This is a genomic window from Cellulomonas sp. RIT-PI-Y, from assembly GCF_025642745.1.
Lineage (GTDB): Bacteria > Actinomycetota > Actinomycetes > Actinomycetales > Cellulomonadaceae > Cellulomonas.
The window spans coordinates 1-57054 of the sequence record NZ_JANZKP010000014.1 but is presented as its reverse complement, the minus strand read 5'-3'; the positions used below and the strand labels follow the sequence as shown (position 1 = coordinate 57054).

Sequence of the window (57054 nt, the reverse complement as noted above, 5' to 3'; positions counted from 1 at the left end):
TCGTCAGGGCGTGGTCGAGGTGCAACCGGGTGCTGCCCAGGCTCAGGAACAGCTCGGCGGCGATCGCCCGGTCGTCCCACCCCAGCGCGGCCAGCTCCGCCACCCCGCGCTCACGCTCGGACAACACCTGTGCCGGGGCCGGGCAGGACTCTGTCAGCCCCAGGACCCCGCGGACCACCACCGCGAGCTCCGCGGCGGGCGGCACCTCGGCCAGGGCGGACCGCATCGCGTCGGAGTCGTCGTCGGTGAAGGCGCGGTGCAGCCGGTACCACGGCGCGAGCATCGGCATGGTCACCCGGTCGAGCTGCGCCTCGATCACGGCCAGCTGGTCGACGGTGTAGCGGCCCGGACGACGCAGCCAGCACTCCAGCGCGACGCCGATCTGACCGCACTCCACCAGCCGCAGTCCCTCCTCCCACAGCGCCCGGTCCGCCGCGGCCGATTCCTCGGCGGTCCCGGCGTGGGCGACCAGCGTCTCGGCCAGCGGGAGCAGGGAGTCGATCAGCGGGCGGTACCGGATCGGCGCCGCCCGGAGCTCGGTCAGCATCCCCTCAGCGGTCGACCGGTCGCCGAGCTGCACCCGGATCGAGGCGGCCAGGGCCAGCGCCCGGCGGAAGAACGGCTCCTCGGCGGGTCCGGAGGTGCCGAAGCGCAGCGCCAGGCTCACCGCGAGCCAGGACTGGTCGGGGCGGCCGGTCAGGGACAGCACCTCGGCGAGCAGGCACGAGTGCACCCGGATGCCCGGGGCGTCCAGCTCCGCGCAGGCGGTCTCCAGCAGACCGCGGGACTGCCGCTCCACCTCCGCCCAGTCCCCCAGCAACAGCAGCGCCGACGCGCGCAGGCCCGCCAGGAAGTGCCCGAGCAGACCCGGCTGATCCGTCAGGTCGCCCCGATCGGCGAGCGGGAAAGCGAGGTCCGGGCGCCCCACCTCGATCAGGACGCCCGCCAGCACGGCGGCCTGCACCGCGGCGCGCGTCCCGCCCCCGACCGGGGGCAGTGCCCGCACCGCCGCGTCGACCGGCTCGCCCGCCCGGGCCAGGGCCAGCACCTGCTCGCGCTGCGCGTCCAGTTCTATCAGCGGACGCAGGTCCTCCGCGTGCGCGGCGGCCAGGGCGACGACGGCCGACCGGCCCTGTCCGCTCCACTGCGCCCAGACCAGCTGCTGCAGCCGGTACAGGGCCCGGTCCAGCGGGTCGTCCCGGTCGGACAGCGCGGTCTGCCGGTAGACGGCGGCGATCCGTTCACGTTCCGGCCGTCGGCGCACCAGGGTGAGGTAGGCGTTCGCGGTCCGGACCGACGGAGTGGCCAGCCACCGGGCGCGCAGGTCGGACTCCCGTGCGACCTCGTCCTCCTCGATCCGCGCCGCCAGCCCGGCGGTCCACAGCGCGCCCAGCCCCACCTCGTCCGGTGCAGGCTCGAACACCACGTCCAGCGGCGACCGGTGGTCGGCCCGGGGCCGGTGGGCCGTCGCGCCTGCCCGCTCGGTGAACTCGGCCCGGCGCCGGAGGCTCAACCCCGAGCGCAGTGCGGCCGCGAGCGCCGGTGGCGACACCGCCAGGGTCGGCCGACCGCGACGGTCCTGGGAACCGATCAGGCGCCCCCGGTCGACCAGCCGCCCGACCAGCTCGGGCGGCACCCACTGCGCCACGTCCTCGGCCGCGGCCGGGCCGAGCCAGGACAGCAGCTCCAGCGCCTCGGCCTCGGCGGCGGGCAACCGCGGCACGAAGGCGTTCACCACGGCGTCCAGGGGAAGACCCTTGGCGATCGCGACCGCATGCCACCGGCCGTCCCGCAGCTCGATCGCCCCGGCGTACCGCGCCGCGTCCACCAGGGCGTCGACCACCCGGGGATTGCCCGCCGACCGGGCCGCCACCGACGCGACCAGCGGGACGTCGGCCGGCGCACCCAGGGCGGTCGCGATCTGCTCGAACACCGAGCTGTAGGTCAGCGGGCGGAGCCACACGTCGGCCGGGGCCCGCTCGGCGCAGAGGACGGCACCGGCGCCCTCCGTGTCGCGACGTCGGCCACCGGCGGTCAGGACGACGGCGCCCCCGGACCGGGCCAGTGCCTGACGGACCACCTGCGCGCTGCACGGGTCCAGGTCGGCGGCGTCGTCGATCAGCAGGGTGACGTGCTCACCGGAGAGCTCGTCACCCAGCCAGCGCGCGAGCTCGACGCTGCTGGCGTCCGCGAGCGCGGGCGGGAACGACGGGTGGGCGAGCAGGGCGGCGTGATCGCGCGGGCCGGCAGCGGTGAGCAGCAGGGTCCGATCGCCGCGCTCGGTCAGTCGTCCGGCCAGCCCCCGGAGGACGGTGCTGCGCCCGGATCCGTCGTCACCACGGATCACCACGTCCCGTCCCAGGTCGAGCCAGGACTCGACGGCGTCGAGCGTGAGTGCGAGATCGCGGAGCACGGAGCACCTCTCAAGCGGGGGGCGGAATGACCGCGACCCTAGGAAGCGGCCCCCGCATCGGCGCCGTTCGCCGTCCAACTCAGGGGTTAACAGCTCCCGGTGGGGTACTGATCACGCACGACCCGAGTAGTAAATCGACTCGACCAGAGTGCGATTCACCCACGCATGAGTAGCCATCTCCCCTGGCCCTGAGGGCTGGTGCACCGGAGCGGCTGATAGGCATGTGCCATGACCGCCGACCTCCGCCGCAGCACCGGTCCCCTGAGCAGCGCCGACGCCGACGCCGTACGCACCCTGGCCCGAGCGGCCGCGGCGGCGGACGGCGTCGATCCGCTCTCCGAACAGCCCCTGCTCTGGCTCACCGGCGCCGGACCGGCGATCCACCACCTCACGGCCGGCGATCCGGCCGCACCGGCCGGGTACGCCCAGCTCGATCTGCGCGACCCGGGGCAGGCCACCGCGGAGCTGGTCGTGCACCCGGACCACCGCCGCCAGGGTCTCGGTTCCGCACTGATCGACGCACTGACGGCCCCGGTCGACCTCTGGGCGCACGGCGACCTGCCCGCGGCCCGCGCGCTCGCCGCCGCCCGGCACCTGCCGGTGGTGCGGGAGCTCTGGCAGATGCGACTCGACCCGCTCCCCGCGCCCGCCGACCCGGCGCCCACCCCACCCGAGCTGCGGATCCGGGCCTTCGTCCCGGGCCGGGACGAGGCCGCGTGGCTGGAGCTGAACGCCGCCGCCTTCGCCCACCACCCGGAGCAGGGCCGCCTGACCCGGGAGGACCTGGACGCCCGCGAGGCCGAGCCGTGGTTCGACCCGGCGGGTTTCCTGCTGGCCGAGTCGACCGTGGACGGCCGGCTGCTGGCCGCCGGCTGGACCAAGGTGCCACCGGGTGAGGACGAGGGCGAGATCTACGTGCTCGGCGTCCATCCGCAGGCCCAGGGCCGCGGACTGGGCCGGCTGCTCACCGACCGGATGCTGGCCCAGCTGGCCGATCGCGGACTGAGGACCGCGGTCCTCTACACCGAGGGCGACAACGCCGCCGCGGTGCGGACCTACCGACGCGCGGGCTTCGACCGCAGCGCGGTGCACGTCGTCTACCGACGGTGACCCGCCCCTCCACAAGCCGCCACGGACGGCCGTGGTCCCCAGGGCTCGGATCTCGGTCACCCGCTGGACACCTTCCAGTGCCACCATGGGGCGATGAGCGACAACCCGGACCAGCAGCCCCGCGGTCGCACCCGGCGGACCAGCGCCGCCACGACCAGCACCAGTCGTAGCTCCGCGGCCGGCAGCACCGGCACCGGCAGCCGCTCGACGACCAGCAGCCGTTCGACCACCGGCCGTGCCCGCCGGCAGCCGACCGCCGACCAGCCCGCCGCGCGGGCCAACGGCACCGTCGCGGCCAGCACCTCCGCGGCCGACGGGGTGACCGAGGACGGTCGCACCCGCACCGGCCGGCCGCTGGCACCGGAACTGGCCGCGCACATCGCAGAGCACATCGCGCCGGTGGCCGAGGCCGAGCCCGCCGGGCTCCCCGCGTCCGAGCCGCTGCCCGATGACCGGTTCCTGGACCGGGAGCTGTCCTGGCTGGCCTTCAACCAGCGCGTGCTGGAGATGGGCGAGGACGACGGCCAGCCCCTGCTGGAGCGGGTCCGGTACCTGGCGATCTTCGCCTCCAACCTGGACGAGTTCTTCATGGTCCGGGTGGCCGGCCTGAAGCGCCGGATCGCGGCCGGGCTGGCGGTCACCGCCGCCTCCGGTCTCAGCCCGCGCCGGGTGCTGGAGTCGATCAGCGAGCGCGCGCACGAGCTGATGGAGCGGCACGCCGCGGTCTTCACCGAGCAGGTGCAGCCCGCCCTGGCCGCCGAGGGCATCACCCTGGTCCGCTGGGAAGAGCTCGGTGAGGCCGAGCAGGACCGGCTGCGCAAGTTCTTCCGCAAGCAGATCTTCCCGGTGCTGACCCCACTGGCGGTCGACCCCGCGCACCCGTTCCCGTACATCTCCGGCCTGTCGCTCAACCTGGCCGTGGTCGTGGCGAACCCCACCACCGGCAAGGAGCACTTCGCCCGGGTCAAGGTGCCGCCGCTGCTGCCCCGCTACATCGCGGTGGACGCCAAGGGCCGCCCCACCGCCACCGCCGGGCAGGCGCCGATGGACCAGCGCCCGATGTCCTTCGTCCCGATCGAGGACGTGATCGCCCAGCACCTGGACTACCTGTTCCCGGGCATGGAGATCCGCGAGCACCACACCTTCCGGGTCACCCGCAACGAGGACGTGGAGGTCGAGGAGGACGACGCCGAGAACCTGCTGCAGGCGCTGGAGAAGGAGCTGCTGCGCCGCCGGTTCGGTCCGCCGGTCCGGCTGGAGGTCGCCCGGTCGATCAGCCCGCGGATCCGCCAGCTGCTCATCCGCGAGCTCGGCGTGGTCGAGGAGGAGGTCTACGAGCTGCCCGCTCCGCTGGACCACACCGGCCTGAACCTGATCGCCGACCTGGAGCGCCCGGACCTGCAGTACCCGAAGTTCGTGCCGACCACGCACCGGTTCCTGGCCGAGGTGGAGTCCGCCACCCCGACCGACGTCTTCGCGGCGATCCGGACCCGGGACGTCCTGCTGCACCACCCCTACGACTCGTTCAGCACCTCGGTGCAGACCTTCCTGGAGCAGGCGGCCGCCGACCCCAAGGTGCTGGCGATCAAGCAGACCCTGTACCGCACCTCCGGCGACTCGCCGATCGTCGACGCCCTGATCGATGCCGCCGAGGCGGGCAAGCAGGTGCTGGCCCTGGTCGAGATCAAGGCCCGGTTCGACGAGCAGGCCAACATCGGATGGGCCCGCAAGCTGGAGCAGGCGGGCGTGCACGTGGTCTACGGCATCGTCGGCCTGAAGACGCACGCCAAGCTGTCCTTGGTCGTCCGGCAGGAGTCCGACGGGCTGCGCCGGTACTGCCACGTCGGCACCGGCAACTACAACCCGAAGACCGCCCGGATCTACACCGACCTCGGTCTGCTCACCAGCGACCCGGACGTCGGGCAGGACCTGACCCGGCTGTTCAACCAGCTGTCCGGCTACGCGCCCAAGTCCCGGTTCCACCGCCTGCTGGTCGCCCCGCGGTCGGTGCGCTCCGGCCTGATCGAGCGGATCGAGCGCGAGGCGCAGGCGGCGCGGGAGGGCCGGCCCAGCTGGATCAAGCTCAAGGTCAACTCCATGGTCGACGAGGAGACCATCGACGCCCTGTACCGCGCCTCGCAGGTCGGGGTGCCGGTCGACCTGGTGGTCCGCGGCATCTGCGCCATGCGACCCGGCGTCCCCGGCCTGTCCGAGACCGTCCGGGTGCGCTCGATCCTCGGCCGGTTCCTGGAGCACTCCCGGGTGTACGCGTTCTGCGCCGACGGCGGAATGCGCAAGGACCTGGTGGACGGTGGCAAGGAGTCCGACGTCCTGATCCCCGGCCCGGAGGTGTTCATCGGCTCCGCGGACCTCATGCACCGCAACCTGGACCGCCGGGTCGAGGCCCTGGTCCGGATCGCCGAGCCCGAGCAGGTCGCCGAGCTGGTCGACCTGATGGACGAGTCGATGTCCGACGCCACCGTCTCCTGGCACCTGGGACCCGACGGCACCTGGGACCGGCACGCCACCGGCGCGGACGGTCGGCTGCGCGACCTGCAGTCCGCCCTGATCTACCGGCAGCGTCGGCGGCTGGGCGCGGGCCGATGAGCTCTGGCACCACCGTCGCCGAGGCCGCCCGGGCCGCACGCACCGCCCGGGATGCCCGGCGGCCCGCGGTCGTCGAGGCGGCCGGCGCCCTGGTCTGGCGGGTGCGGCAGGGCCGGCTCCAGGTCGCCCTGGTGCACCGCCCGCGCTACCGCGACTGGTCCTGGCCCAAGGGCAAGGTCGAACCCGGGGAGCACGTCACCGTCGCCGCGATCCGCGAGGTCGAGGAGGAGACCGGGCTGCCGATCGTGCTCGGCCGCCCGCTGCCCGGCCTGCAGTACGCGCTGAACGACGGTCGGCACAAGCGGGTGCACTACTGGGCCGCGCAGGTCGCCGGCCGCCCCGAGGGCCCCGCCCTGCACGCCCGCCCGCCGTTCGCGCCCGCCGCGGCCACCGAGATCGACCGGGTCGCCTGGATGGACGCCGAGGTCGCCCGGCGCAAGCTCACCCGGCGCGCCGACGCCGAACCGTTGGACGCCCTGGTCAGAGCGCACACCAAGGGGCGCCTGGACACCCGCGCGGTCGTGGTCGTCCGGCACGGTCGCGCCCGCAGTCGCGCCGCCCACGGCGCGGAGGAACTGACCCGGCCGCTGACCCCGGTCGGGCGCCGCCAGGCCGAGGACCTGGTCCCGCTGCTGTCTGCCTTCGGCGTCGCGGAACTCGTCACCAGCCCCTGGGCGCGCTGCCACGGCACCGTGGAGCCCTATGCCACCGCGGCCGGGCTGCCGATCGGCGAGCTCGAGCCGCTGACCGAGCACGCGCACGCGCACGACCCGGGGGCGACCGCGGACGCCGTCGAGGCGCTGATCGCCGCCCGGGCCGGACAGGTCGACCTGGCGCTGTGCACCCACCGGCCGGTGCTGCCCACCGTGGTCGGCGTCCTGGCCGGCCACGCCCGCACCAAGGCCCGTGCGGAACTGCCGACGGCCGATCCGTGGCTGCACCCCGGGGAGATGCTGGTCGCCCACGTCGCGACGGCAGCCGACGAACGCGGGCGGCGGCGGGTGCTGGCGGTGGAGCGGCACCTGCCCTGACGAGTCGCCCTCCCGCGCCACAGCGCTCGGCGCGGGAGAGCGGGGCCTTTTACGCCATTTCGCTCAGCCGCCGCAGCTCAACGTGACCGACGCGCCGTACGTCGGATTCCCAGCCGAACCGAGGAATCCGCCGCTGCGCCACTGTGTCGCATTGGAGTTCTTGCAGGTGAACTTCGTCATCACACCGACACCCTTACCCCCGGCAATGACGGAAGTGTTGGACGATGTGTTTTCGCGCCAGCCGATCAGTGCACCCTGGTAACTCCACAGTCGCGCGGTGGCGACCTGCGTCGTCGGCGAGCATCCGGCACTCCGCGCGAAGGAGACGGTGCTCATGACGATGCTCCCGCTCTTCGTGGGAGAACCGGCGGTGACCGTCTCTGTGCAGGCCGCCGTCACTCCCACGTACGTGGTTGTCGTGGCGCCTTCATGGACGACCACCGTCTCACCTGCCGCCGGCCGGATCGTCGGCTCGGCCGCGTCGAAGACCGTGACACTGGTCGTCGTCGGCGACGACTCGCTGCCGATAGCCGGAGAGATCGCGCCCCCGCTGAGCAGACATGCCATGCCGAGCACTGCGGTCACACCGATACTACGCTTCATCATGCCCCCTTGTTGTTCCGATAGGACGACCAAGCTATCCATTCGATGACAACAAGTCCAGAAATCTTGATGATTGATTCATCAAATACAACGGTAGATGACTGGCGTCCTTGTGCGAAACTCGGTGAGGCCGGCATGAGTGAGCGGCGCGCCCGTGGTGCAGGACGCGCCGCTCAGCCGAGGCGATCGATCAGCTCAGAGTCCCGAGCCTTCCAAGGTTCCCGTCACCGGCTCTGCGCTCATGACGATGCACTGGACGACGCGGTCATCCATCTGCTCCCACCCACCCTCGGTCGGGGTCATCGGCTGGTAGCCGAGGGAGGAGTTCTCAGCCGGCACCCCGACAAACGTGGCGAACTCGCCGTAGCAGAAGTCGTCGGCCTGCGCGTCGAGGTCGGTCGGGAAGTCACCGGCAGGCAGCTCCTCCTCGGCGTAGATCTCGGAATCGTGCGCGTCGGAGCAGGGCACCGTAGGCAGCGAGGAGACCTCGTCGGCGAGGTCAGCGGACGCGAGATCCAGGCAGTCGCCGACAGCCACCGTGAACACGTTGGCGTCGGAGGACGCGGTGATCTCACCAGACGACTCGTCCCGCTGCGCGTCGGGTGCGCTCGAGCTACAGCCGGAGAGGGCGAGGGAGGCCACAGCGAGGCCCCCGAGGACATAGGTGAGGTTCAGCTTCCGCACAGACATGACACGCAGTGAACCCGACGTCGAAGCGGTTCGTCCACTTCAAGCGTTACGGGCGATATGGCCTGACTAGGCCGATCGGGTGAGCCGAACGGGCCGGTCAGCCCAGGAAGGCGTGCAGCACCACGTAGACCACGGCAGCCACCGCGGCCGCCGCCGGGATGGTCAGGATCCAGGCGGCGCCGATGCTCTTGGCGACACCCCATCGGACCGCGGACAGCCGTTTGGTGGCGCCGACGCCCATGATCGCCGAGGTGATCGTGTGGGTGGTGGAGACCGGGGCGTGCAGCCAGTAGGCGTTCAGGTAGAGCACCACGGCGGACACCGACTCGGCGACGAAGCCGCGGGCCGGGTCCAGCTCGATGATCTTGCGGCCCAGGGTCCGCATGATCCGCCAGCCACCCGAATAGGTCCCCAGCGAGATCGCGGTGGCGGCGGCCAGCTTGACCCAGAGCGGGATCGAGTCGCCGTCGTGGAAGCCGCCGGCGACCAGCGCCAGCACGATGACGCCCATCGTCTTCTGGGCGTCCTGCAGACCGTGCCCCAGCGCCATGGCGGCGGCCGAGGCGGTCTGCGCGAGCCGGAACCGACGCTGCGCGGGGGCGGGCGACGCGCGCCGGACCAGCCACAGCACGCCGACCATCACCGCGAACGCGGCCGCGAAGCCGAGCAGAGGGGACACGATCATCGGGATGACGACCTTGTCCAGGATCGCCGACCAGTGCACGGTGATCCCGGAGGCGACGCCGACACCGGCCAACCCGCCGATCAGAGCGTGCGTGGAGGACGACGGCAGTCCGAGCCACCAGGTGATCAGGTTCCAGGTGATGGCGCCGACCAGGGCGGACAGCACGATCACCAGGCCGGAGTGTGGCGCCACGTCGTCGATGCTGACGATGTCGTGCGCGATGGTGGTCGCCACGTGGGTGCCGAGCAGGGCACCGAGCAGGTTGAACACGGCCGCCATCAGCAGCGCCGCCCGCGGAGTCAGTGCCCGGGTGGACACCGAGGTCGCGATGGCGTTCGCCGCGTCGTGGAACCCGTTGGTGTAGTCGAAGCCGAGCGCGAACGCGACAACGACGACGACGAGCGCGATCTCCACGGGAGCTCAGGACTCCTTGAGGGCGATGGTCTCGACGGTGTTCGCCACCTTCTCGAACGCGTCGGCGGCGTCCTCGAGCTTCTCGACGACCTCCTTCAGCTTCATCAGCTGGATCGGGTCGGCGATCTCGTCGAACATCTGCGCCAGCAGCTTGCGGTGCGACTTGTCCGCCTGGTTCTCCAGCCGGTTGACCTCGACCCAGTAATCGCTGAGCGAGTCCATCGAGCGCAGCTTCGGCATCGCCTCGGCGGTGAGCTCGGCGCAACGCTGCAGCACCTGGACCTGGTCGGAGACCCGCGGCGGCAGCTCCTCCAGCTTGTAGAGGACGATCAGGTCGGTCGCCTCCTCCATGAAGTCCATGCAGTCGTCCAGCGCGGACGCCAGGGCGTAGATGTCGTCCCGGTCGAACGGGGTGACGAAGGTCTGGTTCAGCCGCCGCATGATCGAGTGGGTCGCCTCGTCGGCGAGGTGCTCGACCTCATTGATCTGCTTGGCGATCGCCTTGCGGGTCTGGCGGTCCGCCCCGAGCAGCTCGGCGACGAGGTTCGCGCCGGTGACGAGGTGGGCCGCCGAGGCGGCGAGGAGATCGAAGAACGAGGTGTCGCGCGGAGTGAGGCGCAGGCGCACGGGAGACTCCCAGTGGAAGGGCTCTGGTCGTGCTCAGGCTAGGGCAGCCGACGGGTGAACACGCAACCCCGGAGATGAACGCGGGGTGAACGCACAGGTACGGGGCGGCGTCCGGTGCGGGCGATGTGACGGAGGTCCCGTTCCCCCTGTGAGCTTCGTCGCTCGTCGGGACGGGAAGAAGGTGACGCCGGACCGGGAAGCGCCTCTCGGCGCGTGGCCGCTCGAAGCGGCTGATATTGGAGCCCGGGGCTACCGCGGCCCGACGTCGCCCACCATTTTACCCGGCCGGTCCGGTTCGTCACCCCTCGCGGGGGTGAGACATCCCACCCGGACGACGGGAATGAGCTACTCCAGCTGATCGGAGCGCCACAGCCCGGCGGAGTGCTCGAGCTCCTCCGCGGTGCGCAGCAGCCCGTCGGCACCGCGCGTGAGCCGGTTCGCCGCCTCCGCGTCCGCGACGTCCAGATGGTCGGCGTCGAAGGCGGCCCCGGTGGCCAGCACCCGGCAGAACGCCGCCCCGCGCTCCAGGGCCACGGCCAGGTCGCCGGTGTAGACGCCGGACAGCACCGCGTCCAGGACCTCGCGCAGCTCACCCGGTCCGGGCGGCGTGACCACCCCGGCCACCGCGTGCGGCACCTCGGCGGCGACCAGGCCCAGGCGGTAGCGCTCGGCCAGCGTGGCCGGGTCGCGCCGCACCCACTCGCGCAGCACGTACAGCCGCCACATCGTGCCGGGCAGTGTGGTGGCCGGGCAGTCCGCCCAGAGCGCCGCCAGGGTGTCCAGCCCCTCGGACTCCACCAGGTGCACCAACCGGTCGACCAGCGCCGGGTCGTCCCCCGCCCCGGCACGACCGCCGTGCACGATCGCCGTCGCGGTGGTGTGGGCCACCCGCGAGCGCAGTGCCGGGTCCATCCCGCCCGGGATCTGGTCGGCCTCCTGCGGGTCGAGCATGGCCGGGCGACGGAATCGGGGGCGGGGCTGTTCGCTGCTCATCGTCCACGATTCTCCGCCCGACGCCCCGGGTCGGCGAACCCGCTCGCCGTGCGCGACGCCCTGACCGGCACTACGGTCCCCGAGGCGCGTTCCGGGTGCGGGATGCGCCGACCTGGTCAATGGTGGGAGCTGCCCTCGACCGGCGCCCAATGATGTGCACCGGCCGGGCGGTGCCCGCGTATCGGAAGGACGTCGTCATGGCTGGCAGTACACCGACGCAGGGCCGACACCCCGCGCACAACAAGGCGATCGGACTCGCGGTCGCCGCCGCGGTGGGTGGCTTCCTGTTCGGCTTCGACAGCTCCGTGATCAACGGTGCGGTGGACGCGATCCAGGGCCAGTTCGGGCTCGGCTCGACCCTGACCGGCTTCGCGGTGGCGGTGGCGCTGCTCGGCTGCGCGGTGGGCGCCTGGGCCGGCGGCCGACTCGCCGACCACTGGGGCCGGACCCGGGTGATGGTGCTCGGCGCGGTGCTGTTCTTCGTGTCCTCGATCCTGTCCGCGATCGCGTTCAGCGTCTGGGACCTGATCGTCTGGCGGGTGCTGGCCGGTGTCGGCATCGGCATCGCCTCGGTGATCGCCCCCGCGTACATCGCGGAGATCGCCCCGGCCGCCCTGCGTGGCCGGCTCGGCTCGCTGCAGCAGCTGGCGATCACGCTCGGCATCTTCGCCGCCCTGTTGTCCGACCAGCTCCTGCAGGAGGCCGCGGGCGGTGCGTCCGAGGTGCTCTGGCTCGGCTGGGAGGCCTGGCGCTGGATGTTCCTGGTCGCCGTGGTCCCGGCCGCGGTCTACGGCATCCTCGCGCTGCGGATCCCGGAGTCGCCGCGCTACCTGGTCGCCAAGGGCCGCCGGGACGAGGCCGTCCAGGTGCTCCGGAGCGTGCTCGGCGCGGACGAGGACCCCGAGGAGCGGGTGTCCCAGATCGAGGCCACCATCAAGAAGGACCAGGAGAACGCGGAGAAGGCCACCCTGCGCGGCTCGCGCTTCGGCCTGCTCCCCGTGGTCTGGACGGGCATCCTGCTCTCGGTCTTCCAGCAGTTCGTCGGGATCAACGTGATCTTCTACTACTCGACGACGCTCTGGCAGGCGGTGGGCTTCGACGAGAGCCAGTCCTTCCTGGTCTCGACCATCACCTCCGTCACCAACGTGCTGGTCACCTTCATCGCCATCGCGCTGATCGACAAGGTCGGGCGCCGTCCGATCCTGCTCACCGGTTCCGCGGGCATGACGATCTCGCTCGCGGTGATGGCGATCGCCTTCACCCAGTCCACCGGCTCCGGCGACGACGTCTCGCTGCCGGGTGCCTGGGGGCCGGTCGCCCTGGTCGCGGCGAACGCGTTCGTGGTGTTCTTCGGCGCCTCCTGGGGCCCGTTGGTCTGGGTGCTGCTCGGGGAGATGTTCCCGAACCGGATCCGGGCCGCCGCACTGGGCGTGGCCGCCGCTGCGCAGTGGATCGCGAACTTCCTGATCACCGTGACCTTCCCGCCGCTGCTCAGCCAGTTCGGTGCGACCGGGCCGTACCTGATGTACGCGATCTTCGCCGGACTGTCCTTCGTCTTCGTGCTCGGCAAGGTGCCGGAGACCAAGGGCGTGGAGCTGGAGGACATGGAGAACCTGCCCCCGGCGCGTCGGCGCTGACCGCACCGCTCGGCGAGGGCCCGGCATCCCGATGGGTGCCGGGCCCTCGCGCGTGTGGAACCCTGGTCTCCGCTCGCTCGTTCCCCCAGCGACGAAAGGACGACCGTGCTTCTCACCCCCCTCACCTCCCCGCAGGACCGGCGATGACCGGCACCCCGCTGGTCGCCCAGGAGGTGTGGGCCGGTTACGGCGGCGCCTCGGTCCTCAGCGGCGTGGACCTCAGCATCGCTCCCGGCGAGACGGTCGGTCTGATCGGCCGGTCCGGGGCGGGCAAGTCGACCCTGGTCCAGGTCTTGCTCGGGCTGAACAAGCCGACCCACGGCCGGGCGACCTACGGCGGCCGCACGGTGTCCCGGCTCTCCCGCAAGGAGAAGAAGGGCTTCCGCGCGACCGTGCGTGCGGTGCACCAGGAGGGTCTCTCCGGCGCCGACCCGCGGATGACCGTCGAGCGGCTGCTGCTGAACACCCTCAACGACGCCCGCAAGGCCGGACTGGCCACCGGTCAGCACCCCGCCGACGTGCTGGCGACGGTCGGGATGGAGGAGCGGTTCACCTCCCGCACCCTGCAGTCGCTGTCCGGCGGCGAGCGCCAGCGGGTGGTGCTGGCCAACGCGCTGGCCACCCGTCCGGAGATCCTGATCCTGGACGAGCCCGCCACCGCGCTCGACCCGGGTCTGCGCGACACCGTCACCGACCGGATCGCCGAGCTCACCGCGGCGGGGGTCGGCCTGCTGGTGGTCTCGCACGACCTGCGGATGGTCGACCGGCTGACCACGGTCACCCACGTGCTGGCCGAGGGCAAGATCGTGGAGAGCGGCCCGGTCCGGCAGCTGATGGCGGACCCGCAGCACGAGGAGACCCGGGAGCTCGCCGAGGCGCTGCCGGAGGCGATCGGCGGGCTGCGCTGAGCCGTCGGCGAGCTGAGCCGTCGAGGAGCTGAGCCGTCAGGACGCGGCCAGCACCATCACCTCGTCCAGTCGGGCGGGCACCGGGCGCAGCTCGGCGTCCGGCAGGACGGCCCGCACCCGGTCCAGCGGCACCCCGGCGACCCGGAGCCGCCGACCGTCCACCGACACCGGCAGCCCGGCCGCGCCCAGGGTGCGGAAGGCCGACGACCAGTCGTCGGCGAGCACCTCCACCGCCTCGATCCCGGCGGCGAGCTCGGCCGGGGCGCCCTGCGCCACCACCCGGCCGTGCGCCATCAGCATGACGGCGTCGCACTGCTCCGCCTCCTGCAGGTAGTGCGTCGTGACCAGCACGGCCGCCCCGGCATCGGCAGCGGCGTGCACGCTGTCCCACAGCGCGGCGCGGGCGAGCGGGTCGACGCCGGAGGTCGGTTCGTCCAGCACCAGGAGCTCCGGCCCGTGCCCGAGGGCGGCGGCGAACGCGGTCCGGCGCTGCACACCGAGGTTGAGCCGGCCGATCGGACGGTCCCGGTCGCCGGCCAGCGCGGTCGGGACCGGCAGATCCACTCCGAACACCGCTCCGACGAACCCGAGGTTCTCCGCGACGGACAGCTCGGCGGACAGTCCCAGGCCCTGCGGCACGTAGCCGATCCGGCGGCGGACCTCCCGGGTGACCGGGCCGCCGAGCACGCGGACTTCGCCGCCGTCCGCGGCGACCAGGCCCAGCACGGTGCGGATCAGGGTGGTCTTGCCCGCCCCGTTCGCGCCGAGCAGCCCGATGACCTGGCCGGGGCGCAGGGTGAGGGAGACGTCGTCGACCGCTCGGTGGCTGCCGAAGGTGGTGACCAGGCCCCGCACCTCGATCGCGGGGTCGGCGGGCACCGTGACGGGCACGAGCGGCGACGGCGCGGCGGGTGCGGTGTCGCGGTGTTCGAGGGTGAGCGCGATGACCGTGTCCTCGAGGTCCGGAACAGGTGCGTCCGGGAGACGTCCGGGCACCAGGAGGTGGCGGGCGCGCCCTCGCCGCCAGCCGGGCAGCGCATCGCCGTCCTGCGGTCCGGCCTCCCGCACCGTCCCGCGCACCGCCGTCCAGGCCCGGTCCGGCTCCCCGGCGTACAGCGCCGATCCGCGGTCCAGCACCAGCACCCGCCCGGCCCGTTCGGCCTCGTCCAGGTAGGTCGTGGTCAGCAGCACCGCGGTGCCGTCCGTGGCGGCGTCGGTGATCATCCGCCACAGCTCGGTCCGACTGACTGGGTCGACCCCGGTGGACGGCTCGTCCAGCACCACCAGCTCCGGGTCGTGCAGCAGGGCCAGGCAGAACCCGAGCTTCTGCCGCATCCCGCCGGAGAGCTGCCGGCCGAGCCGGCGGGGCACCCGGTCCAGGTCCGCGGCGGCCAGCAGCCGCCGGATCCGGTCGCCGTCGGGGCGGACTCCGTGGGTGCGGGCCACCAGATCGACGTTCTCCGCGATGGACAGGTCGCCCCACACGCCGGAGCCGGACGGCATGAAGCCGAGCGCACCCCGGGCAGGCGCCCGCACGGTCCCGGTGCCGGGCAGGTCCAGGCCGACCAGCAGCCGGGCCAGCGACGTCTTGCCCGCGCCGTCACCACCCACCACCGCGGTCACCTCCCCGCCCGGCAGGTCCAGGTCGATCGGCTCCGCGCCCGGCCTCAGCGCGACCCCGGTGATCCCCCAGCTCATCGGGCCACCGCCCGGCGGGGCGTGATCGAGGCCCGGAACCGCCAGATCGCCAGGCCGAACACCGCCGCCGCCATCCCGGTCAGCACCACCAGCGGGAGCCAGAGCGAGTCGAGCCCGGCACCGCGGACCATGACCCCCTGCGACACCTGAATGAAGTAGGTCAACGGCAGGCAGTAGCCGATCCAGCGCACCCCGCCGGCCATCGCGTCCAGCGGGAAGATCATCCCGGACAGCAGGATCTGTGGCAGCAGCACCAGGATGGCGGTCTGGATCGCCTGTCCGGCGTTCTGCGAGACCGTGGAGATCAGCACGCCGATCCCGAGCACGAGGAACAGGAAGATCGCCCCGGCCAGCGCGAACAGCCACACGCTGCCCCGGAACGGCACCCCGAACAACGCGCGGCCGAGCACCGTGACCAGCACCATGTCGATCGCCGCCAGCAGGAAGTACGGCGCGATCTTGCCGACGATCACGTCCATCGGACGCAGGGGCATCACCGCGAGCTGCTCCAGCGTGCCCGCGGCCCGCTCCTTCACCATGCCGATGCTGGTGATGATCGTCCCGATGAAGGTCAGGATCAGCCCGATGAGCGCCGGGACCATCACCCACGAGGTGTCCAGGCCGGGGTTGAACAGGATCTCGCTGTCCACCCGGTCACCCAGCTGAGCCACCAGCACGTTGGCACTCTGCGCCGCGAAGATGTTGCTGCCGTCGATCAACACCTCCGGCACGCTCCCTCCGGTCACGACGGCGAGGTCGGCCCGGTTGGCGGCCAGATCGGCCACCGCGTCGGCCCGGTCCGCGTCCGGCCGGACGTCCTCGACCCGCAGCACGTCGGCGGTGAGGAACTGCTCGGCCTGCTCGGCCCCAGGCCCGACCACGACCACGCTGAGGTGGTCGACGGTGAAGGTGGCGGCGAAGCCGAAGATCGTGAGCAGCAGCAGCGGCAGCACGACCAGCATCGCCACGGTTCTGCGGTCGCGCCGCAGCTCGCGGAACTCCTTCAGGATCATCGCTCGCATCCGCCGACCGTACACCCGAACCGGAACATCCGCTTCCGCTTATCGTCCCGTAACCTGGACGGCGTGAGAGCTGATGCGGCGCGCAACCGCCGGGCCGTCCTGGACGCCGCACGCCACCTGTTCGGCCGCGAGGGGCTGGACGCCTCGATGGAGGCCGTCGCCCGCACCGCCGGGGTCGGCGTCGGCACCGTCTACCGGCACTTCCCGGACCGTGGCGCCCTGGTCCGGGCGGTGATCGCCGATCGGATCGCACACGTCACCGGTCTGGTCGAGCAGGCTCGCACCCGGCTGGACGAGGATCCCGCCGCCGCCTGGTGGGGACTGTTCGACGGCCTGATCGCCTCCGGCCTGCCCTTGTTGGTCCCGACCCTCGTGCCGCGCTCGAACGACGCCGAGGTCTTCCCGGCTGAGCTGCTGGCCGCCCGCGCGCGCACCGCCCGTGCCGCCGAGGAGGTGCTGCGCGCCGCCCAGGGGCACGGGGTGGTCCGGGCGGACATCGGGGCGGCCGAGATCATGCTGCTGCTCGCGGGCGCGCTCCGCAGGATGCCGGGGCTGCCGGTGGAGCTCGACGAGGCGTTGATCGCGCGGCGGGTGCCCCTGGTCCGCGACGCGCTCCGACCGGACGGCACGGCGCTGCCGGGCTCCGCCCTGGCGCTGACGACGGTGCTGGACGCGCTGGGCGGCTGACCCACCGGTGGCCCGGGTCCACCCGGGCGGTTACCGTCGAGTCGTCGGCGGGCCTCCCGCACGGCAGATGGCGTCAGGACCCGGCGCCCCACGGATCGGATCGCGCCGACGGTGACGCCCCGACCCCACCGCACCCCACGGGGTGCGGACCCTTTTCGGCCCTCGCACCGAGAGCGAGCACGCCATGTACCTGCACGTCCAACGCCTGATCCACGAGATCGTCCCCGACGAGCCCGACCCCGCTGCGGCCAACGCCCTGCAGGAGGGGCTCGGTGGCCAGTTCGGCGAGATGCGCACGATGATGCAGTACCTGTTCCAGTCGATGAACTTCCGCGGCCCCGCCGGCAAGCCCTACCGCGACCTGCTCCAGGGCGTCGGCACCGAGGAGATCAGTCACGTCGAGCTGATCGGCACCACGATCGCCCGCCTGCTGGACGGCTCCCCGCGCTACCAGGGCAAGAAGGCCGACCCGCTCGACAAGCCCGGAGCCGGCGGCGCCACACCCCTCGGCCTGGCGCTCGACCAGGGCAACATCCATCACTACCTCGTCGCCGCCCAGGGTGCACTGCCGGTCGACTCGGCCGGGAACCCGTGGTCGGGGTCGTACGTCTACAACTCCGGCAACCTGGTGCTCGACCTGCTGTACAACCTGATGCTCGAGTCCACCGGCCGCCTGCAGAAGTGCCGGATCTACGAGATGACCGACAACGCGACGGCACGGTCCACCATCGCGTACCTGATCGTCCGGGACCAGGCGCACGAGAACGCTTACGCGCGCGCCCTGGAGACGCTCGGCGTGGACTGGGCGACCGTCCTGCCGATCCCGAAGACGAATGCCGAGCGGTTCCCGGAGGTCAAGAAGCTGGTCGACCTCGGGCTGCAGAGCAAGCAGTACACCTTCGACCTCACCGCATCCTCGGAAGCCGGGAAGATCTTCCAGGGCATGTCACCGTCGAAGGACGGCACCACCCTGGACGCGAGCGAGCAGGCCCCGGAGGGCGTGCCGAGCGCCATCGCCGAGGAGCGGTTCGAGGAGTTCTCCCCCGGGCTGGACAAGGACCTGCTCGCTCTCATCCAGGCGACCGCCGACCTGGAGGCGGCCGAGGTCCAGCCGCTCTACGGACCGGTCGATCCCACCCCCTGATCCCTTCGAGAAAAGGACCACCATGCGCGCACTCACCTGGCAGGGACGCGAGAAGGTCAGCGTCGAGACCGTCCCGGACCCGGAGCTCCAGCAGCCCACCGACGCGGTCATCCGCGTCACGTCGACCGCGATCTGCGGATCCGACCTGCACCTCTACGGCATCCTGGGGATGTACCTCGACGCCGGGGACATCCTCGGGCACGAGGCGATGGGTGTCGTCGAGGAGGTCGGCACGGCGGCCGGGGACCTGAAGGTCGGGGATCGGGTCGTGATCCCGTTCGGCATCGCCTGCGGCACCTGCTTCATGTGCCGGAACGGACTGCAGTCCCAGTGCGAGACCACCCAGGTCAGGGCCGAGGGCAAGGGTGCGGCCCTGTTCGGCTACACCCGGCTGTACGGCAGCGTCCCCGGCGGCCAGGCCCAGTACCTACGCGTGCCGCAGGCGCAGTACGGCCCGGTGGTCGTCCCGGACGACGGCGCGCCCGACGAGCGCTACCTCTATCTGTCGGATGTGTTGCCGACCGCCTGGCAGGGCGTGGAGTACGCCGAGGTCCCGCCGGACGGCACGGTCGTCGTGCTCGGGCTGGGTCCGGTCGGCCAGATGGCCGCCCGGATCGCCCGGCACCGCGGGGCGGCCCGGGTGATCGGCGTGGACCTGGTGCCCGAACGTCTGGCGATGGCGGCCCGGCACGGGATCGACGTGCTGGACGCGCGCACGGTGGACGACGTCCCGGCGGCGATCCGCGACCTCACCGACGGTCGCGGCGCGGACAGCGTGATCGACGCGGTGGGGATGGAGGCGCACGGTTCCCCGATCGCCGAGGCCGCCATGAAGGTGGTCGGCCTGCTCCCCGACGCGGTCGCGGCCGCCGCCACCGAGCGGGTCGGCGGCGATCGGCTGGCCGCCCTGCTGACCGGGATCGACGCCGTCCGGCGCGGTGGGACGATCTCGGTCTCCGGGGTGTACGGCGGTGCGAAGAGTCCACTGCCCCTGATGCAGATGTTCGACAAGCAGGTGTCGGTGCGGATGGGCCAGGCCAACGTCCGTCGATGGATCGACGACCTGCTGCCCCTGGTCCAGGACGACGCCGACCCGTTGGGCGTGCTCGACCTGCGCACCCACCGGGTCCCGCTGGAGCAGGCGCCGGACGCCTACCGCACCTTCCAGCAGAAGGAGGACGGCTGCATCAAGGTCGTGCTCGACCCGGGTCTGGCGGGCTGAGCTCTCCGACCACGGCCCGGAGCACCGGTGGACACCCCGCTCCGGGTCGCGGTCGTGGGGCCTCGCTCAGCCGGCCAGCGGGGGCGTCGACTCCCGGAGCACCAGCTCCCCGTCCAGCACCACGGTGCGGCCCGCCTCGCCGGCGAGCGCCAGCTTCACCGCCTCCGCGCCCGCCGCGACCAGCGGCAGTCGCACGGTGGTCAACGTCGGCGTGACCTCCGCCGCCCCCGGGGAGTCGTCGAAGCCCGCCAGCGCCACCTGGTCCGGAACCGGGATACCCGCCTGGCGCAGTGCGGCCAGCGCCCCGAACGCCGCCTGATCGGTCACCGCGAACACCAGCGGCCGCCCGGCGTCGCCCCCGGTGAGCACACCGGACGCGATCACCTCCGCCATCGCGGCATGCCCGGCCTCCCGGGTGGGCGCGGTCATCCGCTGGACCGCCAGCACCTCAGCGCCCAGCACCGTGACCGTCTCGACGAAACCCGCCAGTCGCTCCGCGGGCCTGCCCGGCCGGTCCGGGCCCGCCAACGCCACGAACCGCCGGTAGCCCAACGCGTGCAGTTCCATCGCGAGCTGCGCGGCACTCCGCTTGTCGGCGATGTCCACGCCGCTGGTGCCGGGCATCGCGGCCCCGATCAGCGCGGCCGAGCCACCGCCGACCAGATAGGCCTCGATCGCGCGCATCGCCGCCACGTCGGCCTCGACGTTGCCGGTGGGCCCGCCGACCAGGACCATCGCCCGCACCCGCTGCCGCGCGAGCGCATCGATCACCGAGGCCTCGCGTCGGGGGACGTCCCGGGTGCTGGCCAGGGTCACGCTGAGTCCGGCCTCGTCCGCCGCGGCACTCACCCCGGCGGTGATCGCGCCGAACAGCGCGTCCGAGACGTCCGGGACCACCAGCCCGATCGCGTTCGTGCGTCCGCGTGCCATCGCCTGGGCCACACCGTCGGGTGCGTACCGGAGCCGCTCCGCCGCGGCCCGCACCCGCCGGGCCAGCTCGGGGCCCACCGTCCGGGTGGCGCTGCCGTTGAGCGCACGGGAGGCGGTGGCCAGCGAGACACCGGCCTCCTGCGCGACATCGCTGAGCGTGACGGGCCGGACCATCCCCAGACGGTATGCGCATTCCCGCTGGAGAGACAGCCGTGGCAGAGGTGCCAGCACCCGGATGAGTCGCCACCCAGATCAGTAGCGGTCCGACCATCGGGCCGGTCACCCCTCCCGGACACACCGGAGGCCCGGAACGCGGTCGCGTTCCGGGCCTCCGGGTCACTCAGATCACGCGGGCATCAGCCCGGTGCCCCCGTCGCCCGAGGAGGCGATCGGCGGGGCCGGCGGCACGTCGGTGCCGGAGGCCGGGTTGCCGGCCGAGCTCGCGCCCACCGACACCGGCTCCTTGGCCCGCGGGCCACGGTCCTCGCCGGTGAAGGTGAACTCGCCGAGCAGACCCTCGCCCTGCGCGTCCACGATCACCTGCTGGCCGGAGTGCAGCTCGCCGAACAGGATCTTCTCGGACAGCACGTCCTCGATCTCCCGCTGGAGCGCGCGGCGCAGCGGCCGGGCGCCGAGCACCGGGTCGTAGCCCTTCTCGCTCAGCAGGGTCTTGGCGGCCTCGGTCAGCTCGATGCCCATGTCCTTGTCGCGCAGACGGGCGTCCAGCTTGGCGACCATGAGATCCACGATCTGGAAGATCTCCGGCTGCGACAGCTGCGGGAAGACCACCACGTCGTCGACGCGGTTGAGGAACTCCGGGCGGAAGTGGGTCTTCAGCTCGTCGTTCACCTTCGACTTCATCCGCTCGTAGGACGTCGACAGGTCGCCACCGGCCTGGAAACCGGTCTGGACGCCCTTGGCGATGTCCCGCGTGCCGAGGTTCGTGGTCATGATGATCACGGTGTTCTTGAAGTCGACCACCCGGCCCTGGGAGTCGGTCAGGCGACCGTCCTCCAGGATCTGCAGCAGCGAGTTGAAGATGTCCGGGTGCGCCTTTTCGACCTCGTCGAACAGCACGACGGAGAACGGACGGCGGCGGACCTTCTCGGTCAGCTGGCCGCCCTCGTCGTAGCCCACGTACCCGGGCGGGGAGCCGAACAGCCGCGAGACGGTGTGCTTCTCGGAGAACTCCGACATGTCGAGCTGGATCAGCGCGTCCTCGTCCCCGAACAGGAACTCGGCGAGCGCCTTGGCGAGCTCGGTCTTCCCGACACCGGTCGGCCCGGCGAAGATGAACGAGCCGCCGGGGCGCTTCGGGTCCTTCAGACCGGCCCGGGTCCGGCGGATGGCCTGCGACAGCGCCTTGATCGCGGCGTTCTGCCCGACCACGCGCTTGTGCAGCTCGTCCTCCATCTTGAGGAGCCGGCTGGACTCCTCCTCGGTCAGCTTGAACACCGGGATGCCGGTGGCCAGCGCCAGGACCTCGGCGATCAGCTCCTCGTCGACCTCGGCCACGGCGTCCAGGTCACCGGACTTCCAGGCCTTCTCCTTCTCCTGGCGCTTGAGGCCGAGCTGCTTCTCCTCGTCGCGCAGGCGCGCGGCCTTCTCGAAGTCCTGCTCGTCGATCGCCGACTCCTTGTCGCGGCGGGTCTCGGCGATCTGCTCGTCGAGCTCGCGCAGCTCCGGCGGAGCGGTCATCCGGCGGATGCGCAGCCGCGCGCCGGCCTCGTCGACCAGGTCGATGGCCTTGTCCGGCAGGAACCGGTCGTTGACGTAGCGGTCGGCCAGGGTGGCGGCGGCGACCAGGGCACCGTCGGTGATGGACACCCGGTGGTGCGCCTCGTACCGGTCGCGCAGGCCCTTAAGGATCTCGATCGCGTGCGCCAGGGACGGCTCGGCGACCTGGATCGGCTGGAACCGGCGCTCCAGCGCGGCGTCCTTCTCGATGTACTTGCGGTACTCGTCCAGCGTGGTCGCACCGATGGTCTGCAGCTCACCGCGGGCCAGCATCGGCTTGAGGATGCTGGCGGCGTCGATCGCGCCCTCGGCGGCACCCGCACCCACCAGGGTGTGGATCTCGTCGATGAACAGGATGATGTCGCCGCGGGTGCGGATCTCCTTGAGCACCTTCTTCAGGCGCTCCTCGAAGTCACCGCGGTACCGGGAACCGGCGACCAGGGCGCCGAGGTCCAGCGTGTACAGCTGCTTGTCCTTCAGCGTCTCCGGCACGTCGCCGCGCACGATGTCCTGGGCCAGGCCCTCGACCACCGCGGTCTTGCCGACGCCGGGCTCACCGATCAGCACCGGGTTGTTCTTGGTGCGGCGGGACAGCACCTGCATGACCCGCTCGATCTCCTTCTCGCGCCCGATCACCGGGTCGAGCTTGCCCTCGCGGGCGGCCTGGGTGAGGTTCCGGCCGAACTGGTCCAGCACCGCGGAACCGGAGGGCTGCCCCTCCTGCGGGCCGCCGGCCGAGACCGGCTCCTTGCCCTGGTAGCCGGACAGCAGCTGGATGACCTGCTGGCGGACCCGGTTCAGGTCGGCGCCGAGCTTGGTCAGGACCTGGGCGGCGACGCCCTCACCCTCGCGGATCAGGCCGAGCAGGATGTGCTCGGTGCCGATGTAGTTGTGGCCGAGCTGCAGGGCCTCGCGCAGCGAGAGCTCCAGCACCTTCTTGGCGCGCGGCGTGAACGGGATGTGCCCGCTCGGGGCCTGCTGGCCCTCGCCGATGATCTCCTGCACCTGCGCCCGGACGGCGTCCAGCGAGATGTTCAGGGACTCCAGCGCCTTGGCGGCGACGCCCTCCCCCTCGTGGATCAGGCCCAGGAGGATGTGCTCGGTCCCGATGTAGTTGTGGTTGAGCATCCGCGCCTCTTCCTGGGCGAGGACGACCACCCGACGGGCACGGTCGGTGAATCTCTCGAACATGTGCACTCCTCACGAGCGGCGTCCCCGCAATGCCGGACAGGTGCCCGGGCACGGCGGGGGCTGGCGTTGTTCGATGCTAACGGCGGGGGTGGGCCCAGGCGTCCCGTGTTCGCCGCTGGCGTGACGCGCGGTCCCAGTCCGCCCCCGCACCGACCCTCCGGCCGAGCGCGAAGAAGTCGTCGTCCTCCGGGCGATATGGGCGACAAGTTCTTCGCACTCGGCCCAGCGGGACCGGGGGAGAGGGCGTGGACCGGGTCAGTGCAGGACGACCACGGTGCGGGCGGGGACGGTGACCCGGGTCTGGTCCGGGTCGGGCAGGACGCGGGTGTGGCCGGCGGCCCAGGCGGCCAGGACCGTCGGCGTGCCGGTGCGGTCCAGCGGGACCGTCTGCTCGGTGTCCGCGAGGTTGATCACCACCCGGGCGTCGCCGCGGTGCAGGACCAGCCAGCTGCCCCAGGCGCGGGACCGTGCCGCCTCGGGGGAGTCGTCGGTGGACGACTCGGCGTCGGCGACGGCCGGGTCCCAGGTCACGCGGGTCGCGGAGCGGTCGCCGTCACCGAGCACGCCGACCTCGCGGCGCAGGGCGATCAGGCGGCGGTACCAGTCGAGCAGCCGACGACGGCCGGGGAGCTCCGGCTCGGTCCAGTCCAGACGACTGCGGTCCAGCGACTCGGCGGACTGCGGGTCCGGGACGGTGAAGTCGTCGTCGTCCCGGCCGTACATCACCGCCCAGCCGTGCGAGCCGAACTCCTCGGCCCGGCCCCGGCGGACGGCCTCGGCCAGTTCCGGCTCGGGGTGGTCGGTGAGGAAGAGCCACGGGGTGCGGGCGCCCCACTCCTCGCCCATGAACAGCATCGGGGTGTAGGGCGAGAGCAGGATCAGCGCGGCCTCGGCGGCCAACGCGGCGTCGTCCAGTCTCTCGGCGGGGCGGTCGCCGAGGGCGCGGTTGCCGACCTGGTCGTGGTCGGAGCCGAAGACCACGAACCGGTGGCCGTCCACGTCGTCCGGAACCGGGCGGCCCCAGTCCCGGTCGCGGAAGGTGGAGCGCCCGCCCTCGTGCACGAACACCCGGGTCATGGCGTGCGCCAACGTCTCGGGCGCGCCGAAGTCGACGTAGTAGCCCTGGCGTTCGCCGGTGAGCAGGGCGTGCACGGCGTGGTGCACGTCGTCGGCCCACTGCGCGGTCATGCCCCAGCCGCCCTGCGCGGTGGGCGTGACCGACACCGGGTCGTTGAGGTCGGACTCGGCGATCAGGGACAGTGGGCGGCCGAGGTCCAGTGCGGCGACCGCGTCGGAGAGCTCGGCGAGCAGGTGCCGGGGCGAGTCGTCGATCAGGGCGTGCACGGCGTCCAGCCGGAGCGCGTCGACGTGGAAGTCGCGGAACCAGCGCAGCGCGGAGTCCAGGATCCAGCGCCGCACCTCGACCTCGGACAGGTCGATCGCGCTGCCCCAGGGGGTCTGGTGCGCGTCGGTGAAGTACGGACCGAACTCGGCGAGGTAGTTGCCGGACGGTCCGAGGTGGTTGTGCACCACGTCCAGGCAGACCGCGAGCCCGGCCCGGTGCGCGGCGTCGACGAACCGTTGCAGTGCGGCCGGACCGCCGTAGGGCTGGTGCACGCCGTACAGCGAGACCCCGTCGTAGCCCCAGCCGTGCCGCCCGTTGAACGGGGCGACCGGGAGCAGCTCGACCACCTCGGCCCCCAGGTCGACCAGGTGGCCGAGCCGGGGGATCGCCGCGTCCAGGGTGCCCTCCGGGGTGAAGGTGCCCACGTGCAGCTCGTAGACCACCGCACCGCGGACGTCCCGGCCGGCCCAGGCGCCGTCGGCCCAGTCGAAGCGCTCGGGGTCGAACACCCGGGACGGTCCGTGCACGCCCTCGGGCTGCCAGGGTGACCGCGGGTCGGGGCGCGGCGGGCCGCCGTCCACGCTGAACGCGTAGTCGGTGCCGTGCGGCAGGTGGTCGTCACCGGTCCACCACCCGCCGTCGGACCGGTCGAGCGGCACCCGTACGGTGCCGCTGTCGTCGGAGCCGGGCAGCACCAGAGCCACCCCGGTCGCTCGTGGCGCCCATACCCGCATGTGTCAGTCCTCCCGGACCAGCAGCGCGACCGGCAGCCGGTCGAGCAGCTCGCTCAGTCGTCGCACTCCACCGGCCACGGCTCGACCGGTCAGCACGTCCTGCCAGTCGCCCTCGGGCAGCGCGACGGTGTGCTCCGCCCAGCCTCCGATCCGCTCGACCGACGCGGCCAGCCGGGTGGCGACCGCCGCGATCCGGGGGTCCCCGGCGACGGTGCGGGCGTAGGTGATCGCGTGCCCGGACGAGTGCGCCAGCGGGATGAAACCGGCCTCCGGGCCGATCACCGCCTCGCGCAGCTCCCGGCGGACCCGGAGCGTGAGCGCGGTGAGCAGCAGCTTCTCGTCGGCGAGGTCGCGGGGTCCGGCACCCTCGTCCAGCCGGGCGAGGCGCGCGGCGATCGCGGCGTGGTCCACCGGTCGCCGGTTGTCCGGGTCGACCAGGGCGATCGAGGGGACCTCGGTGCCCTGGTAGACGTCGGCGACGCCCGGCAGGGTGAGCTGGAGCAGGGCGGTGCCGAGCGTCGCCGCCCGGACCGCCTCCCGGGTTCGCAGCTCCCAGCGGCCGAACAGCTCGGCGATCGCGGGGTCGGTCACGGCCTGCCGGGCCGCGCCGAGCACGGCGGACTCGTAGGCGTGGTCCGGAGCGGTCCAGCTGGTGTGCTGCTTCGCCTCCCGGATCGCCTTGGTCAGGTACTCGGTCAACCGGTCGGCCGACAACGGGCCGTCGGCGGTCCAGGTTCCGGCCAGGGTCTGCCAGAGCAGGTTCTCGGTCCGGCCGTCCAGCAGCGCGGGCCGCCAGGCGGCGGACGCGGCACGCAGCTCGCCGACCAGGGCGGCCCACTCGACCGGCAGCTCGGACAGCACGCCGATCCTGGCCCGCACGTCGGCGGACCGCTTGGTGTCGTGGGTGCTCAGCGTGGTCATCCCCAGCGGTGAGGTGACCTGCATCCGGCCGGCCCAGGTGAGCAGCTCGGTGGGGGACAGCGCGAAGCGGTCCGGCTCGCCGCCGACCTCGCACAGCGAGACCAGCTGGGTCCACCGGTAGAACGCGGTGTCCTCCACGCCCTTGGCCATCACCGCGCCGCAGGTCTGCTGGAACCGCACGATCAGCTCGTCCCGGCGCGGGTCGCGGGTCCGTCCGGCGGAGCCGACCTCCCGGCCGAGCAGCAGGTCGACCAGCACGTCCATCGTGTCCCCGCGCTCGGGGGCGAGCCGGGTGCGGGCGATGTCCGCCGCCGCCGACAGCACGTCGACGTCCTCGGACTGCGGGGTCTGGCCGGGCACCACGTAGGCGCGGTACCGGTCCATGGCGATCAGCAGCTCGATCAGGCAGTCCTGCAGCGAGCGCCAGGTGTGGTCGCGCAGCCGCAGGTCGTCCCGGCAGACCGCGGCGGCCAGTTCGGTCAGCCGGTGCACCTCCGCGTAGAGCGCGCGGTCGACGATCTCCCGTTTGGCCTCGTCCACCAGGGCGGGCAGCGCGTCGCTGGTGTCCCCGGTGAGCCGGTGCATCAGGGCGCCCAGCCGTCCGCCGCCGCCGGGGTCGACGAAGGCCTGCTGGATCCGCCAGGCGGTGTCGTAGCCGGTGCTGCCCGCGGTGTCCCAGTCGGTCGGCAGCTCCTCGTCGTTCTGCAGGATCTTCTCGACCACGACCCATGCGCCGCCGGTCGCCGCGCGCAGGCGGCTCAGGTACCCGGCCGGGTCGGCCAGGCCGTCCGGGTGGTCGATCCGCAGGCCGTCGATCACGCCCTCGTGCAGGAGCCGGAGCACCAGCGCGTGCGTGGCGTCGAAGACCTCCGGGTCCTCGACCCGGATCGCCGCCAGCGTCCCGACATCGAAGAACCGGCGATAGTTCAGCTCCTCGTCGGCGACCCGCCAGTAGGCCAGGCGGTAGTGCTGCCGCTCGACCAGCTCGGCCAGCGGCAACGACTCGGTGCCGGGCCGGACCGGGAACACGTGGTCGTAGTAGCGCAGGACCGGGGCGTCCGCGTGCTGGTCGAGGGTCAGCTCGCCCCGGGCCAGGACCGCCCCGATCCGGTCACCCAGCACCGGCATCAGCAGGGCGCCGTCCCCGGCCGACCAGTCCACGTCGAACCAGGCCGCGAATGGCGACTCCGGTCCCTCGGACAGCACCGACCACAGGGCGCGGTTGTGCCAGGCGGGGGTCGGCACGGCCATGTGGTTGGGCACGATGTCCAGCACCAGGCCCAGTCCCGCGGCATGGGCCACCTCCGCCAGGCGCCGCAACGCGTTCTCGCCGCCCAGCTCGGGCGCGACCTCGTCGTGGTCGACCACGTCGTAGCCGTGGGTGGAGCCGGGCGCGGCGCGCAGCACGGGGGACAGGTAGAGGTGGCTGACCCCGAGCGAGTCCAGGTACGGCACCAGATCCGCGGCGTCGTCCAGGGACAGGTCCGGTCCGAGCTGCAACCGGTAGGTGGACACCGGGACCGGGCGACCCGGCGCGGGCAGGCGACGGCTGGGCGTGGTCGGGTCGCTCACGCGGCGTCCATCGGCGGCCGGGTCAGCACGACCAGCGAGCGCGGGGCCAGTGCCAGCTCGGCCTGTGCGGCCTTGACGTCGCCCGCCTCGAACTGGCTGTCGGTGTCCAGCACCACGGTCCACTCCTGGCCGTAGTCCTGGTTCGGCAGCGTGAAGGTCACCGACTCCGGGGCGCCGTTGAACAGCACCAGGAAGGAGTCGTCGACCACCTCCTCGCCGCGCAGGCCCGGCTCGGCGATCGCGTCGCCGTTCAGGAACACCGCCACCGAGCGCGCGAAGGCCTCCTGCCACTGGGCGTCCGACATGTGCGTGCCCGAGGGGTCCAGCCAGGCGATGTCCCGCAGGTCGGACTCCCCGCCGCGTTCCGGCGCCCCGGCGAAGAACCGGCGGCGGCGGAACACCGGGTGGTCCCGGCGCAGGGCGACCACCGTCCGGGTGTACTCCAGCAGCTCCTCCCGGGTGGCGTCCAGGTCCCAGTCCACCCAGGACAGCTCGTTGTCCTGGCAGTAGACGTTGTTGTTGCCCTGCTGGGTGCGTCCGAGCTCGTCGCCGTGGGCCAGCATGGGCACGCCCTGGGACAGCAGCAGCGTGGCCAGGAAGTTCCGGGACTGCCGCAACCGGACGTCCAGCACCTCGGGGTCGTCGGTCGGTCCCTCCACGCCACCGTTCCAGGAGCGGTTGAAGGACTCGCCGTCGTTGTTGTCCTCGCCGTTCGCCTCGTTGTGCTTCTCGTTGTAGGACACCAGGTCCCGCAGGGTGAAGCCGTCGTGGGCGGTGATGAAGTTCACGCTGGCGATCGGTCGCCGGCCGGTGTGCTCGTACAGGTCCGAGGACCCGGAGAGCCGGCTCGCGAACTCCGCCAGGGTGGACGGCTCGCCGCGCCAGAAGTCGCGGACGGTGTCCCGGTAGCGCCCGTTCCACTCCGACCACAGCGGCGGGAACCCTCCGACCTGGTAGCCGCCGTCGCCCAGGTCCCACGGCTCGGCGATCAGCTTCACCTGGGAGATGACCGGGTCCTGCTGGACGATGTCGAAGAATGCGCTCAGCCGGTCGACCTCGTGGAACTGCCGGGCCAGGGTGGCCGCCAGGTCGAAGCGGAAGCCGTCGACGTGCATGTCGCGCACCCAGTAGCGCAGCGAGTCCATGATCAGCTGCAGCACGTGCGGGGAGCGCATCAGCAGCGAGTTCCCGGTGCCGGTGGTGTCGAAGTAGTGCGCGTGGTCGTCGTCGACCAGGCGGTAGTACGACGCGTTGTCGATGCCGCGGAAGCCCAGCGTCGGACCCAGGTGGTTGCCCTCGGCGGTGTGGTTGTAGACCACGTCGAGGATGACCTCGATGTCGGCGGCGTGCAGCGCCTTGACCATGGTCTTGAACTCCTGCACCTGCTGGCCGGTCGACCCGTAGGCGGCGTAGCCGTTGTGCGGCGCGAAGAACCCGATCGTGTTGTAGCCCCAGTAGTTGGTCAGGCCCTTGTCCGCGAGGGAGTGGTCGTGCACGAACTGGTGCACCGGCATCAGCTCGACCGCGGTCACGCCCAGGCTGGACAGATGCTCGACGACGGCGGGGTGGCCCAGCGCCGAGTAGGTGCCGCGGATCTCCTCCGGCACGGCGGGGTGCAGCTGGGTCAATCCGCGCACGTGCGCCTCGTAGATCACCGACTCGTGGTACTCGCGCTGCGGCGGGCGGTCGTGCCCCCAGTCGAAGTACGGGTTCACCACGACCGAGGTCATGGTGTGCGCGGCGGAGTCGTCGGTGTTCCGCTGCTCGGGGTCGCCGAAGGTGTAGCTGTACAGCGAGGGGTCGCCGTCGGTCTGGCCGTCGATCGCCTTGGCGTAGGGGTCGAGCAGCAGCTTGCTCGGGTCGCAGCGGTGCCCGGCGGCCGGGTCGTAGGGCCCGTGCACCCGGTAGCCGTAGCGCTGCCCGGGCTGCACCGCGGGCAGATAGCCGTGCCAGACGAAGGCGTCGACCTCCGGCAGGTCGACCCGGCGCTCGCTGCCGTCGGCCTCGATCAGGCACAGCTCGACCCGTTCGGCGACGGCCGAGAACAGGGCGAAGTTGGTCCCGCTGCCGTCGTACGTGGCGCCCATCGGGTAGGGGCGGCCCGGCCAGATGTTCATCGGTGTGTCCTCACCTGCACAGAGTGCCAGGGGTGGTGCCACTTCCGCAGCGTGAGCCGCACGAGTGATTCACCCCGTGGAACTCTCGCATATCGGGCAAATCGGACGCATCCTTCTCGCCATGGAGGACGAGGAGCGGGTGGTGGTCACCAACGCCGACATCGCCGCGGCCAAGCGGGACTGGCAGCTCGCACGCAATCGGGGCGACCTGCCGGAGCGGGTGGACAGTGCCTATGACGTGTACCGGCGGCTGATCTCGGCCCAGGCCCAGCAGATCGCGGACACCTTCCGCGCGACCGGGACGCTGCGCGCCGATCAGGGCTGAGAGGTCACCAGCTCGACGCCGGACCGGTGCAGCCGGGTGAGCGCGGCGATGCTGGTCGAGGTGGACACTCCCGCGGTCAGGTCGGTGAGGACTCGGACCGCGAAGCCCGCCCCCCGGGCGTCCAGGGCGGTGGCGGTGACGCAGTGGTCGGTGGCCAGCCCGACGACGTCGACCTCGGTGACCTCGGCGGCCCGCAGCGCCGCGGCAAGATCACCCGGACGACCGACCAGCTGCCCGGCGAAGCCCGAGTAGTCCTGCCGGCCCTGGCCCTTGTGCACGAGCACGGTGCCGGACGGCAGCCGGAGGTCCGGGTGGAACGACGCGCCCGCGCTGTCCCGCACGCAGTGCTCGGGCCAGGTGCTGACGTAGTCCGGTGCCCCGTCCACGGCGAAGTGCCCGTCGTTGCTGTCCGGCAGCGGCTCGTGCCAGTCGGCGGTGGCCGCGACCAGCGCGTAGTCGGCGGCGTGTGCGTCCAGATGGGCGCTGATCGCCCCGGCGGCCGCGGCGCCGCCGACCACGGCCAGCGCGCCGCCCTCGCAGAAGTCGTTCTGCACGTCCACCACGATCAACGCCCGGGCCATCTGTCGTCCTCCGCCGTGTTCGGTGCACCGCCCGGGTGGGCCGGTGCCGTCCGTCATCGTGCCCGTTCAACGTCCTGCGCCGCGCGCTCTGTTCCGGTGGTGCTCCCGATGGAGGTCAGGAGCGGAGCGCGACCACCGCCGTGGCCCCCAGCTCGTCGTCACCGACCACCCGGGGGTGCAGGCCCGCCGCGGCACAGGCCGCCGCCGTCCGCTCCGCCTGTCGCGGGGAGGTCTCGATCACCAGGGTGCCACCCGGTCGCAGCCACCGGGGAGCCGCCCGTGCCACCCGGCGGTGCAGCGCGAGGCCGTCCTCGCCGCCGTCCAGCGCCAGGGCCGGTTCGTGGTCCCGGGCCTCGGTGGGCATCAGGGCGATCTCGGCGGTGGGGACGTAGGGCGTGTTGGCGGTGAGGACGTCCACCCGTCCGGCGAGCGCGGGCGGCAGCGGCGCGTCCAGGTCACCGGCCAGCGCCCGGCCGTCCACCCCGGCATCGGCGAGGTTGCGAGCGGCGCAGGCCACCGCGGCGGGGTCCAGGTCGCAGGACCACAGCCGGCTGCCGGGCAGCGCCAGGGCCACGGCCACGCCGATCGCGCCGGTGCCGCAGCACAGGTCGACCACCGTGCTCCCGCCGGCAGCCACCGCCTCCCGGACCACCAGCTCGCTGCGGCGGCGGGGGACGAACACCCCGGGGGCCACCCGCACCCGCCGGCCCGCGAACTCCGCCCACCCCAGAACCTGTTCCAGCGGTTCCCCGGCCACCCGGCGGGCGGTGAGCGCCGCGAGGTCGTCCCGGTCCACCGTCGCCTCCCGGAGCAGGGCGGCCTCGTCCTCCGCGAACACGCACCCGGCGCCGCGGAGTTCGGCGATCAGGGCCGCGAACTGGTCGTCGGAGAGGATCGGGGGCACGGGGGCACGCTACGCGCCGCTAGAGTGGGACACGCACACGGCCCCGATAGCCCAACCGGCAGAGGCGTTCGGCTCAAACCCGATCCAGTGTGGGTTCGAATCCCACTCGGGGCACCTAGGCATCCCGGCCACTCGACCGAGTGGTCCACCCAATCCACGGTGTCGGACTGCGCATTCCGCGTGAATGCCCTGGTGTCCACCCGTGGTCGTCCGGCAATCTCCACCCCGAGTCGGACTCGCGGCGGACATGGCGTCGCTAGGGTCACAGACAGCTCACAGTCAGGTCTGTCGTCCGCCCGGGCGCGCATGCCCCCACGAACGGAGTTCTCGATGTCGACACCCCGCCCGCGCCGCGTGCTCGTCCTCGCCGCCGCAGTGACCACCGCGACGCTCGCCCTGGTCGGTTGCTCCGCCGGCGGTGGCGGTGGGAAGACCGACACCGAGTGGAAGCCCGGCGCCCTGGACGAGTACCTGGCGCAGATCTACGGCTACGACTACGACGACGAGCGCAGCGACGAGGAGATCCAGGCCGACTCCGACCGGCAGAACAGTCAGGTCGAGGAGCTGGTCGCCGCCTGCATGCAGGACCAGGGCTTCGACTACACGCCGGTGGACAACAGCGGCGGTGTGTCCTTCAGCAGCGACGACCTGGACGTGCAGTGGGGCACGATCGAGTTCGCCGAGCAGTACGGCTACGGCATCAGCACCGACCCCTGGGGCACCCAGGACGACGGCGACCCCGCCGACTCCGGCGAGGAGTACGTGGACCCGAACCAGGACTACCGCGACGCGATGTCGGAGAGCGAGCAGCTCGCCTACGACGAGGCGTTGTGGGGTCCGAGCGTCGAGTACGTGGAGGGTGAGGAGTCGACCGAGTACGACTGGACCACCGCGGGCTGCTACGGCTCCGCCCAGCACGAGGTCTACGAGGGCGGCGACACCGGGACCGAGTACGCCGACCTCGAGGACGAGGTCAACCGGTTCTGGGAGACCGTGCAGGCCGACTCGCGGATGACCGAGCTGAACGCGTCCTGGACCTCCTGCATGGCGGACGAGGGCTTCGACGGGCTGACCGATGTCAACGAGTCCACCAACGCCCTGTACGACGAGTACAACGAGCTGCAGGGCTGGAACGACCCCGAGTACGCCGCGCTCGCGGACAGCTGGGACTGGGAGGCCGAGCCGGACGGTCCGCCGGCGCCGGAGGCCGACGAGGCGGCGGTGAAGGTCTTCACGGAGAAGGAGATCGCCCAGGCCGTCGCGGACGTCACCTGCCAGGAGAAGCTGGACTACACCGCGCGGCAGATGGAGATCGACCACGAGCTGCAGCAGGAGTTCGTGGACAAGAACCGCACCGAGCTGCAGGCCTGGGCCGACGCCGCCTCCGCGGGCCGGGACAAGTGAGCGCGCACCGGGACGAGCAGCCCACCGAGATCGTCGCCGCCGAGGGCGTCCCCGCCGAGGTCGAGCCGGCCGAGCTCGGGTCGGCGGACGCGACGGAGCCCGCCGCGGCGCGTCCGTCCTGGCGCACCGGTAACCGCACGCTGCTCGTGCTGGCCGGTGTCGCCGTGGTCAGCCTGATCGCGGGTCTGGGGTTGTCCCGCCTGATCGTGAACCCCGCCGAGGCCGCCGCCCGCACCGCCGCACCCGAGGCCGGGCCGATCACGGTGCCGGTGGAGAACCGCGAGCTGAGCAACGACGTGACGCTGCGCGGTGACGTGGTCTTCGACGACGCCGTCGACCTGCGGGTCGAGACCGCCGAGCTCGGCGAGCGGGCCGTGATCACCGGCCAGGTGCCGGAGGTGGGCGCCACGCTGGACGCGGGGTCGGTGGCGCTGGAGATCGCCGGGCGTCCCGTGCTGGTGCTGCCGGGCACGCTGCCCACCTACCGCACGCTGCGGATCGGGGTCTCCGGGCCCGACGTGCTGCAGCTCAAGGCGGCGCTCGGCGCGCTGGGCATCGGTGCGGGGGACGCCACCTCGGACCGCTACGACCAGGCGACCGCGGACGCGGTCGCGGAGCTGTACCGCCGATCCGGCTACCCGGTGCCGTCGGCCACCGACGAGGAGAGGCAGACCGTCACCGACGCCGAGCGGGCGGTGCGCTCGGCGCAGGCGGAGGTCACCGCCGCGGAGGGCGCGCTGGCCTCGGCCCGGAACGGCTCGACCACCGCCGCGCAGGTGGCCGCCGCGGATGCCGCGGTCCGGTCCGCCGAACGCGCGGTGACCGTGGCCCAGGCCGAGCTGGACGCCTGCGCGAGCGCCGGCTGCACGCCGGGGGAGCAGGCGCAGAAGCAGAAGGACGTCGACGACGCCCGGGATGCGGTCGCCGTGGCCCAGGCGGAGCGGGCCGGACTCGGCGCGACGCCGGACACCAGCATGGAGTCGGCGAGCCTGCAGGCGGCGCGAGACAACCTGAGTGACGCCAGGACCGCGCTGAGCGAGGCCCAGCAGGCCACCGTCGTCACGCTGCCGGCCAGCGAGATCGTGTACCTGGAGACGCTGCCCCGCCGGGTGGACGCGGTGAACGCCAAGCGCGGTGGCACGGTCGAGGGCGCGGTGATGAGCGTCTCCGGCGCCACTCTGCAGGTGGTCGGCACCGCCGCCGCCGCGGATGCGGCGCTGCTGGAGGTCGGCAGCGTCGGCAGCATCGACGTGGACGGGACGCCGGTGGCGGTCACGGTGACCGCGATCGAGGACGCCACGTCCTCGGGCTCCGGCGACGACAAGTCCACCGCCGGGCGCAAGACCGTCACGATGCAGCCCGCGGACCTGACCGCGGAGCAGACCGCGGCGTTGCAGGGCTCGAACGTCCGGGTGTCGCTCCCCGTGTCCTCGACCGGCGGCGCGGTGCTGGCGGTGCCGCTCGCCGCACTGACCGCGGGCCCGGGCGGGGAGTCCCGGGTCGAGGTGCTCGCCGAGGACGGGACCACCACCCTGGTGGAGGTCGAGACCGGCCTGGCCGCGGGCGGTTACGCCGAGGTCACCGGTGACGGCCTGGCCGAGGGCGACCTGGTCGTGGTGGGCGAGAGCGGATCCGGGGCCGCCGACGACGCCGGCGCGGACGAGGACGCGTGACCGCCCTCGACCCGGCACCGGAGCTGCCCGACCTGGTCGAGGTCCCGCCGGTGGTGGAGCTGCGAGGGGTGACCCGGGTGTTCCCAGGCGATCCGCCGGTGCACGCCCTGCACGCCAGCGATCTGGTGGTGGCGGCAGGTGACTACCTGTCCATCGTGGGTCCCTCCGGCTCGGGCAAGTCGACGCTGCTGCACCTGCTCGGCCTGCTCGACCGGCCCACGTCGGGGGAGTACCTGCTCGACGGCGAGCCGACCCGGGACATCTCCGAGGCCCGGCGCAGCGCGCTGCGCGGCGGACGAATCGGATTCGTGTTCCAGCAGTTCCACCTGCTGCCGCACCGCACCGTGCTGGACAACGTGCTGCTGGCCACCCTGTACAGCGGGGTGCCGCGGGCCGAACGGCGGGAACGGGCGCTGGCCGCGCTGGACCGGGTGCACCTGAGCCACCGGCTGCACTTCCTGCCGACCACGCTCTCCGGCGGTGAGCGGCAGCGGGTGGCGGTGGCCCGTGCGGTGGTCGCGGCGCCCCGGGTGCTGCTGGCCGACGAGCCCACCGGCAATCTGGACACCACGAACTCCGCCGGGGTGCTGGAACTGTTCGACGAGCTGCACGACGACGGCCTGACCCTGGTGGTCATCACGCACGACACTGTCGTCTCCGCCCGGGCCGACCGCCGGGTGCGGATCGCCGACGGCCGGTTGACGGAGGTGGCGTGATGAGCGACCGCTTCGGCGCCCGGGACCTGTTCCGGGAGGCGTCGGCCGGGATCGACGCGCGACCGGGACGGCTGTTCCTCACCATCCTCGGCACGGTGCTCGGCATCGCCTCCGTGGTGGTCACGGTCGGGCTGGCGCAGACCGCGGCCGGCCAGATCGCCCGGCGGTTCGACGCGGTCGCCGCGACCCAGGCGATGGCGAGCCCGGCCACGACCCGCACCGCGGACGGGTCGCAGCGGGCCACCCAGTCCCTGCCGTGGGACGCCGATGCCCGCGCCGGGCGGCTGAACGGCGTCGAGGCGGCCGGTCTGGTCGCCACGGTGGACGTCGGCGACGCCACGGTGACCGCGGTGCCGGTGAACGACCCCTCCGCGCCGGAGGCCACCTCCCCGGCCGTGCTGGCCGGGTCGGCCGGACTGCTGGACGCGGTCCGCGGCACGGTGGTGACCGGACGGTTCTTCGACGCCGGGCACGACGAGCGCGGCGACCGGGTGGTGGTGCTCGGCACCCGGGCGGCCCAGCGGCTCGGCGTGAGCCGGGTCGACGCGCAGCCCTCGGTGTTCGTCGGGGAGCGGGCCTACACGGTGATCGGGATCATCGACGGCATGCAGCGCCGCACCGATCTGCTGGACGCGGTGCTGATGCCGGACGGCACCGCCCGCCAGGACTTCGCGCTGGCCGCGCCGGAGGAGCTGCACCTGCGGATCGCGGTCGGCGCCGGGCCCCTGGTGGCCGAGCAGGTGCCGATCGCGCTGGCGCCCAACACCCCCGAGGTGGTCACCATGCAAGTGCCCTCCGGGGGATCCTCGGTGGGCAGCGACGTGCAGGCGGACATCAGCACGATCTTCCTGGCGCTCGGCGGGGTGGCGCTGCTGATCGGCGGGCTGGGCATCGCGAACGTCACCCTGCTGTCCGTGATGGAGCGGGTCGGCGAGATCGGCCTGCGCCGGGCGCTCGGCGCGCGGCGCCGGGACATCGCCAGTCAGTTCATGATCGAGTCGGCCACGGTCGGGCTGCTCGGCGGCATGGTCGGCGCGGCCCTCGGCGTCGCGGCGGTGGTCGCGGTCTCCGCCGCGCAGTCCTGGACCCCGATCCTGGACATCTGGGTCGTGCTGGGCGCAGCCGCCGGCGGCGGTGTGATCGGCCTCCTGGCCGGGATCTACCCCGCGCTCAAGGCGGCGTCGGTCGAACCGATCGCCGCGCTGCGCGGCGGCGTGTGACGACGCCGCCGTCGAGGAGGACCGGAACCGGCTCCTCGACGGCGGCGCCGGCCGGTCAGCAGCCGGAGGGCATCTCCGGGAACTCGTCCGCCGGGACCTCGAAGTTCTTCTCGTACAGCGCGGCCAGTCCGCCGTCGGTCTGCTGGCCGCACAGGAACGTGTCCAGCGCGTCGACCAGCGCGGTGTTGCCCTTCTGTACCGCCCAGGAGCCGTAGCCGATGTCCAGCGGCTCCGGCAGATCGGCCTTCTGCACCTGACCGGGGTTCGCCTTGATGTACTGCGCCAGGATGTAGTCCTCCAGCACGCTGGCCTGCGCCCGGCCGGTGGCGACCTCCAGCAGCGCGGCGTTCTGGTCCGGGAACCCGGACACGGTCGCGTTCGGGAAGCTGGTCTGGGCCAGGCTCTCGCCGGAGCTGCCCTGCAGCGCGGTGATGGTGACCCCCGCTTGGTCGAAGGCGTCCACGGTGGCATCCGTGGTGTCGCCGTCCGGCACCGCGAGCACGCTGGTGTACGGCACGTAGGCCCGGGAGAAATCGACCACCTGCTGCCGCTCCTCGGTGGCGGTCAGGCCCACCGAGACCAGGTCGAACTGCTTGCTCTGCAGCCCGGGGATCAGGCCGTTGAAGTCCAGGTTCTGGATCTGCAGCTCCACGCCGAGGTCGTCGGCCAGCGCGTTGAGCAGGTCGACGTCGTAGCCCGCGGGCTGGTTGTCGTCGTCGAGGTACATCTCGGGCGGGAACTGCAGGTTCATCCCGACCACCAGGGTGCCGGGGGTCATCAGGCCGAGGTCGTCGGACGCGTCGGCCGAGGACGATCCCGCGTCGGCGCTCCCGCCGCAGGCGGCGAGCATCCCGACCAGGGCGAGGACGGCACCGACGGCACCGGCACGTCGGGCGGGGCGTGAGTTCATCAGTCGCACAGGGGTGTCCCTTCTCGGGTCCGGAGGCGCAGGGGGTGCCGCCGGAGGGGGTCAGACCGCGGCGGGCTCGCGGCGGTCGGAGGTGGTGACGATCAGCTCCTCGATCCGGGCCCGTCGACGTGCGCGCAGCGCCCGCGCCAGCCGGCCCTGCGGCGGGCTGGACAGCAGCTTCTCGACCAGTCGGAACAGGAAGTCGATGACGAAGGCGGCGGCGACGTAGATCGCGGCGGCCGCGCTGTAGAGCACGAAGGGCTGGAAGGTGGTGCTGACCAGGTTCTGGGTGACCCGGACGACCTCCAGCAGGCCGATCACGGTGAAGGTGGAGGTGTCCTTGACCATGCCGATGAACATGCTGCCGATGTTGGGCAGCGCGATCTTGCCGGCCTGCGGCAGCACCACCGAGAAGAAGATCCGGGCCGGTCGCAGTCCCAGGGCCTGCCCGGCCTCACGCATCCCCGGCGGCACCGCGGTGAGGGCGGAGCGGAAGATCTCGGCCAGGAACGCGGAGTACAGCAGGGACAGCGCGATCACGCCGGCCTGGTAGACGCTGAACGAGATGTCGAAGGCCAGTGAGAGGCCGAAGTAGACCCAGATCACGCTGACCAGGGCCGGGATGCCGCGGAACACGTTGATGTACGCCGCGGCGATCCAGGACAACGGGGCTCGGGCCATCCGCAGCAGGGCGAGCAGCATCCCGAGCACCACGGAGACGACCAGGGCGGTCGCGGACACCCGCAGCGCCACGAACAGCCCGTCGATCAGCTCCTGCCGATGCGTCCAGATCAGGGACCAGTCCATCACTTCACCGCCTGGAGGAAGTCACGTGCGCGCTGGGTGCGGCACTCGGTGTAGAACTCGCGGCCGCCGGTCTCGACCACCTGGCCGTGTTCCAGGAAGACGGTCAGGTCGCCGACCTCGCGGGCGAAGCCGATCTCGTGGGTGACGACGACCATGGTCATGCCGGACTCGGCGACCGCCCGGATGGTGCGCAGCACCTCGCCGACCAGTTCCGGGTCCAGGGCCGAGGTGGGCTCGTCGAACAGCATCACCTGCGGGTCCAGGGCCAGGGCACGGGCGATCGCCACTCGCTGCTGCTGTCCGCCGGAGAGCTGGGCCGGGTAGTGCCCGGCGCGGGCCAGCAGGCCGACCCGGTCCAGGTCGTGAGCGGCGCGCTCGTCGGCGTCACGGCGGGACAGACCGCGCACCGAGCGCAGCGGGAGCGCGACGTTGTCCAGCGCGGTCAGGTGCGGGAACAGGTTGAACTGCTGGAACACCATGCCGACGGTCCGGCGCAGACGCACCGGGGTGCCACGCGGGTGTGCGGTGCCGGAGGCGTACTCGTGCCCGTCGACCACCAGGGACCCGGAGGTCGGTCGCTCCAGCAGGTTGATGCTGCGCAGCAGGGTGGACTTGCCCGAGCCGGAGGGGCCGAGCAGCACCACGTGTTCGCCCGGGTGCACGTCCAGGTCGATCCCGCCCAGCACCTCCAGATCGCCGAAGGACTTGCGCAGACCGCGCGTCCGGATCACCGGCCTGCGGTCGTCGGGCGGTGCGGTGGGCTCGGTGCGGGTGGTGGTCACGGTTCCTCCGGACAGGTCGACGGTCATCGGACACCTCCGTCGGTGTGGGCGTACCAGGCGGTGAAGCGGTCGATCCCGGCCACCAGGTCGGCCGCCGAGGACGCCAGCGACAGGCGCAGGTGACTGCGCGCGGCGGTGCCGAAGGCGGTGCCGGGTGCCAGGGCGACGCCGTGGTCCACCAGGTCGAGCGCGGCGGCCCGGGAGTCGGCACCCGGGGTGAGCGGCAGCATCAGGTAGAACGCGCCCGCCGGTGGGGTGACCCGGTGCCCGGCGGCGGCCAACCGGTCCACCACCAGGTCACGGCGGTCGCGGTAGGTGGCGACCATCGCGGTCACCGCGTCCTGCGGACCACGCAGCGCGGCCAGCGCCGACGCCTGGGCGGCGGCCGAGATCGAGGACAGCAGGGGCTCCTGCACCCGGGCGACCGTGGGCGCCAGCCAGGCGGGCGCGGTCAGGTAGCCGACCCGGGACCCGGTCATGGCGTAGGTCTTGGAGAAACTGAACACCCCGACCACGTCGTCCGGCGCCACCGTGAGGGCACTGGTGTGGCGACCGTCCAGGACGATCTCGTCGTAGACCTCGTCCGAGACCACGGTCACGCCGCGGCGGACGGCGGCGGTGACCAGTGCCTCGATCAGCCCCGGTTCCAGTACGGCGCCGGTCGGGTTGCCCGGGGTGTTGAGCACCAGGACCTTGGTGCGCGGGCCGATCAGGGCGGCGACCTGCTCCGGGTCGGGGCGGAAGCCGTGTGCGGGGTCCAGCGGGTAGCGCACCGGTCGGCCGCCGAGCAGCAGGGTCTGCATCTCGTAGTTCGGCCACGCCGGATCGGGGATCAGCACCTCGTCGCCCGGCTCGACCAGGACGGACAGCACGGCGGCCAGCCCCTGCACGGCGCCCTGGCTGACGACCACCCGCTCGGGGTCGTCCGGCGTGCCGTAACGGGTGTGCAGCCGGTCCGCGATCGCCGCGCGCAGCGGTGGGATCCCGGCGCTCGGGGTGTAGCGGTTCGCGGTGGCCAGGGCGGCGTCACCCGCGGCGACGATGTGCGTCGGGGTGCCGAAGTCCGGCTCGCCGATCTCCAGGTGCACCACGTCGTCCCGGCCGTAGGCCAGCATGACGATCTCCCGGATCCCCGACCCGGGGACGGCGGCGGCGTGGGCGGTCAGCCGACCCGCGCGTTCCAACACGTTCATGGATCTCTCTCTCGCCGGGTTCGATCCTTGGACGGTAGGCAGCCCGTGTTACGGCGGAAGTCATCGTGGGTAACAGGGCGAATAAGTGATAACCAAACGCGCTGAATTCTTCGCGAGTGCAAGTTACGGTGGCCGCATGATCTTGCACACCGCCTCACCCGCCCTCGGTCTGTGGAGCAGTCTGGCCGACACCGCCGCGCTGCGACTGCTGGCCGCCGCCGATCCGGACTGGCTGGTGCTGGACGCCCAGCACGGCCTGTGGTCGGACGCCACGATCGCCGCCGCGCTGCCGGTGCTGGGGTCCCCGGCGTGGGTCCGGGTGCAGGACGACCGGCCCGCGGGCATCGGCCGCGCGCTGGATGCCGGGGCGGCCGGGGTGATCGTGCCGATGGTGGAGTCCGCGGAGCAGGCCGCGGCGGTGGTGGCCGCGGTGCACTACCCGCCGCGTGGCCGGCGCAGCTGGGGACCGGCGGCCTCGCTGGTCGGCCGACCCGTGGTGCCGGCGGCCGAGGCGGATCCCGCGTGCGCGGTGATGGTGGAGACCGAGCCCGCGTTGGCGCGGGTGGCCGAGATCGCCGCGACGCCCGGGCTGGACATGATCTTCCTGGGACCCTTCGACCTGGCCCTGGCGCTCGGACGGCCGTTGGACGCGCTGCTCGACGACGGTGGCCCGCTGCGCGCGGTGGTCACTGCCTGCCACGCGCACGGGCTGCGGGCCGGGGCGTTCGCCGGGGACCCGGTCCGGGGTGCGCGACTGATCGAGCTGGGCTTCACCGAGGTGGTCGTCGGCACCGACGCGGGGCTGCTGGCCGCGGGCGCCCGTGCCGCCCTGGGCGACGCGACCGGCGCGGGGCGCGGGGGCTACTGAGCGGCGGCGGACCGTAGACGGTCCAGCTCGGCGGCCGGGTCGGCGTGCGGATCGACGTCGACGATCAGCTCGGTGACCCCCGCCGCACGCAGGGACGGCACCCGATCGGCCAGGTCGGCGCAGCGCCCGAGCGAGTCGGCGACCCGGAGCACCACCCGCACCGACCCGGGGTCCCGGCCGGCCTCGGCGGCGTGCCGGTGCAGGGCCGTGATCTCTGCGGCGAGGGTGATCGGGTCCAGCGCGGTGGCGGACTGCTGCGCCAGCCAGCCGTCGCCGAGGGTCCCGGCCCGGCGCAGGGCGGCGGAGGAGTGCCCGCCGACCAGCAGCGGGATCGGATGGGCGGGGGTCGGCAGCACCAGCAGATCCGCCGGGAGCGCGGGGGTGCGCGGTCGCCCGGTCCAGCAGTCCCGGAGCAGCTCGATCGCCGCGGAGGCGCGGGCGCCCCGCCGGTCGAACGGCACCTCGAGGGCGTCGAACTCCTCGCGCAGCCACCCGGTGCCGACGCCCAGTTCGAGCCGCCCGCCGGATAGCACGTCCAGGCTGGCCGCCTGCTTGGCCAGCAGCACCGGCTGTCGCTGCGGCAGCACCAGCACCGCGGTGCCCAGCCGGACCCGTTCGGTGACGGCGGCCGCGACGGTCAACGTGATGAGGGCCTCCAGGTAGTCGACCTCGGTGGACCAGCGCGCCACGCCGTCCTCGGCGAAGGGGTAGCGGGAGTCGACCCGGGCGGGCAGCACCACGTGGTCGCTGACCCAGAGGGCGTCGGCCCCGGCCTGTTCCAGCGCGCGGGCGGCGGCCCGGACCGCGGGGCCGGTGGCGGCCGCGCCGGTGTGCGGGAGCTTGGCGCCGATCGCGAGGGTCATCCGGCGGCCGACCAGCCGCCGTCGACCGGGAGCGCGATCCCGGTGATGTACCCGGCCTCGGGTCCGGAGAGGAAGGCCACCGCGTCGGCGATGTCCTCCGGCCGGGCCGGTCGGCCCATCGGCACCCGGGACAGCAGGGCCGCGCGGCGCTCCGGGTCGCCGAGCGAGCCCGCGGACATCGCGGTGTCGGTGACGCCGGGGGCGACCATGTTCACCGTGATGCCGTCCGCCGCCCAGTCGACCGCCAGAGCCCGGGTCAGCATGAGCACCGCGCCCTTGGACGTGGCGTAGGCGGCTTGACCCGGCAGGGCGCGCAGCGAGTTCACCGAACCGACCAGCACCACCCGGCCGCCGTCGCCCTGGGCCTGGAACCGCCGTGCGGCGGCCGCCGCGACGTCGAAGGAGCCCAGCACGTTCACCGCCAGCGAGTCCCGGACCGTGCCGGTCGGCAGCGTGGCCGCGGGGCCGGTGCGCTCGATCCCGGCACTGGTCACCACCACGTCCAGCCGGCCGTGGTGCGACACCGTCCGGGCGACCAGGTCGTCCCCGGCTCCCTCGACGGCGACGTCCGCGGTCAGGCCCAGGCCGTCCAGTTCGGCGGCGATCCGGGCGGCGGCGTCCCCGTCCCGGTCCGCGACCACTACCCGGTCGCCCCGGTCGGCCAGCCGGCGGGCCACCGCGGCCCCGATCCCCGCCCCGGCGCCGGTGACCAGGGAGATCCGCGGGCTCATGCCAGCCACCCCCCGTCCACCACGAGCATCTGACCGGTGAGGTACGACGCCTCGGCGGAGGAGGCGAAGGCGACCGCCTCGGCGACCTCCGCGGGCAGCCCCAGCCGGCCGAGCGGGATCCGGGCCGCGGCCAGGGTGGACAGCCCGGCGTCGTCGGCGCCCAGTCCGCGCATCAGGGGGGTGTCCATCGTGCCGGGCGCGACCCCGTTGACCCGGATCCCGTGCGGACCGAGCTCGCGGGCCGCCGCCTGGGTGAGCATCCGGACCGCGGCCTTGGACATGTCGTACGCCAGCATCGGGGTGGACGAGGCGGTGAAGGAGGAGGTCGAGCCGATCGTGACGATGCTGCCCGATCGGCGCGGCACCATCACGGTCGCCGCCGCCTGGACCACCGCGTAGCTGCCGCGGACGTTCACCGCGAGCGTGCGGTCGAGTCCGGACAGGTCCGGGTCGAGCACCGAGGTGGGCAGGGCGATCCCGGCACAGGCCACTGCCGTGGTCAGCGGGAGCTCCGCGTCCGCCTCGGCCACCGCGTGCCGGACGGCGTCGGCGTCGGTGACGTCCAGCGTCACCGGCCGGGCGCGACCGCCCGCGGCGGTGATCAGGTCGACGGTGGCCGCGACCCCGGTGCCGTCCCGGTCGGCCACGGTGACCAGATCGCCCCGGGCGGCCAGGCGCAGACAGATGGCGCGGCCCAGTCCGCTGGCGCCGCCGCTGACGAGGGATGCCTCAGTGTCGGTTGTCACGTGACTATGTGAGCACGCCAAAGCTACGCAGATGTAAAGCCGGTGTCGTCTTGTGACTCACAAGTGAAACAAATCCGGCCTAAGGTGCCGAGCGGATCGACAGTCGACAGACCAGGAGGCGGATCGTGAAGTTCGGCGTAGGGCTGTACTGCCTGCAGGCCACCGCGAGCACACCCCGGCATCCCAGCACCCCGTACCGCGAGCTGGTCGAGGACGCCCGGCTGCTGGAGGGCTGGGGCTACGACGGCATGTGGCTGTCGGAGCACCACTTCTTCTACGACGGGTACTGCCCGGCCCTGCTGCCGGTGGCCTCCGGACTGCTGGCCGCGACCACGCGGCTGCGGGTCGGCACCGGCATGATGCTGCTGCCGCTCCAGGACCCCGGGCGGGTCGCGCGGCTGGCCACCGACATCGCGGGCCGCTCCGGCGGTCGGCTGGACGTCGGGGTCGGACTCGGCTACCGGGACGTGGAGTTCGACGGCAAGGGGGTCCGGCGCCAGGACCGGGTCGCCCTGCACCGGGAGGGACTGACCGAGCTGCAGCGCACCGCGGTCCCGGCCGGGGCCACGATCTGGAACGGCTCGGCCACGCCGCGCGGGGTGGCGCGGGCCGGTGCGCGCGGGCAGGGGATCATGCTCTCCGGCGCGAACCCGCTGTCGCTGGTCACCGAGCTCGCCGCGGCACACCGTGCCGGCTGGGAGGAGGCCGGACGGCCGGGTGGCGTGCGGCCCCGGGTCAGTGCGCTGCGGAACTTCTGGCTCACCGACGACCGGCACGAGGCCGCGGCGGTCCTGGACTGGCAGCGGGCGAGCTACGTGCTGTACGCCGGGCTGGGCTGGGCGGTGGCGCAGCAGGATTCGACCGAGGCGATGGACTTCCGGGCCGACCTGGACAAGGCGGTCGGCCAGGCGGTCGCGACCTCGGTGGTGGGTCCCGCGGCGCAGATCGTGGACGCCCTGCACGAGGCGAGCGCGGCTGGCGTCGACGACGTGGTGCTGCGGGTGATCATCGAGGGCGCACCCGCCTCCGCCGTGCGACGGATGCTCGGCCGGATGGCCGACGAGGTGCTGCCCGCCCTGGAGAACGTGGAGGCCGTCGCATGAGGATCGGAGCCTGGCTCACCGAGGTCGCGGACGTGCGACCGGCCGCGGAGGCGGGTGCCTTCGGCGTGCTGCTGGACACCGGATCGGACACCGGCAGTGTCACCGCCGCCGAGGTCGCGACCCTGACCCGGGACTGCCGGGTGCTGGTCCGGGTCCTGCTCGGCACCGAGAACCCGGTCACCCTGGCCGAGGAGGTCGCGGTGCTGGACCACCTCAGCGCGGGGCGGGTCGTGGTGCTGGTCGATCCCGGTGCCCTGTCCGACCAGGCCGCCGCGGAGGACCTGGCGCTGCTGCGTGCCTGCTGGTCCGGTCGCCCGGTGGCGCACCACGGCGCGCGCTGGCAGGTGCCCAGCGGTGTGATGGGCGAGGGGATGCCTGAGCGGATCGCGATCACGCCGGTGCCGTCGCAGGTCGAGCTGGCGGTGTGGCTGACCCGTGCCGTCCCGGGCGTCGACCTGCCGGAGGTGATCGACGACCCGGCCGCGGCGCGGCCCGACCGGCAGGTCCAGCCCGGGGTGGCGGAGCTGACCGGCGATCTGGCCCGGGATCGCGCCCTGGTGACCGCCTGGTCCGATGCCGGGGTCACCCATCTGCTGCTGCGGCCGCCCGCACCGGCGGGTCGGGTCGCGGCCGGGACCGAGGCTGCGACATTCTTCGGGCTGTACGTCGCCCGTTACCTGCAACCGGAGGTGTCCATGCCCGGCTTCCCGCGGATCATGGCCGAGGCCGATCTGCCCGCGCGGTGGGGTCGGTGACCGCCGAGGGCGAGGGGGAGGGCACCCGGCGCCGGACCCGGCGCAGCACGCCCGCCGACACCCCGCGGCGCAACTCGATGTCCGGCCTGGCCGGGTTCATCGAGCGGCAGGGTCCGGCCGTGCCGCTCGACGACATCGACCGGGAGCTGATCCGCCGGTTGGCCGCCGACCCGCGTGCCTCCCAGCGGCAGCTGGCCCGGGAGATCAACATGTCCGGACCGGCGGTGGGCGAACGCATCGCCCGGCTGGAACGCGCCGGGGTGATCAAGGGCTACACGGTCGCCGTCGACTGGGCGGCGCTCGGCTTCCCGGTGCTGGCCTACATCCCGATCAGCATCGCCCCGGGCGCCGATCTGGCCCAGATCCTGACCGACCTGCGGGCGGTGCCGGAGCTGGAGGAGCTGGTCGCGGTGACCGGCACTTACGACCTGATCGGCCGGTTCCGGCTGCGCGACCACGCCCACCTGCAGGCGCTGCTGCTGGAGTCGCTGTGGCAGATCGACGGTCTGCAGCGGATCGAGACCTTCCTCAGCCTCGGTGAGGTGCCCGCCGGTGAGCTGCTGACCCGGCTGCTCGACCAGGGCTGAGCCTCACCCGCGCGGCGGCGCCGTGGAGTCGCCGGGCTCCAGCGAGGTCGGCACCTCGATCGACCGGGGTTCGGCGGCGGGGTCGGCGATCCGGCGGACCACCTCGGCGGCGGCCAGCTCGGCGATCCGGCGCAGCGGCTGCACCACCGCGGTCAGCCGTGGTACGGCGTGCCGGGCCAGCTCGGTCCCGTCGAAGCTCACCACGCTCAGGTCCTCCGGCCCCCTCCGTCCGGCGCTGCGGGCATGGGGGAGCGCGCCGATCGCCTGCACCTCGCCGGAGGCGAACACCGCCGTGCAACCGGCGCGCTCGATCAGGGTGGCCATCGCCTGCTGGCGGCCGTCCCGGGTGAACGAGGCGTGCTCGACCCGGGTGTCCTCGGGCTCGATCCCGGCGGAGCGCAGCGCCTCGGCCCAGCCCGCGAGCCGACGGTCCGCCACCGGCACGTCCCCGATGTCCGCCCGCAGCGGTGGCCGCGCGGCCGGTCGTGACGGTTGCCGGGTGCCGATCCCGTGGCAGCCCGGTGTGCCCCCGGGCCCGGGTTCTCGCCGACCGGGCACACCGGGCTGCCCCAGGGCGACGACTGGGACCGCCACACGGTGCCCCCAGCGGGACGTGCCCGGGTCGACCTACGAGCTGTACCGGACCGCGCTGCGAATGCGGCGGGAGCCCGGTCTGGGAGCCGCGGAGCTGAGCTGGGGGGCCGGGATCGGTTCCTCAGACCGCTCGCACCGCCGGACGCCGCCCCAGCACCGCCACCAGCCCCACCGCGAGCACCATCACCCCGCCGGCCGCGACGCCGAGCCACCCGTACCCCGGTCCGGCGATCACCTGGGCACCGGCGAGCGCCCCCACCCCGGTGCCCAGGGAGATCACCGAGGAGTTCAGCGCGACGACCACCTGCCCGTGCCGCCCGGACAACGCCAGCAGCACGTTCTGCAGCGGTGAGTTCATCGCCCACGCCGCGAACCCCCAGAGCGCGAACACCGCCACCGCCGTGACGACCGACCCGGTGGACGGTGCGAGCAGGAACAGGGCCAGGGCGGAGGTCCCCAGTGCGAGCGAGATGCTCCGGGCGGCCCCATACCGGTCGGCGAGCCGTCCGCCGACCACGTTGCCCGCCACACCGGCCAGACCATAGGCGAGCAGGACGACGGACAGGACGGCCCCGGTGATCCCGGCCAGCTCGGTCAGCATCGGTGACGCATAGGTCTGCACCATCAGCGCGGAGGCGGTCTCCAGCATCGAGACCAGCAGGGTCGCCGCGATCAGCAGCGGCAGCGCGCGGCCGCTGCCGGGGGCGCGCTCGGTGAGGGACGGGTCGACCGGGGCCGGGCCGACCGGCACGGGGCCGACGAGGTCCCGGTCGACGGGTGCCGGGGTACGGACCAGCCACAGCACCGAGGCCAGGGCCACCAGCGCCAGCACCGCGACCAGGGCGTACACCCCGCGGTAGCCGAGCACCGGTCCGAGCAGGTTGCCCGCCGGGGACCCGAGCACCGTGGCGGTGGTCAGACCGCCGAACACGGTGGCGACCGCCCGGCCACGACCGCCGGGCGGGGCGAGCCGGGCGGCGAGCACGGTGGCGGTGGGGGTGAACCCACCGGCGGCGACCGCGGACAGCCCGCGCAGCACGGCGACCGCGGTGTACGTGGTGGCCAGGGCGGTGGCCGCGGCGGTGAGGGCGAACAGGGCGAGCGCCAGGCCCATCAGGAGCCGACGGGGCAGGCGGCGCACGACCAGGGTCAGCAGCGGGGTGGCGACCGCGTAGGTGAAGCCGTACACGCTGACCAGGGTGCCGACCCGGGTGACGGGCACGTCCAGGTCGGCGGAGACGCTGGGCACCAGCCCGGCCATCACGTAGGAGCCGAAGCCGATCGCGAAGGTGCCGGTGGCCAGGGGCCAGAGCCGGGCACGGGCCACCGCGGGGGGAGCCTCGACGCTCACACCGTCACCGGACGGTCCCGCCAGGACCCGCCGGGCAGGGCGTCCAGCTCCCGGACCGCGGCATGTTCGGCCAGATAGCCCAGGACGGTGCGGCCGTCGGACAGGTCGACCCAGCCGAGTCCGAGCGGCGGCAGGCTCTCGGCGAGCAGGTCAGCCAGTGCGGGGCGGGGCAGGCGCCAGAGCTCGCCGACCACGGTGCGGTCCTCGCCGGGGGCGCGGACCAGTCCGGGACGGTCGAGCGGATCGCCGAGCGCCACCAGCCGGTAGCCGGGGGCGGTGCGGACCTCGCCGAGCGGCCGGGCACCGTGGCGGCGCAGACGGCCGTGCAGCGGGAGGCCGGACAGGTGGGCACCGACCACCAGCAGGTCGACGGCCCGGTCGTCGTCGGAGAGCGGTAGCGGCGTCCCCAGGATGCGGGCGGCGAGGTCGAGCGCGCCGGCGTCGGTGAAGCCGGGGGTCAGGACGCTGACGCCGATCCCGGGGGTCGGGACCGCCACCGCGGTGTAGCCGAACAGATTGCAGAAGTTGGTGAAGGTGCCGAGCCGGGAGTTCACGCCCACCGGGTCCGCGGCCACCTCGGCCAGGGTCGGGTGGTGCGTGGTGGTGGGCAGCAGCAGACCGTCCGCGCCGACCTCGGCCAGGGCGCGTTCCGCGGCGGCGCGCAGCTCCGCCAGAGTGATCAGGTCGGCGGCGTAGCGGTGCGCGGGCAGGTCCCGGGCGGCCCCGATGATCGCTCCGACCGTCGGGTCCAGGCCGTCGGGTGCGGACTCGACCAGGGGACCGACCGCCGCCCAGCGCTCGGCGACGAACGCGCCGTCGTAGAGCAGGCGGGCGGCGGCCAGGAACGGGGCGAGGTCGATCTCGCGCAGCTCGATGCCGGTGATCGTGGACCGGAGCCCGTCGAACGCGGCGCGCCACTGCGGGTCGACGGCCGACAGGTCCTCGGCGCGGGGGACGGCCAGCACCGGGTGCTCGGGACCGGCGAGCGGGGCGTGGGCGGGCACCGGCCGGGCCAGGGCGTCCACCCCGTCCGGCCCGGACATCAGCCGGACTGCGAGCGCGGCCAGCGGCAGGTCCCGGGCGAAGACGCTCACGCAGTCCAGCGACCGGCAGGCGGGCAGCACGCCGGTGGTCGGCACCAGACCGGGGGTGGGCTTGATCCCGACGATGCCTTGCAGCGCGGCGGGCACCCGGCCGGAGCCGGCGGTGTCGGTGCCGAGCGCCAGGTCCACGATCCCCAGCGCGACCGCCACCGCGGAACCGGAGGAGGACCCGCCGGAGATCCGCTCCGGGTCGGCGGCCGACCGCACCGCGCCGTAGGGGCTGCGGGTGCCGACCAGGCCGGTGGCGAACTGGTCCAGGTTGGTCTTGCCGAGCACCACGGCCCCGGCGGCCCGCAGCCGTGCGACCGCGGTGGCGTCCGCCTCCGGGGTCCAGGCCACGCCGGGGCAACCCGCCGTGGTGGGCAGCCCGGCGACATCGATGTTGTCCTTGACCGCCACCAGGCGGCCGAGCAGCGGCAGGTCCTCGCCCGCCGCCGCCCGGGCCTGCTGCGCCGCGGCCTCGGCCTCCACGTCGGCCTGGGGGCGGAGGTGGATCCAGACCTCCGGGCGGTCGACCGCCGCGATCCGGTCGTAGGCCGCGACGACGTTCACCGCGGGTCCTCGACGATCATCCGGACCGGGGTGGGGTCGAAGCCGTTGCACGGGTTGTTGATCTGCGGGCAGTTGGACACCAGCACCAGCACGTCCCGCTCGGCCCGGAGCGTGAGAGTCAGCCCGGGGGAGGACAGGCCGTCCACGATGCCGAGCGCCCCGTCCGCCTCCACCGGCACATTCATGTACCAGTTGATGTTGCTGACCAGGTCCCGTTTGTCCAGCCCCCAGCGGGCGCCCTCGGCCAGGAAGTTCTCCACGCAGGCGTGCTGGTGCACGGTGTGGTGGCCGTAGCGCAGCGAGTTCGACTCCTTGGAGCACGCCCCGCCGATGGTGTCGTGCCGGCCCACGTCGTCCCGGACCAGGGTCATCAGCGGCTGGTCGTCCGAGGCGCGCAGCACCGACCCGGTGGTCAGGTAGACGTTGCGCTGCGCGGCGATGGTGGCCGAGGCCGAGTACCGGACGCCGGTGTCGTGCGCGTCGTACAGCAGGCAGTCGACCGCCTGATTGCCCTCCAGGTCCACGATGGTCAGCTCGTGCCCGGCGGGGACCACGGCGGACCACGGGGCGCGGCGGGGGACGACCTGGTCGAGAACGATGGTCATGGTCACAGCCCCTTCGCTCGGGCGTAGTCGGTGGTGTTGGCGTAGGCCCGGGCCGCCTCCGGGGTGGCGGTGGCCAGCGGGTCGGACAGCGCGGTCGGCTCACCGCGCCAGGCCCGCAGGCGCAGCGGGGTGGACACGTACTCCGGGCGGGGGTCGACCGGATGCGGGACGTTGGCCAGCAGCACCAGGCAGGGCAGCTCCAGCCGCAGCCGGACTGTGGCGCCCGGACCCGCGGAACCGGTGAACTCGGTGCTGCCGTCGTCGGCGATCCGCACCCCCTGGAACAGGCTGACGCTCGGCGGGACGTCCCGGGGGGACAGCCCCTGCTTCAGTGCCGCCAGGGTCAGCAGCTCCCGGCCGGCGGGGGTGCCGCCCTGCGGCGAACCGTCGCCGTACCGGCGCTCGTTCGCGGCCCGGGTCGAGGTGCCGCAGAAGGTGTCGTGCCGACCCGAGGTGTCGGTGAGCACGGTGGCGAGCACGCGGCCGCGGTCGGAGAGCAGCAGGGATCCGGCACCCAGGTAGGCCTGCCACTGGATCTTGACCGTGTCCGCGACGTTCAGCCGCTCGTCCACCTGGGCGGCGTTGGTCAGCACCAGGTGCGCGCAGGCGTCGCCGAGCAGGTCGGTCAGCTCCAGCACGGTGCCCGCTGTGAAGGCCAGGCTGGTGTAGTTGCCGCCCGCGACCGTCTCCGCGTGCAGGCGCTCCCCAGCGTCGGCGGGCCAGTCGGCCGCGTCCGCTGCCGGGACGGTGGGCATGGTCTCCACGACGGTGCCGCCCTGGGCGCGGGCGTGGTCCCGGGCGCCCAGCGGGTCGGCGGTGCTCACAGGGCCACCGCCGACGCGGTCGCCCGGGCCACCTCGGGGTTCTCCGGCGCGGTGGCCAGCCAGTCCTGCACCTGGTCCGCGGTGACCAGGGCGTCGGTCTGCAGGTAGCCGATCGCCCGGAGCGCCGCGTCGTGCGCCTCCTGGCTGGAGCCGCCCACCGCATCCGTCACCACCCGCACCCGGTAGTCGTGCTGGTGCGCGTCGACCGCGGTGTAGTGGATGCAGACATCGGTCAGCCCGCCGATCAGGATCACGGTCTCCGCCCGGTAGGCCTTGAGCACGATCTCCAGCTCGGTGCCGAAGAACGCGGAGTAGCGGCGCTTGCGGATCAGGAACTCGTCCGGTCGCGGGTCCAGGCCCTGCGCCAGCTCGGTCTCCGGCCAGCCCTCCACGCAGTGCGGGCCCTCGGCGCCGTCCAGCTCCCGGCCGATGTCGATCAGCGAGGGCTTGTGCACCTCCTGGATCCAGACCACCGGGATGCCCTGCTCCCGGCTCCTGGCGATCAGGGACCGGACCCGCGGCGCGCGCTCGGTGCGCCCGGGCATGTACGGGATCTCGGTGCGGGACTCGGCCCGCTCCACGTCACCGCCCTGGATGTCGACGACGATCAGGACGGCGTTGCCGGTGACGTTCATGGCTGTTCCTTTCCTCATCGCGCTCAGGCGAGCGCGATGCGACGGTCGGCGGCGGCCTGCAGGCAGTCGACGAGGGTGTTGAGCAGGACGTAGACGATGCCGAGCACCAGGGCGACCCCCGCGATCGCGGGGAAGTCGGAGGCGGCCACGGACTTGTCGAGGTAGGAGCCGACCCCGGGCCAGTCGAAGATCTTCTCGACCACGACCAGGCCGGCCAGCAGCATCCCGGCCTGGATCCCGACCATCGACAGGGTGGGGCCCAGGGAGTTGCGCACCGCGTGCCGGACCAGGATCTGGCGCTCGCTCATCCCGGCGGACCGGGCGGTGCGGGCGTGGTCGGCGGACATGTTGGCCTTCAGCCCGTCCACCAGCACCCGGCCGATGGCGACCGCGGGGGAGATCGCCGCGCACAGGGCGGGCAGCGCCAGATGCGCCACCGCGTCGCCCATGACGTCGAACCGCCCCGCGAGCAGCCCGTCCAGCACCAGGAACCCGGTAGGCCCGGCAGGGGCGTCCCTCAACCCGGTGCGGCCGCCGGACGGCAACCAGCCCAGCTGGGCGTAGAACACCAGCAGACCCACCATGCCGAGCAGGAAGGTCGGCGCGGCGGCCCCGGACAGCAGGACCACCCGGACGATCCCTGCGCCCTTCCAGGCCAGCGTGGTCAACGCGGCGAACGCCACCCCGAGCACCAGAGCGATCCCCAGCACCCAGGCCGCGAGCTCCAGGCTCGCGGGCAGCACCTGCGCCAGGTTCTCCGACACCGGGGTCCGGCTGCGCAGCGAGTTCTGCAGGTCGCCGTGCAGCAGCCCGTCCAGGTAGGTCAGATACCGGGAGACCAGCGGTTCGTCCAGACCGAGGCGCTCGCGGGCGGCGGCCACCGCGTCGGCGGAGGCATTGGTCCCCACGTAGGCCTTGGCCGGGTCTACCCCGGAGACCTCCTGCAGGCCGAACAGCGCCATGGTGAGCGCCAGCAGGACGCCCAGGGTGGCCGCCACCCGCTTGATCAGGAACATCACCATGTCGGCATCTCCTTCTGCGATTGGGTGGTCATCAGCGGCCGCGCATCAGGTCGCGGACGCCGTCACCGGCGAGGTTGGCGGCCAGGGCGATGACCAGCACCGCCAGGCCCGGGAAGATCGGCACCCACCAGGCCTTCAGCAGGTAGGCCATGCCCTGCGCGGCCATCGCGCCCAGCTCCGGGGCGGGCGCGGGGGAGGACAGGCCGATGAAGGACAGCCCGGACAGGGCGACCACCAGGCCGCCGACGTCCAGGGAGGCGGCGACCACGAGGGTGGAGCGCACTCCCGGCAGCAGGTGCCGGGTGACCCGCATCCCCCACGGCGTCCCGGCCAGGCGGGCCGCCTCCAGGTGCGGACGCGCGGCCCAGGCACGGACCTCGCCGCGCACCAGCCGGGCATACAGCGGCCACCAGACCACCGCCACGCCGATCAGTGCGCTGGTGAAGCTGGCACCGAGCGCGGCGGCGACCGCCATCGCGATCACCAGGCCGGGCAGGGCCAGGAACAGGTCGGTGGTCCGCATCAGGAGCGAGTCCACCCAGCCCGGCAGTGCCCCGGCCAGCAGGCCGATCAGTCCGCCGATCAGCACCCCGGAGACGATCACGAGCGCCGCGGCGGCGAGGCTGGACCGCATGCCGAACAGCAGCCGGGACAGGATGTCGTAGCCGAGGGCGTCGGTGCCGAACAGGTGGCCGGGGCTGCCGGGAGGGAGGAAGGCGTCCCCGCTGCGCAGGATCGGCGAGTGCGGGGCGAGCACCGGGGCGGCCAGCGCCACCACGACGATCAGCGCCAGCACCCCGATCGCGACCAGGTCCACCCCGACCGCGCGGTGCCGGACGGCGGTGACCCGGGCCCAGCGTCGGGCGGCCCGGCCGGGGGCGACGGCGGTCAGCGTGGTCATCGGGCGGCTCCGATCGGACGACGGTGCTGCGGGCCGGGGATCGCGGCCAGCAGGGTGCGCGTGTACTCGTGCTCCGGCGCGGCGCAGACCCGGTCGGTCGGCCCGGCCTCGACGATCCGGCCCTCGCGCATCACCGCGATCCGGTCGGCGACGATCCGGGCGGCGGCCAGGTCGTGCGTGACGAACAGCACCGACATGCCCAGCTCGCGGCGCAGCCGGCCGATCAGGTTCAGCACCGTGGCGGCCAGGGAGACGTCCAGGGCGCTGGTCGGCTCGTCGCAGAGCAGCACGGTCGGCGGCACGATCACCGCGCGGGCCAGTGCCACCCGCTGACGCTGCCCGCCGGAGAGCTGGTCGCCGCGCGCCCGGGCGGTGTCCTCGGGCAGGCCCACCGTGCGCAGCGCGTCCAGCACCCGGGCCCGCCGCTGGTCCCGGGACATACCGGTGACGTGCGACCGCAGCCGCTCGTCCAGCATGGTGCCGACCCGCAGCCAGGGGGTGAGCGAGGCGCCGGCGTCCTGGAAGACCATCTGCGGCCGGGCGCCCTCGGCGAGGACGACCGACCCGGAGGTCACCGTCTCCAGTCCGGCCACCACCCGCAGCAGGGTGGATTTGCCGCAGCCGCTCTCGCCGACCAGGGCCACCGCCTCACCGGCCTTGACCTCCAGGTCGACGCCGCGCAGCGCGGGCAGCACCCGGCGCTTCCACGGCGGCCCGGACCGGAACTCCCGGTGCACGCCGGTGACCGTGACCGCCGCGGTGGGCCGGATCGGCGCGGGCGGCCAGACCTCGGGCAGCGCGGGGGTCGGTGCGCCCGGGGCCAGGTCCAGCACCCCGTCCGCGCCGACCGCCACGTCGTCGTCGCCCAGGGCCGCGCCACCGGCCGACGGGGGCGTGGTCACCGGCATGGCGGCCAGCGGTCGGTCCCGCGGGGTGGACAGGTCGATCCGGGACCGCAGCAGGTTCTTCGTGTAGCGGTGCTGCGGGTCGCCGAACACCTGGTCCACCCCGGCGGACTCCACGATCCGGCCGGTCTGCATCACCGCGATGCGGTCGCAGACCTGGGCGGCCACGCCGAGGTCGTGGGTGACGAACACGATCGAGCAGCCGATCTCCTCCCGAAGGGTCAGCAGCAGGTCGAGGATCTGCGCCTGCACCGTGACGTCGAGGGCGGTGGTCGGCTCGTCGGCGAGGATCAGGGACGGCCGGCGGGCCACCGCGAGCGCGATCATCACGCGCTGCCGCAGGCCGCCGGAGAGCTGGTGCGGGTACGCCTTCAACCGGTCGGCGGCGTGCGGGATGCCCACGTCCTGCAGCAGGGACAGCGCCTGCGCCCGGTCCCGGGTGACCTCGGCCAGCTGCCGGCCGACGGTCATGGTCGGGTCCAGGGAGGTCATCGGATCCTGGAACACCGCGCCGACGTGCGCACGGCGGGTGGCCCGGCGCACCGGGTCCGGCGCGTGGACCATGTCGGTGCCGGCCAGGTCGATCGAGCCGGAGACCACCGGTCGGGCGGTCGCGGGCAGCAGACCCATCACCGCCAGGCCGAGGATGCTCTTGCCCGAGCCCGATCCGCCGACCAGACCGAGCACCTCGCCCGGTGCCACGGACAGGTCGACACCGCGGACGGCGTGCACGCTCTCCCCGTCCCGGCTGAGCCGGACGTCGAGGCCGGAGACCTGCAGGACGTGGGTCATCGCGTCAGCCCCGGCCCAGCGCCGCGAAGTGCAGCACGTTGTACTCCAGGACGTTCTGCGCCTCGGTGGCGCCGGTGACGTCCGGGGTGGTCAGCAGCGTGGTGTTCAGCGACCCGATGGAGTACCAGTACCGGGTGGCGTTGACCGCCTGGGCGACCGGTGCGTAGGCCGAGACGTCCGCGCTGGACCGGGCGGTGTCCAGCAGATCGGTCAGGCCGGGGGCCTCGGCACCGAACAGGTCCAGCCCGCCGGCCGGGGTGTAGATGATCGAGGCCCAGGCGTCCGGGTGCCCGGCGTCCGGGAACACCGAGAACACCGCCAGGTCCGGCCCGTCGGCGCCCTCGTCCGCGATGCCGTAGATCGTGCCGGCGGAGTAGGCGACCGCCTCGGCCGGGATGCCCGCCGAGCTCAGCCGGGAACCGAGCTCCTCGGCCACCGCCTTGCCGTCCGCGCTGGACCCCGCGTACGCGATCCGGACCGTGCCGGAGTCGGGGGTGCCCAGGCTCGACCACGCGTCGGCGTCGTAGCTGATGCCCTGGTCGTCGATCCCGGCGTCCACCATGCCCTGCGGGAACAGCTGGTCGGTCGGGACCTCCAGCGAGCCCATCGCCTCCTCGATGATCGACTCCTTGTCGATCCCGGCGAACAGCGACTCCCGGGCGTCCACGGTCGACAGCCAGCTCGACCCGGGGTTCACGTAGATCATCTGGGTGGTGAAGTTCGCGAAGGTGCTGGTGGTGACGTCCTCGCTGTCCGCGAAGGACTCGAAGGAGGTCTTGTTCAGGTTGCCCAGGATCGCGTCGATCTCCCCGCGTTCCAGCTGCAGCTGCGCGGAGGAAGCGTTCTCGGCGACCTGCAGCTCGATGTCGGTCAGCTCAGGCGCGTCGCCCCAGTAGCCGTCGTAGGCGGTCAGCTCGTAGCGCTCACCGGTCTCGACGGCGGTGAGCTCGTAGGGACCGGTGCCCGCGTCGTGCGTGGTCAGGTAGGTCTGCGCGAGGTCGTCACCGGCCTGCTCGTCCAGCACGGTGGGGCTGATCATCTTCACCCCGAACGGCGAGGCCAGGTAGTCCAGGAACGCCTGGTTCGGTGCGCTGAGGGTGATCACCGCGGTGAGGTCGTCCGGGGTCTCGACGCTCACCACGTCGCCGACCATGTAGGCCGGGCCGGCGTCGACCTGCGTGCGCCGCTCGAAGGAGCGCTGCACCGCCGCGGAGGTGAAGGCGGTGCCGTCGTGGAAGGTCACCCCGTCGCGCAGGGTGAAGGTGTAGGTCAGGCCGTCGTCGGAGACCGTCCACTCCTCGGCCAGCTCCGGCACGATCTCCGGGCTCTCCACCCCGTCCTGGTAGGCGACCAGGCCCTCGTAGGTGTTCTCGATGATGTTCAGGCCCGGTCCGTCGTAGTTCACGTCCGGGTCCGGCGGGGTGGTGTAGCCGGTGAGCATCACGGCGGTGAAGACGTCGCCGCCGCCGGAGGAGGTGGAACCGATGGTGCCGCTCTGGCCGCAGGCGGTCAGGGCCAGCAGACCGGCGACGGCGGGCAGGGCGACCAGGGCGGCGCGGGCACG

49 protein-coding genes and 1 tRNA gene (1 of these 50 only partly in view) are annotated in these 57054 nt (G+C 73.1%); 18 read left to right on the top strand and 32 right to left on the bottom strand.

Annotated elements, in window-relative coordinates; all coding sequences use genetic code 11:
* Nucleotides 1-2413, bottom strand: partial view of a helix-turn-helix transcriptional regulator gene (locus OGL89_RS17150; RefSeq protein ID WP_263119149.1) — the 5' portion only. Its footprint begins 50 nt before the window's first position; the window shows 2413 of its 2463 coding nt (coding positions 1-2413); its start codon is at nucleotides 2411-2413; its stop codon lies off the left edge, out of view.
* A 228-nt stretch (nucleotides 2414-2641) separates the two neighbouring features.
* On the opposite strand from OGL89_RS17150, the gene mshD reads away from it, so the two are divergent.
* The 3 genes from mshD (at nucleotide 2642) to OGL89_RS06745 (ending at nucleotide 7161) form a co-directional block, all read left to right on the top strand.
* On the top strand, nucleotides 2642-3523 hold the full coding sequence (mshD, locus tag OGL89_RS06755; protein ID WP_263119148.1) for a mycothiol synthase: 882 nt from the start codon (nucleotides 2642-2644) through the stop codon (nucleotides 3521-3523).
* A gap of 93 nt (nucleotides 3524-3616) precedes the next feature.
* Nucleotides 3617-6130: an RNA degradosome polyphosphate kinase gene (locus OGL89_RS06750; protein WP_263119147.1), complete on the top strand. Its 2514-nt coding sequence runs from the start codon at nucleotides 3617-3619 to the stop codon at nucleotides 6128-6130.
* On the top strand, nucleotides 6127-7161 hold the full coding sequence (locus OGL89_RS06745) for an NUDIX hydrolase (RefSeq protein WP_263119146.1): 1035 nt from the start codon (nucleotides 6127-6129) through the stop codon (nucleotides 7159-7161). Before OGL89_RS06750 ends, OGL89_RS06745 begins: the two co-directional genes overlap by 4 nt.
* A gap of 63 nt (nucleotides 7162-7224) precedes the next feature.
* Here OGL89_RS06745 and OGL89_RS06740 read toward each other — a convergent pair whose 3' ends face one another.
* From OGL89_RS06740 to OGL89_RS06720, 5 genes are all read right to left on the bottom strand, one after another.
* Nucleotides 7225-7764 (bottom strand): hypothetical protein, encoded by a 540-nt coding sequence (locus OGL89_RS06740; protein WP_263119145.1) that lies wholly within the window; start codon nucleotides 7762-7764, stop codon nucleotides 7225-7227.
* Nucleotides 7765-7959: 195 nt separating this feature from the next.
* Nucleotides 7960-8454 (bottom strand): hypothetical protein, encoded by a 495-nt coding sequence (locus OGL89_RS06735; RefSeq protein ID WP_263119144.1) that lies wholly within the window; start codon nucleotides 8452-8454, stop codon nucleotides 7960-7962.
* A gap of 97 nt (nucleotides 8455-8551) precedes the next feature.
* Complete coding sequence (locus OGL89_RS06730) at nucleotides 8552-9553, bottom strand: inorganic phosphate transporter (protein ID WP_263119143.1); 1002 nt, start codon at nucleotides 9551-9553, stop codon at nucleotides 8552-8554.
* A gap of 6 nt (nucleotides 9554-9559) precedes the next feature.
* Entirely contained in the window at nucleotides 9560-10180 is a 621-nt protein-coding gene (locus OGL89_RS06725; RefSeq protein ID WP_263119142.1) for a DUF47 family protein, read from the bottom strand.
* Between the two features lie 345 nt (nucleotides 10181-10525).
* A complete protein-coding gene (locus tag OGL89_RS06720; RefSeq protein WP_263119141.1) occupies nucleotides 10526-11173 on the bottom strand; it encodes a hypothetical protein in 648 nt (215 codons plus the stop codon).
* Between the two features lie 197 nt (nucleotides 11174-11370).
* Here OGL89_RS06720 and OGL89_RS06715 point away from each other — a divergent pair, with 197 nt between their 5' ends.
* Complete coding sequence (locus OGL89_RS06715; RefSeq protein ID WP_263119140.1) at nucleotides 11371-12810, top strand: sugar porter family MFS transporter; 1440 nt, start codon at nucleotides 11371-11373, stop codon at nucleotides 12808-12810.
* A gap of 143 nt (nucleotides 12811-12953) precedes the next feature.
* On the top strand, nucleotides 12954-13718 hold the full coding sequence (locus OGL89_RS06710) for an ATP-binding cassette domain-containing protein (protein ID WP_263119139.1): 765 nt from the start codon (nucleotides 12954-12956) through the stop codon (nucleotides 13716-13718).
* Between the two features lie 36 nt (nucleotides 13719-13754).
* On the opposite strand, the gene OGL89_RS06705 is transcribed toward OGL89_RS06710, so the two are convergent.
* Nucleotides 13755-15416, bottom strand: coding sequence for an ATP-binding cassette domain-containing protein (locus tag OGL89_RS06705; protein ID WP_263119138.1), 1662 nt, complete (start codon nucleotides 15414-15416; stop codon nucleotides 13755-13757).
* The gene (locus OGL89_RS06700; protein WP_263119137.1) at nucleotides 15413-16438 is read right to left on the bottom strand and encodes an ABC transporter permease; all 1026 of its coding nucleotides are present in this window, start codon (nucleotides 16436-16438) and stop codon (nucleotides 15413-15415) included. Before OGL89_RS06700 ends, OGL89_RS06705 begins: the two co-directional genes overlap by 4 nt.
* 63 nt (nucleotides 16439-16501) lie before the next feature.
* On the opposite strand from OGL89_RS06700, the gene OGL89_RS06695 reads away from it, so the two are divergent.
* The 3 genes from OGL89_RS06695 (at nucleotide 16502) to OGL89_RS06685 (ending at nucleotide 19491) form a co-directional block, all read left to right on the top strand.
* Entirely contained in the window at nucleotides 16502-17125 is a 624-nt protein-coding gene (locus OGL89_RS06695; protein ID WP_263119136.1) for a TetR/AcrR family transcriptional regulator, read from the top strand.
* 184 nt (nucleotides 17126-17309) lie between these two features.
* Nucleotides 17310-18269 (top strand): manganese catalase family protein, encoded by a 960-nt coding sequence (locus OGL89_RS06690; protein ID WP_263119135.1) that lies wholly within the window; start codon nucleotides 17310-17312, stop codon nucleotides 18267-18269.
* Nucleotides 18270-18291: 22 nt separating this feature from the next.
* On the top strand, nucleotides 18292-19491 hold the full coding sequence (locus OGL89_RS06685; protein WP_263119134.1) for a zinc-dependent alcohol dehydrogenase: 1200 nt from the start codon (nucleotides 18292-18294) through the stop codon (nucleotides 19489-19491).
* A 66-nt stretch (nucleotides 19492-19557) separates the two neighbouring features.
* On the opposite strand, the gene OGL89_RS06680 is transcribed toward OGL89_RS06685, so the two are convergent.
* From OGL89_RS06680 to glgX, 5 genes are all read right to left on the bottom strand, one after another.
* Nucleotides 19558-20595 carry a LacI family DNA-binding transcriptional regulator gene (locus OGL89_RS06680; RefSeq protein ID WP_263119133.1) on the bottom strand — a complete coding sequence of 346 codons (1038 nt, stop codon included), beginning with the start codon at nucleotides 20593-20595 and terminating at the stop codon, nucleotides 19558-19560.
* 171 nt (nucleotides 20596-20766) lie between these two features.
* On the bottom strand, nucleotides 20767-23349 hold the full coding sequence (locus tag OGL89_RS06675; protein ID WP_263119132.1) for an ATP-dependent Clp protease ATP-binding subunit: 2583 nt from the start codon (nucleotides 23347-23349) through the stop codon (nucleotides 20767-20769).
* 255 nt (nucleotides 23350-23604) lie between these two features.
* Complete coding sequence (treZ, locus tag OGL89_RS06670) at nucleotides 23605-25428, bottom strand: malto-oligosyltrehalose trehalohydrolase (protein WP_263119131.1); 1824 nt, start codon at nucleotides 25426-25428, stop codon at nucleotides 23605-23607.
* Nucleotides 25429-25431: 3 nt separating this feature from the next.
* The gene (gene treY / locus OGL89_RS06665; protein WP_263119130.1) at nucleotides 25432-27921 is read right to left on the bottom strand and encodes a malto-oligosyltrehalose synthase; all 2490 of its coding nucleotides are present in this window, start codon (nucleotides 27919-27921) and stop codon (nucleotides 25432-25434) included.
* Complete coding sequence (gene glgX, locus OGL89_RS06660; RefSeq protein WP_263119129.1) at nucleotides 27918-30038, bottom strand: glycogen debranching protein GlgX; 2121 nt, start codon at nucleotides 30036-30038, stop codon at nucleotides 27918-27920. The genes treY and glgX overlap by 4 nt, the downstream gene beginning before the upstream one ends.
* Nucleotides 30039-30159: 121 nt before the next feature.
* On the opposite strand from glgX, the gene OGL89_RS06655 reads away from it, so the two are divergent.
* On the top strand, nucleotides 30160-30363 hold the full coding sequence (locus tag OGL89_RS06655) for a hypothetical protein (protein ID WP_263119128.1): 204 nt from the start codon (nucleotides 30160-30162) through the stop codon (nucleotides 30361-30363).
* On the opposite strand, the gene OGL89_RS06650 is transcribed toward OGL89_RS06655, so the two are convergent.
* Together OGL89_RS06650 and OGL89_RS06645 are read right to left on the bottom strand one after the other, a co-directional pair.
* Entirely contained in the window at nucleotides 30354-30944 is a 591-nt protein-coding gene (locus tag OGL89_RS06650) for an isochorismatase family protein (RefSeq protein ID WP_263119127.1), read from the bottom strand. The genes OGL89_RS06655 and OGL89_RS06650 overlap by 10 nt on opposite strands.
* A gap of 115 nt (nucleotides 30945-31059) precedes the next feature.
* Entirely contained in the window at nucleotides 31060-31848 is a 789-nt protein-coding gene (locus OGL89_RS06645; protein ID WP_263119126.1) for a putative protein N(5)-glutamine methyltransferase, read from the bottom strand.
* A 40-nt stretch (nucleotides 31849-31888) separates the two neighbouring features.
* Between OGL89_RS06645 and OGL89_RS06640 the strand changes: the two genes are divergently transcribed.
* From OGL89_RS06640 to OGL89_RS06620, 5 genes are all read left to right on the top strand, one after another.
* Nucleotides 31889-31962: transfer RNA gene (locus OGL89_RS06640), tRNA-Leu, on the top strand.
* Nucleotides 31963-32178: 216 nt separating this feature from the next.
* Nucleotides 32179-33252: a hypothetical protein gene (locus tag OGL89_RS06635; protein ID WP_263119125.1), complete on the top strand. Its 1074-nt coding sequence runs from the start codon at nucleotides 32179-32181 to the stop codon at nucleotides 33250-33252.
* Complete coding sequence (locus OGL89_RS06630) at nucleotides 33249-34925, top strand: hypothetical protein (RefSeq protein ID WP_263119124.1); 1677 nt, start codon at nucleotides 33249-33251, stop codon at nucleotides 34923-34925. Before OGL89_RS06635 ends, OGL89_RS06630 begins: the two co-directional genes overlap by 4 nt.
* Nucleotides 34922-35641, top strand: a complete 720-nt coding sequence (locus OGL89_RS06625) for an ABC transporter ATP-binding protein (protein ID WP_263119123.1) — start codon at nucleotides 34922-34924, stop codon at nucleotides 35639-35641. Before OGL89_RS06630 ends, OGL89_RS06625 begins: the two co-directional genes overlap by 4 nt.
* Nucleotides 35641-36861, top strand: a complete 1221-nt coding sequence (locus OGL89_RS06620; protein ID WP_263119122.1) for an ABC transporter permease — start codon at nucleotides 35641-35643, stop codon at nucleotides 36859-36861. The genes OGL89_RS06625 and OGL89_RS06620 overlap by 1 nt, the downstream gene beginning before the upstream one ends.
* A 55-nt stretch (nucleotides 36862-36916) precedes the next feature.
* Here the strand turns inward: OGL89_RS06620 and OGL89_RS06615 are convergent, their stop codons facing one another.
* Genes OGL89_RS06615 through OGL89_RS06600 form a run of 4 tightly spaced genes read right to left on the bottom strand, consistent with a single transcriptional unit; the run spans nucleotide 36917 to nucleotide 40553 of the window.
* Nucleotides 36917-37771 carry an ABC transporter substrate-binding protein gene (locus OGL89_RS06615; protein WP_263119121.1) on the bottom strand — a complete coding sequence of 285 codons (855 nt, stop codon included), beginning with the start codon at nucleotides 37769-37771 and terminating at the stop codon, nucleotides 36917-36919.
* Nucleotides 37772-37831: 60 nt separating this feature from the next.
* Nucleotides 37832-38578, bottom strand: coding sequence for an amino acid ABC transporter permease (locus tag OGL89_RS06610; RefSeq protein ID WP_263119120.1), 747 nt, complete (start codon nucleotides 38576-38578; stop codon nucleotides 37832-37834).
* Entirely contained in the window at nucleotides 38578-39387 is an 810-nt protein-coding gene (locus OGL89_RS06605; RefSeq protein WP_276582101.1) for an amino acid ABC transporter ATP-binding protein, read from the bottom strand. The genes OGL89_RS06610 and OGL89_RS06605 overlap by 1 nt, the downstream gene beginning before the upstream one ends.
* Nucleotides 39384-40553 (bottom strand): aminotransferase class I/II-fold pyridoxal phosphate-dependent enzyme, encoded by a 1170-nt coding sequence (locus OGL89_RS06600; protein ID WP_263119119.1) that lies wholly within the window; start codon nucleotides 40551-40553, stop codon nucleotides 39384-39386. Before OGL89_RS06600 ends, OGL89_RS06605 begins: the two co-directional genes overlap by 4 nt.
* Before the next feature lie 136 nt (nucleotides 40554-40689).
* On the opposite strand from OGL89_RS06600, the gene OGL89_RS06595 reads away from it, so the two are divergent.
* Nucleotides 40690-41421 carry an aldolase/citrate lyase family protein gene (locus tag OGL89_RS06595; protein ID WP_263119118.1) on the top strand — a complete coding sequence of 244 codons (732 nt, stop codon included), beginning with the start codon at nucleotides 40690-40692 and terminating at the stop codon, nucleotides 41419-41421.
* Here the strand turns inward: OGL89_RS06595 and OGL89_RS06590 are convergent.
* The 3 genes from OGL89_RS06590 to OGL89_RS06580 are packed head-to-tail and all read right to left on the bottom strand — an operon-like array spanning nucleotide 41415 to nucleotide 43761.
* The gene (locus tag OGL89_RS06590; protein WP_263119117.1) at nucleotides 41415-42284 is read right to left on the bottom strand and encodes a TIGR03619 family F420-dependent LLM class oxidoreductase; all 870 of its coding nucleotides are present in this window, start codon (nucleotides 42282-42284) and stop codon (nucleotides 41415-41417) included. The two genes, OGL89_RS06595 and OGL89_RS06590, sit on opposite strands and share 7 nt — an antisense overlap.
* Entirely contained in the window at nucleotides 42281-43015 is a 735-nt protein-coding gene (locus OGL89_RS06585) for an SDR family oxidoreductase (protein WP_263119116.1), read from the bottom strand. Before OGL89_RS06585 ends, OGL89_RS06590 begins: the two co-directional genes overlap by 4 nt.
* Nucleotides 43012-43761, bottom strand: a complete 750-nt coding sequence (locus OGL89_RS06580; protein ID WP_263119115.1) for an SDR family oxidoreductase — start codon at nucleotides 43759-43761, stop codon at nucleotides 43012-43014. Before OGL89_RS06580 ends, OGL89_RS06585 begins: the two co-directional genes overlap by 4 nt.
* 125 nt (nucleotides 43762-43886) lie before the next feature.
* On the opposite strand from OGL89_RS06580, the gene OGL89_RS06575 reads away from it, so the two are divergent.
* The 3 genes from OGL89_RS06575 to OGL89_RS06565 are packed head-to-tail and all read left to right on the top strand — an operon-like array spanning nucleotide 43887 to nucleotide 46206.
* On the top strand, nucleotides 43887-44864 hold the full coding sequence (locus OGL89_RS06575; RefSeq protein ID WP_263119114.1) for an LLM class flavin-dependent oxidoreductase: 978 nt from the start codon (nucleotides 43887-43889) through the stop codon (nucleotides 44862-44864).
* Complete coding sequence (locus tag OGL89_RS06570; protein ID WP_263119113.1) at nucleotides 44861-45619, top strand: LLM class flavin-dependent oxidoreductase; 759 nt, start codon at nucleotides 44861-44863, stop codon at nucleotides 45617-45619. The genes OGL89_RS06575 and OGL89_RS06570 overlap by 4 nt, the downstream gene beginning before the upstream one ends.
* Nucleotides 45616-46206 (top strand): Lrp/AsnC family transcriptional regulator, encoded by a 591-nt coding sequence (locus OGL89_RS06565; RefSeq protein ID WP_263119112.1) that lies wholly within the window; start codon nucleotides 45616-45618, stop codon nucleotides 46204-46206. Before OGL89_RS06570 ends, OGL89_RS06565 begins: the two co-directional genes overlap by 4 nt.
* Before the next feature lie 3 nt (nucleotides 46207-46209).
* Here the strand turns inward: OGL89_RS06565 and OGL89_RS06560 are convergent, their stop codons facing one another.
* The 10 genes from OGL89_RS06560 to OGL89_RS06515 form a co-directional block, all read right to left on the bottom strand.
* Nucleotides 46210-46644 carry a substrate-binding domain-containing protein gene (locus OGL89_RS06560; RefSeq protein WP_263119111.1) on the bottom strand — a complete coding sequence of 145 codons (435 nt, stop codon included), beginning with the start codon at nucleotides 46642-46644 and terminating at the stop codon, nucleotides 46210-46212.
* A gap of 277 nt (nucleotides 46645-46921) precedes the next feature.
* A complete protein-coding gene (locus OGL89_RS06555; RefSeq protein WP_263119110.1) occupies nucleotides 46922-48151 on the bottom strand; it encodes an MFS transporter in 1230 nt (409 codons plus the stop codon).
* Nucleotides 48148-49806, bottom strand: a complete 1659-nt coding sequence (gene atzF, locus OGL89_RS06550) for an allophanate hydrolase (protein WP_263119108.1) — start codon at nucleotides 49804-49806, stop codon at nucleotides 48148-48150. Before atzF ends, OGL89_RS06555 begins: the two co-directional genes overlap by 4 nt.
* Nucleotides 49803-50411, bottom strand: coding sequence for an urea amidolyase associated protein UAAP2 (locus OGL89_RS06545; protein WP_263119107.1), 609 nt, complete (start codon nucleotides 50409-50411; stop codon nucleotides 49803-49805). The genes atzF and OGL89_RS06545 overlap by 4 nt, the downstream gene beginning before the upstream one ends.
* Nucleotides 50412-50413: 2 nt before the next feature.
* Nucleotides 50414-51235 (bottom strand): urea amidolyase associated protein UAAP1, encoded by an 822-nt coding sequence (locus OGL89_RS06540; RefSeq protein ID WP_263119106.1) that lies wholly within the window; start codon nucleotides 51233-51235, stop codon nucleotides 50414-50416.
* A complete protein-coding gene (locus OGL89_RS06535; RefSeq protein WP_263119105.1) occupies nucleotides 51232-51870 on the bottom strand; it encodes an isochorismatase family cysteine hydrolase in 639 nt (212 codons plus the stop codon). The genes OGL89_RS06540 and OGL89_RS06535 overlap by 4 nt, the downstream gene beginning before the upstream one ends.
* A 23-nt stretch (nucleotides 51871-51893) precedes the next feature.
* Nucleotides 51894-52892: an ABC transporter permease gene (locus OGL89_RS06530; RefSeq protein WP_263119104.1), complete on the bottom strand. Its 999-nt coding sequence runs from the start codon at nucleotides 52890-52892 to the stop codon at nucleotides 51894-51896.
* A 31-nt stretch (nucleotides 52893-52923) separates the two neighbouring features.
* Entirely contained in the window at nucleotides 52924-53793 is an 870-nt protein-coding gene (locus OGL89_RS06525; RefSeq protein ID WP_263119103.1) for an ABC transporter permease, read from the bottom strand.
* Nucleotides 53790-55490 (bottom strand): ABC transporter ATP-binding protein, encoded by a 1701-nt coding sequence (locus OGL89_RS06520; protein WP_263119102.1) that lies wholly within the window; start codon nucleotides 55488-55490, stop codon nucleotides 53790-53792. Before OGL89_RS06520 ends, OGL89_RS06525 begins: the two co-directional genes overlap by 4 nt.
* 4 nt (nucleotides 55491-55494) lie before the next feature.
* The coding region (locus tag OGL89_RS06515; RefSeq protein ID WP_263119101.1) for an ABC transporter substrate-binding protein at nucleotides 55495-57054 on the bottom strand (1560 nt) is incomplete at its 5' end.

Excerpts from the sequence above, each read along its gene's own strand:
- mshD (WP_263119148.1), top strand. The coding sequence starts at position 2,642 with ATGACCGCCGACCTCCGCCGCAGCACCGGTCCCCTGAGCAGCGCCGAC.
- OGL89_RS06750 (WP_263119147.1), top strand. The coding sequence starts at position 3,617 with ATGAGCGACAACCCGGACCAGCAGCCCCGCGGTCGCACCCGGCGGACC.
- OGL89_RS06745 (WP_263119146.1), top strand. The coding sequence starts at position 6,127 with ATGAGCTCTGGCACCACCGTCGCCGAGGCCGCCCGGGCCGCACGCACC.
- OGL89_RS06740 (WP_263119145.1), bottom strand. The coding sequence starts at position 7,764 with ATGAAGCGTAGTATCGGTGTGACCGCAGTGCTCGGCATGGCATGTCTG.
- OGL89_RS06735 (WP_263119144.1), bottom strand. The coding sequence starts at position 8,454 with ATGTCTGTGCGGAAGCTGAACCTCACCTATGTCCTCGGGGGCCTCGCT.
- OGL89_RS06720 (WP_263119141.1), bottom strand. The coding sequence starts at position 11,173 with ATGAGCAGCGAACAGCCCCGCCCCCGATTCCGTCGCCCGGCCATGCTC.
- OGL89_RS06715 (WP_263119140.1), top strand. The coding sequence starts at position 11,371 with ATGGCTGGCAGTACACCGACGCAGGGCCGACACCCCGCGCACAACAAG.
- OGL89_RS06710 (WP_263119139.1), top strand. The coding sequence starts at position 12,954 with ATGACCGGCACCCCGCTGGTCGCCCAGGAGGTGTGGGCCGGTTACGGC.
- OGL89_RS06705 (WP_263119138.1), bottom strand. The coding sequence starts at position 15,416 with ATGAGCTGGGGGATCACCGGGGTCGCGCTGAGGCCGGGCGCGGAGCCG.
- OGL89_RS06700 (WP_263119137.1), bottom strand. The coding sequence starts at position 16,438 with ATGCGAGCGATGATCCTGAAGGAGTTCCGCGAGCTGCGGCGCGACCGC.
- OGL89_RS06690 (WP_263119135.1), top strand. The coding sequence starts at position 17,310 with ATGTACCTGCACGTCCAACGCCTGATCCACGAGATCGTCCCCGACGAG.
- OGL89_RS06685 (WP_263119134.1), top strand. The coding sequence starts at position 18,292 with ATGCGCGCACTCACCTGGCAGGGACGCGAGAAGGTCAGCGTCGAGACC.
- OGL89_RS06680 (WP_263119133.1), bottom strand. The coding sequence starts at position 20,595 with ATGGTCCGGCCCGTCACGCTCAGCGATGTCGCGCAGGAGGCCGGTGTC.
- OGL89_RS06675 (WP_263119132.1), bottom strand. The coding sequence starts at position 23,349 with ATGTTCGAGAGATTCACCGACCGTGCCCGTCGGGTGGTCGTCCTCGCC.
- treZ (WP_263119131.1), bottom strand. The coding sequence starts at position 25,428 with ATGCGGGTATGGGCGCCACGAGCGACCGGGGTGGCTCTGGTGCTGCCC.
- glgX (WP_263119129.1), bottom strand. The coding sequence starts at position 30,038 with ATGAACATCTGGCCGGGCCGCCCCTACCCGATGGGCGCCACGTACGAC.
- OGL89_RS06655 (WP_263119128.1), top strand. The coding sequence starts at position 30,160 with ATGGAGGACGAGGAGCGGGTGGTGGTCACCAACGCCGACATCGCCGCG.
- OGL89_RS06650 (WP_263119127.1), bottom strand. The coding sequence starts at position 30,944 with ATGGCCCGGGCGTTGATCGTGGTGGACGTGCAGAACGACTTCTGCGAG.
- OGL89_RS06635 (WP_263119125.1), top strand. The coding sequence starts at position 32,179 with ATGTCGACACCCCGCCCGCGCCGCGTGCTCGTCCTCGCCGCCGCAGTG.
- OGL89_RS06620 (WP_263119122.1), top strand. The coding sequence starts at position 35,641 with ATGAGCGACCGCTTCGGCGCCCGGGACCTGTTCCGGGAGGCGTCGGCC.
- OGL89_RS06615 (WP_263119121.1), bottom strand. The coding sequence starts at position 37,771 with ATGAACTCACGCCCCGCCCGACGTGCCGGTGCCGTCGGTGCCGTCCTC.
- OGL89_RS06610 (WP_263119120.1), bottom strand. The coding sequence starts at position 38,578 with ATGGACTGGTCCCTGATCTGGACGCATCGGCAGGAGCTGATCGACGGG.
- OGL89_RS06605 (WP_276582101.1), bottom strand. The coding sequence starts at position 39,387 with ATGACCGTCGACCTGTCCGGAGGAACCGTGACCACCACCCGCACCGAG.
- OGL89_RS06600 (WP_263119119.1), bottom strand. The coding sequence starts at position 40,553 with ATGAACGTGTTGGAACGCGCGGGTCGGCTGACCGCCCACGCCGCCGCC.
- OGL89_RS06595 (WP_263119118.1), top strand. The coding sequence starts at position 40,690 with ATGATCTTGCACACCGCCTCACCCGCCCTCGGTCTGTGGAGCAGTCTG.
- OGL89_RS06590 (WP_263119117.1), bottom strand. The coding sequence starts at position 42,284 with ATGACCCTCGCGATCGGCGCCAAGCTCCCGCACACCGGCGCGGCCGCC.
- OGL89_RS06585 (WP_263119116.1), bottom strand. The coding sequence starts at position 43,015 with ATGAGCCCGCGGATCTCCCTGGTCACCGGCGCCGGGGCGGGGATCGGG.
- OGL89_RS06570 (WP_263119113.1), top strand. The coding sequence starts at position 44,861 with ATGAGGATCGGAGCCTGGCTCACCGAGGTCGCGGACGTGCGACCGGCC.
- OGL89_RS06545 (WP_263119107.1), bottom strand. The coding sequence starts at position 50,411 with ATGACCATCGTTCTCGACCAGGTCGTCCCCCGCCGCGCCCCGTGGTCC.
- OGL89_RS06535 (WP_263119105.1), bottom strand. The coding sequence starts at position 51,870 with ATGAACGTCACCGGCAACGCCGTCCTGATCGTCGTCGACATCCAGGGC.
- OGL89_RS06530 (WP_263119104.1), bottom strand. The coding sequence starts at position 52,892 with ATGGTGATGTTCCTGATCAAGCGGGTGGCGGCCACCCTGGGCGTCCTG.
- OGL89_RS06525 (WP_263119103.1), bottom strand. The coding sequence starts at position 53,793 with ATGACCACGCTGACCGCCGTCGCCCCCGGCCGGGCCGCCCGACGCTGG.
- OGL89_RS06520 (WP_263119102.1), bottom strand. The coding sequence starts at position 55,490 with ATGACCCACGTCCTGCAGGTCTCCGGCCTCGACGTCCGGCTCAGCCGG.